General features: G+C 71.0%; 34 protein-coding genes and 1 pseudogene. 16 read left to right on the top strand and 19 right to left on the bottom strand.

All coding sequences use genetic code 11. The annotated features are described in order from the left end of the window. The 4 genes and pseudogenes from IPZ69_RS30320 to IPZ69_RS30305 all read right to left on the bottom strand — a co-directional run. A pseudogene (locus tag IPZ69_RS30320) lies at positions 1–568 on the bottom strand (hypothetical protein); the annotation flags it as partial. Beyond that, positions 550–1,290 carry an ABC transporter ATP-binding protein gene (locus IPZ69_RS30315; protein ID WP_235457833.1) on the bottom strand — a complete coding sequence of 247 codons (741 nt, stop codon included), beginning with the start codon at positions 1,288–1,290 and terminating at the stop codon, positions 550–552. The pseudogene IPZ69_RS30320 and the gene IPZ69_RS30315, both read right to left, overlap by 19 nt. Before the next feature lie 200 nt (positions 1,291–1,490). After that, entirely contained in the window at positions 1,491–2,855 is a 1,365-nt protein-coding gene (locus IPZ69_RS30310) for an aspartate aminotransferase family protein (RefSeq protein WP_235457832.1), read from the bottom strand. 2 nt (positions 2,856–2,857) lie between these two features. Further along, positions 2,858–3,376, bottom strand: coding sequence for an Lrp/AsnC family transcriptional regulator (locus tag IPZ69_RS30305; protein ID WP_235457831.1), 519 nt, complete (start codon positions 3,374–3,376; stop codon positions 2,858–2,860). Positions 3,377–3,553: 177 nt separating this feature from the next. On the opposite strand from IPZ69_RS30305, the gene IPZ69_RS30300 reads away from it, so the two are divergent. Both IPZ69_RS30300 and IPZ69_RS30295 read left to right on the top strand, forming a co-directional pair. Next, positions 3,554–5,002 (top strand): gamma-aminobutyraldehyde dehydrogenase, encoded by a 1,449-nt coding sequence (locus IPZ69_RS30300; RefSeq protein ID WP_235457830.1) that lies wholly within the window; start codon positions 3,554–3,556, stop codon positions 5,000–5,002. A gap of 215 nt (positions 5,003–5,217) precedes the next feature. Then, complete coding sequence (locus IPZ69_RS30295; protein ID WP_235457828.1) at positions 5,218–6,405, top strand: extracellular solute-binding protein; 1,188 nt, start codon at positions 5,218–5,220, stop codon at positions 6,403–6,405. Positions 6,406–6,440: 35 nt separating this feature from the next. Here the strand turns inward: IPZ69_RS30295 and IPZ69_RS30290 are convergent, their stop codons facing one another. The 3 genes from IPZ69_RS30290 to IPZ69_RS30280 form a co-directional block, all read right to left on the bottom strand. Then, positions 6,441–7,211 carry a response regulator transcription factor gene (locus IPZ69_RS30290; RefSeq protein ID WP_235457835.1) on the bottom strand — a complete coding sequence of 257 codons (771 nt, stop codon included), beginning with the start codon at positions 7,209–7,211 and terminating at the stop codon, positions 6,441–6,443. A gap of 144 nt (positions 7,212–7,355) precedes the next feature. Further along, complete coding sequence (locus IPZ69_RS30285; protein WP_235457826.1) at positions 7,356–8,846, bottom strand: sensor histidine kinase; 1,491 nt, start codon at positions 8,844–8,846, stop codon at positions 7,356–7,358. Further along, positions 8,843–9,610: a response regulator transcription factor gene (locus IPZ69_RS30280; RefSeq protein ID WP_235457824.1), complete on the bottom strand. Its 768-nt coding sequence runs from the start codon at positions 9,608–9,610 to the stop codon at positions 8,843–8,845. Before IPZ69_RS30280 ends, IPZ69_RS30285 begins: the two co-directional genes overlap by 4 nt. A 325-nt stretch (positions 9,611–9,935) precedes the next feature. On the opposite strand from IPZ69_RS30280, the gene IPZ69_RS30275 reads away from it, so the two are divergent. From IPZ69_RS30275 to IPZ69_RS30245, 7 genes are all read left to right on the top strand, one after another. Continuing rightward, positions 9,936–11,522 (top strand): IucA/IucC family protein, encoded by a 1,587-nt coding sequence (locus IPZ69_RS30275; RefSeq protein WP_235457822.1) that lies wholly within the window; start codon positions 9,936–9,938, stop codon positions 11,520–11,522. 71 nt (positions 11,523–11,593) lie between these two features. Further along, positions 11,594–13,288, top strand: a complete 1,695-nt coding sequence (locus IPZ69_RS30270; protein ID WP_235457820.1) for an IucA/IucC family protein — start codon at positions 11,594–11,596, stop codon at positions 13,286–13,288. Further along, entirely contained in the window at positions 13,285–14,481 is a 1,197-nt protein-coding gene (locus tag IPZ69_RS30265) for a type III PLP-dependent enzyme (RefSeq protein WP_235457818.1), read from the top strand. Before IPZ69_RS30270 ends, IPZ69_RS30265 begins: the two co-directional genes overlap by 4 nt. An 11-nt stretch (positions 14,482–14,492) precedes the next feature. Continuing rightward, positions 14,493–15,812 (top strand): MFS transporter, encoded by a 1,320-nt coding sequence (locus IPZ69_RS30260; protein ID WP_235457817.1) that lies wholly within the window; start codon positions 14,493–14,495, stop codon positions 15,810–15,812. A 160-nt stretch (positions 15,813–15,972) separates the two neighbouring features. Then, positions 15,973–16,383 carry a peptidase gene (locus tag IPZ69_RS30255; protein WP_235457815.1) on the top strand — a complete coding sequence of 137 codons (411 nt, stop codon included), beginning with the start codon at positions 15,973–15,975 and terminating at the stop codon, positions 16,381–16,383. A 164-nt stretch (positions 16,384–16,547) separates the two neighbouring features. Then, the gene (locus tag IPZ69_RS30250; RefSeq protein ID WP_235457814.1) at positions 16,548–17,273 is read left to right on the top strand and encodes a response regulator transcription factor; all 726 of its coding nucleotides are present in this window, start codon (positions 16,548–16,550) and stop codon (positions 17,271–17,273) included. Then, the gene (locus IPZ69_RS30245) at positions 17,270–18,748 is read left to right on the top strand and encodes a sensor histidine kinase (RefSeq protein ID WP_235457813.1); all 1,479 of its coding nucleotides are present in this window, start codon (positions 17,270–17,272) and stop codon (positions 18,746–18,748) included. The genes IPZ69_RS30250 and IPZ69_RS30245 overlap by 4 nt, the downstream gene beginning before the upstream one ends. Here the strand turns inward: IPZ69_RS30245 and IPZ69_RS30240 are convergent. The 4 genes from IPZ69_RS30240 to IPZ69_RS30225 form a co-directional block, all read right to left on the bottom strand. Continuing rightward, the gene (locus IPZ69_RS30240; RefSeq protein WP_235457812.1) at positions 18,696–19,106 is read right to left on the bottom strand and encodes a DUF7919 family protein; all 411 of its coding nucleotides are present in this window, start codon (positions 19,104–19,106) and stop codon (positions 18,696–18,698) included. The genes IPZ69_RS30245 and IPZ69_RS30240 overlap by 53 nt on opposite strands. 23 nt (positions 19,107–19,129) lie before the next feature. After that, positions 19,130–19,471 (bottom strand): hypothetical protein, encoded by a 342-nt coding sequence (locus tag IPZ69_RS30235; RefSeq protein WP_235457811.1) that lies wholly within the window; start codon positions 19,469–19,471, stop codon positions 19,130–19,132. 254 nt (positions 19,472–19,725) lie between these two features. Next, on the bottom strand, positions 19,726–20,148 hold the full coding sequence (locus IPZ69_RS30230; RefSeq protein WP_308407562.1) for an ankyrin repeat domain-containing protein: 423 nt from the start codon (positions 20,146–20,148) through the stop codon (positions 19,726–19,728). Positions 20,149–20,236: 88 nt separating this feature from the next. Beyond that, the gene (locus IPZ69_RS30225; RefSeq protein WP_235457810.1) at positions 20,237–27,493 is read right to left on the bottom strand and encodes an RHS repeat-associated core domain-containing protein; all 7,257 of its coding nucleotides are present in this window, start codon (positions 27,491–27,493) and stop codon (positions 20,237–20,239) included. Positions 27,494–27,834: 341 nt separating this feature from the next. Between IPZ69_RS30225 and IPZ69_RS30220 the strand changes: the two genes are divergently transcribed. Next, positions 27,835–32,094, top strand: coding sequence for a LamG-like jellyroll fold domain-containing protein (locus tag IPZ69_RS30220; protein WP_235457809.1), 4,260 nt, complete (start codon positions 27,835–27,837; stop codon positions 32,092–32,094). Positions 32,095–32,163: 69 nt separating this feature from the next. Here the strand turns inward: IPZ69_RS30220 and IPZ69_RS30215 are convergent, their stop codons facing one another. From IPZ69_RS30215 to IPZ69_RS30190, 6 genes are read right to left on the bottom strand one after another with little or no spacing between them, the layout of a single operon-like run. Then, the gene (locus tag IPZ69_RS30215; RefSeq protein ID WP_235457808.1) at positions 32,164–33,492 is read right to left on the bottom strand and encodes a lanthionine synthetase LanC family protein; all 1,329 of its coding nucleotides are present in this window, start codon (positions 33,490–33,492) and stop codon (positions 32,164–32,166) included. A gap of 56 nt (positions 33,493–33,548) precedes the next feature. Beyond that, positions 33,549–34,418 carry a carbohydrate ABC transporter permease gene (locus IPZ69_RS30210; protein WP_235457807.1) on the bottom strand — a complete coding sequence of 290 codons (870 nt, stop codon included), beginning with the start codon at positions 34,416–34,418 and terminating at the stop codon, positions 33,549–33,551. Further along, positions 34,415–35,383 (bottom strand): carbohydrate ABC transporter permease, encoded by a 969-nt coding sequence (locus IPZ69_RS30205; protein ID WP_235457806.1) that lies wholly within the window; start codon positions 35,381–35,383, stop codon positions 34,415–34,417. Before IPZ69_RS30205 ends, IPZ69_RS30210 begins: the two co-directional genes overlap by 4 nt. Further along, positions 35,377–36,732: an ABC transporter substrate-binding protein gene (locus IPZ69_RS30200; RefSeq protein WP_235457804.1), complete on the bottom strand. Its 1,356-nt coding sequence runs from the start codon at positions 36,730–36,732 to the stop codon at positions 35,377–35,379. Before IPZ69_RS30200 ends, IPZ69_RS30205 begins: the two co-directional genes overlap by 7 nt. Then, positions 36,729–37,709 (bottom strand): GNAT family N-acetyltransferase, encoded by a 981-nt coding sequence (locus IPZ69_RS30195; protein WP_235457803.1) that lies wholly within the window; start codon positions 37,707–37,709, stop codon positions 36,729–36,731. The genes IPZ69_RS30200 and IPZ69_RS30195 overlap by 4 nt, the downstream gene beginning before the upstream one ends. 48 nt (positions 37,710–37,757) lie before the next feature. After that, positions 37,758–38,963, bottom strand: a complete 1,206-nt coding sequence (locus tag IPZ69_RS30190; RefSeq protein WP_235457802.1) for an exo-beta-N-acetylmuramidase NamZ family protein — start codon at positions 38,961–38,963, stop codon at positions 37,758–37,760. A 222-nt stretch (positions 38,964–39,185) separates the two neighbouring features. Between IPZ69_RS30190 and IPZ69_RS30185 the strand changes: the two genes are divergently transcribed. The 5 genes from IPZ69_RS30185 (at position 39,186) to IPZ69_RS30165 (ending at position 42,981) form a co-directional block, all read left to right on the top strand. Then, complete coding sequence (locus IPZ69_RS30185; RefSeq protein ID WP_235457801.1) at positions 39,186–40,151, top strand: hypothetical protein; 966 nt, start codon at positions 39,186–39,188, stop codon at positions 40,149–40,151. Positions 40,152–40,180: 29 nt separating this feature from the next. Beyond that, complete coding sequence (locus IPZ69_RS30180) at positions 40,181–40,837, top strand: hypothetical protein (RefSeq protein ID WP_235457800.1); 657 nt, start codon at positions 40,181–40,183, stop codon at positions 40,835–40,837. Then, a complete protein-coding gene (locus IPZ69_RS30175) occupies positions 40,821–41,798 on the top strand; it encodes an inositol monophosphatase family protein (protein WP_235457799.1) in 978 nt (325 codons plus the stop codon). Before IPZ69_RS30180 ends, IPZ69_RS30175 begins: the two co-directional genes overlap by 17 nt. A 150-nt stretch (positions 41,799–41,948) precedes the next feature. Next, positions 41,949–42,788, top strand: a complete 840-nt coding sequence (locus IPZ69_RS30170; RefSeq protein ID WP_235457798.1) for a helix-turn-helix domain-containing protein — start codon at positions 41,949–41,951, stop codon at positions 42,786–42,788. Next, on the top strand, positions 42,760–42,981 hold the full coding sequence (locus IPZ69_RS30165; protein ID WP_235457797.1) for a DUF397 domain-containing protein: 222 nt from the start codon (positions 42,760–42,762) through the stop codon (positions 42,979–42,981). The genes IPZ69_RS30170 and IPZ69_RS30165 overlap by 29 nt, the downstream gene beginning before the upstream one ends. Here IPZ69_RS30165 and IPZ69_RS30160 read toward each other — a convergent pair. Next, positions 42,978–44,279: an ArsB/NhaD family transporter gene (locus IPZ69_RS30160; protein WP_235457796.1), complete on the bottom strand. Its 1,302-nt coding sequence runs from the start codon at positions 44,277–44,279 to the stop codon at positions 42,978–42,980. The genes IPZ69_RS30165 and IPZ69_RS30160 overlap by 4 nt on opposite strands. A gap of 101 nt (positions 44,280–44,380) precedes the next feature. On the opposite strand from IPZ69_RS30160, the gene IPZ69_RS30155 reads away from it, so the two are divergent. Continuing rightward, positions 44,381–50,260 carry a WD40 domain-containing protein gene (locus tag IPZ69_RS30155; protein WP_235457795.1) on the top strand — a complete coding sequence of 1,960 codons (5,880 nt, stop codon included), beginning with the start codon at positions 44,381–44,383 and terminating at the stop codon, positions 50,258–50,260. Between the two features lie 26 nt (positions 50,261–50,286). Here the strand turns inward: IPZ69_RS30155 and IPZ69_RS30150 are convergent. After that, positions 50,287–51,283 (bottom strand): serine hydrolase domain-containing protein (locus IPZ69_RS30150; RefSeq protein ID WP_235457794.1); only part of this gene is annotated, 997 nt, incomplete at its 5' end.

Here is a 51,283-nt window from a genome sequence, read left to right as displayed (position 1 = left end):
TCCACCGTCCTGGGCTCGATGCTGGCGCTCCTCGTCTTCCTGCACCTGCGGGGCGGGGGTCCCGGGGGCGCAGCGAGAGGGCCACGGCGGTGGAGGCGATGACCGGGAGCACGGCCAGCAGGGTGAGCGCGGCCGGCAGGGGTAGGGGCTGGTCCGCGGCCAGGAAGTCGGCGGCCGCGCGGTCGAAGGGCAGGCCCGTCAGGTCGCCCCGCAGGTGCAGGAAGACGAGGAGCGCCAGCATCGAGCCCAGGACGGTGGACAGGGCCGTGGTGAGGGCGGAGATCCCCATCAGGCGGCCCGGGCCCAGGCCGAAGGCGGACAGGCCGGGGCGGGGCTTGGTGGCGGGGTCGGTGCGGGCGACCGCCAGCGCGAAGTAGACCGTGGCGGCCAGCGGGGCCACGCACCAGGCCAGGCGCAGGGCCGAGGCCGCCGGTGTCTCGGGGTGGCCCAGCGCGTAGCCGAGGGTGCTCAGCAGGAGGAAGCCCGTGCCCGCCGCGGCGACCGTCACCAGAAGGCGGCGGACGTGGACCGCGGGGCGGGCGAGGCGGGTCAGACGGAGAGCGAGCACGCGGCCCGGCCTTCCGTCTCCGGGACCGGGGGCAGATGCACCGTGTTCACGCACCGCCCGTCCAGCAGGGACACCGTGCGGTCGGCCAGGGCCGCGGTGTCGGCGTCGTGCGTGGCCAGGACCACCGTGATGCCGTGCGAGCGGGCGGCCGTCGTCAGCGTGCGCAGGACGTGGGCGCGATCGGCGCGGTGCAGGGGAGCCGTCGGCTCGTCCGCGAAGAGCACCGTGGGCGCGGGGGCGAGGGCACGGGCGATGCAGACGCGCTGGCGTTCGGCCTGGAGCAGCTCCTGCGGGCGCTTGCGGGCCTTGTCGCCGACGTCGAGGCGCTCCAGCCACTCCAGGGCGGCCGTCTTGGCCCGGCGGCGGCCGGTGCCGCGCAGCATCAGGGGCAGGGCGGCGTTCTCCCACACGTTCAGCTCGGGGACGAGCACCGGCGCCGGGTCGATCCAGCCGAAGCGGTCGCGGCGCATGCGTTCCCGGACGAGGGGGCCCATGGTGTGCACGGGAACGCTGTTGAACCAGACCTCGCCGCTCTGCGCCGACACCAGGCCGGACAGGCAGCGCAGGAGCGTGGTCTTGCCGCTGCCGCGCGGGCCGCTGACGGCGAGGATCTCGGCCTCCCGCACGCCGAGCGAGACACCGGCGAGCGCGGGCGAGCCGTCCTGGTGTCGGAAGTGCAGGGAGCGTGCCCAGAGCACATCGTTGTCCGGCGGAACCTCCATGGGCGTACACCTCGGTTCGGATCGGAAAAGCCGTGCGCGATTCGCGAAATCCCCCGTGCGGGGGAACGAAGGCGGGGGCCGATCGGTCACTGGCACGCTAGGCAGGCCACGGCGGGAGGCCGGACAGCACACGGCCCCGGGCCGCCCTTTCTCACTCGAATGGGCGGCCCGGGGCCGGAACCGGTCACAGCGTCAGCTGATCACAGCTTCGTCCACGCCTCCGTCAGCGTCGCGCGCAGGATCTGCTCGATCTCGTCGAACGTGTCCTGGTTGGAGATCAGCGGCGGGGCGAGCTGGATGACCGGGTCACCACGGTCGTCGGCACGGCAGTACAGGCCGTTCTCGAAGAGCGCCTTCGAGAGGAAGCCGTACAGGACGCGCTCGGTCTCCTCGTCGTTGAAGGACTCCTTGGTGTGCTTGTCCTTGACCAACTCGATGCCGTAGAAGAAGCCGTTGCCGCGGACGTCGCCGACGATCGGCAGGTCGTGCAGCTTCTGCAGCGTGGACAGGAACGCGCCCTCGTTGTCCAGCACGTGCTGGTTGAGGCCCTCGCGCTCGAACAGGTCCAGGTTCGCCAGGCCCACCGCGGCCGACACCGGGTGGCCGCCGAAGGTGTAGCCGTGCAGGAAGGTGTTGTCGCCCTTGTAGAACGGCTCGGCGATCCGGTCGGAGACCACGCAGGCGCCGATCGGGGAGTAGCCCGAGGTCATGCCCTTGGCGCAGGTGATCATGTCCGGGACGTAGCCGAACTTGTCGCAGGCGAACATCGTGCCCAGGCGGCCGAAGGCGCAGATGACCTCGTCCGAGACCAGCAGCACGTCGTACTTGTCGCAGATCTCGCGCACGCGCTGGAAGTAGCCGGGCGGCGGCGGGAAGCAGCCACCGGCGTTCTGCACCGGCTCCAGGAAGACCGCGGCGACGGTGTCCGGGCCCTCGAAGAGGATCTCCTGCTCGATCTGGTCGGCGGCCCAGCGGCCGAAGGCCTCGGGGTCGTCGCCGAAGATCGGGGCGCGGTAGATGTTGGTGTTCGGCACCTTGTGCGCACCCGGCACCAGCGGCTCGAAGGGGGCCTTCAGACCCGGCAGGCCGGTGATCGACAGGGCGCCCTGCGGGGTGCCGTGGTAGGCGACCGCGCGGGAGATGACCTTGTACTTGGTCGGCTTGCCGGTGAGCTTGAAGTACTGCTTGGCGAGCTTCCAGGCGGTCTCGACCGCCTCACCGCCGCCGGTGGTGAAGAAGACCTTGTTCAGGTCGCCCGGGGCGTAGTCGGCGATGCGCTCCGCCAGTTCCACGGCCTTCGGGTGGGCGTAGGACCACACCGGGAAGAACGCCAGCTCCTGGGCCTGCTTGGAGGCGGTCTCGGCGAGCTCCATGCGGCCGTGACCGGCCTGGACCACGAACAGACCCGCGAGACCGTCCAGGTAGCGCTTGCCCTTGTCGTCGTAGATGTAGGTGCCCTCGCCACGGACGATCGTGGGAACGGGGGAGTTCTCGTACGAGGACATGCGGGTGAAGTGCATCCACAGGTGGTCGTACGCGGTCTTGCTGAGGTCCTTCTGGGTCACGGTTATCGGGTTCCCCACATGTAGGTCTGCTTCTTGAGCTTCAGGTAGACGAAGCTCTCGGTGGAGCGCACGCCGGGCAGCGCCCGGATGCGTTTGTTGATGACGTCCAGCAGGTGGTCGTCGTCCTCGCAGACGATCTCGGCGAGGATGTCGAACGAGCCCGCGGCCATCACCACGTACTCGACTTCCGACATGGCGCTCAGCGCGTCAGCGATCGACTCGACATCGCCCTCGACGTTGATGCCGACCATCGCCTGCCGGCGGAAGCCCACGGTGAGCGGGTCCGTGACGGCGACGATCTGCATGACGCCCTGGTCCAGCAGCTTCTGGACGCGCTGGCGCACGGCCGCCTCGGAGAGCCCGACGGCCTTGCCGATCGCGGCGTACGGCCGGCGGCCGTCCTCCTGGAGCTGCTGAATGATGGCGAGGGAGACGGCATCCAACTGGTGGTTGCCGTTCCTGGACTCGCGGGGCGAGTCCCTCTGGTCTGCGCTTCGACTGGCCACGGCCTCACTGTGCACGACGTCTCGACAGTTCCGCAAGGCCGAAGCGATGAAATTCGTTGTTTGTGTGACCGGGTCCTGCGGATTTCGCAGCCTTGATGGGATCGGGGGTGTTGAAAACGTGGGGTCTCGGACTAGTGTGGGTGTCTCAGTGACTGGACAAACCCGCACCCCGAACACCTTGGAGGGCCGGCAGTGAGCACCGAGCTGCGTCGTCTGCGCAACTACATCGACGGTGAGTTCCGGGACGCCGCCGACGGACGGACCACCGAGGTGGTCAACCCCGCGACCGGCGAGGCCTACGCGACCGCCCCGCTGTCCGGTGAGACGGACGTCGACGCCGCCATGGCGGCCGCCGCCGCGGCCTTCCCGGCCTGGCGCGACACGACGCCCGCCGAGCGGCAGAAGGCCCTCCTGAAGATCGCCGACGCGTTCGAGGAGCGCGCCGAGGAACTCATCGCGGCGGAGGTGGAGAACACGGGCAAGCCGGTCGGCCTGACCCGCTCCGAGGAGATCCCGCCGATGGTCGACCAGATCCGCTTCTTCGCGGGCGCGGCGCGCATGCTGGAGGGCCGCTCCGCCGGTGAGTACATGGAGGGCATGACCTCCATGATCCGCCGCGAGCCGGTCGGCGTCTGCGCGCAGGTCGCGCCGTGGAACTACCCGATGATGATGGCCGTGTGGAAGTTCGCCCCGGCGATCGCCGCCGGCAACACGGTCGTGCTGAAGCCCTCGGACACGACCCCCGCCTCCACCGTCCTGATGGCCGACATCATCGGCTCGATCCTGCCCAAGGGCGTCTTCAACGTCATCTGCGGTGACCGTGACACCGGTCGCGCGATGGTCGAGCACCCGACCCCGGCGATGGCCTCCATCACCGGCTCCGTGCGCGCCGGCATGTCGGTCGCCGAGTCCGCGTCCAAGGACCTCAAGCGCGTCCACCTGGAGCTGGGCGGCAAGGCGCCGGTCGTCGTATTCGATGACCTCGACAGTGCGGCCATCGCCAAGGCCGTCGAGGACATCTCCGTGGCGGGCTTCTTCAACGCCGGCCAGGACTGCACCGCCGCCACCCGCGTGCTCGTCCAGGAGTCCATCCACGACGAGTTCGTCGCCGCGCTGGCCAAGGCCGCCGCCGAGACGAAGACCGGCCAGCCGGACGACGAGGACGTGCTCTACGGCCCGCTGAACAACCCGAACCAGCTCAAGCAGGTCTCCGGCTTCATCGAGCGCCTGCCCGCGCACGCCAAGGTCGAGGCCGGCGGCCACCAGGTCGGCGACAAGGGCTACTTCTACGCCCCGACCGTCGTCTCGGGCCTCAAGCAGGACGACGAGATCGTCCAGAAGGAGGTCTTCGGCCCGGTCATCACCGTCCAGTCCTTCTCGGACGAGGGCCAGGCCATCGAGTGGGCCAACGGCGTCGAGTACGCCCTGGCCTCCTCCGTGTGGACCAAGGACCACGCCCGCGCCATGCGGATGTCAAAGGTCCTGGACTTCGGCTGCGTGTGGATCAACACCCACATCCCGCTGGTCGCCGAGATGCCGCACGGCGGCTTCAAGAAGTCCGGCTACGGCAAGGACCTGTCGGGCTACGGCTTCGACGACTACACCCGCATCAAGCACGTCATGACGTCCCTCGACGGCTGACGCACCGCACGCGCGGCCCCGGACGGAGGACGGTCCGTCCGGGGCCGCGACGTTTTTTGCCGGAGACCGGCGCCCCGTGACCGACATCCAGGCCGCAACCGACCGCAACTGACCTACGCGCGGCCGCCATTGATCGACAAGGTGTCGGTTACCGCCGGACCCGCTCGACGCAGCGTCGATTGTCCGGCCACAGCGGCGAAAGGCATGCTTCGCGAATGGCCCAGACTCCTTCCCACCCCGTCTCCCGCCGTTCCCTGCTGCGCGCGCTGGGCGGCACCGCCGCGCTCGGTGCGCTCGCCGGCTGCGGGGTGCCCGCCGCCTACGTGCGGCCCGGCGACCGTGCCGTCGCGGACCTGTCCGCCACCGACAAGAGGCTGGCCTGGGCGAACTGGCCGCTGTACATCGACACCGACGACGACAACCCGAACAAGCGGCCCACGCTGGAAGCCTTCGAGAAGCGCACGGGCATCTCCGTCGACTACGTCGAGGAGATCAACGACAACGACGAGTTCTTCGGCAAGATCAGCCCCGCGCTGATGAACCACCAGTCGACGGGCCGCGACCTGATCGTCATGAGCGACTGGATGTGCGCGCGGTTCGTGCGGCTGGGCTGGGTGCAGCGGATGGACCGCGCCCACCAGTCGAACGTGGCGAAGTACCTCGACCCCCTGCTCCGTTCACCGGCCTTCGACCCCGGCCGCAGGTGCACGGTGCCGTGGCAGTCGGGCATCACGGGCATCGCATACAACCGCCGCAAGCTCGGCCGCGAGATCCGCCGGGTCTCCGACCTGTGGGCGGACGACCTCAAGGGCCGCGTGACCCTGCTGTCCGGCCTCGACGAGGCGTTCGCGCTGCTGATGCAGGGCAACGGCGTCGACATCACCAAATGGACGGCGGACGACTTCCACCAGGTGTGCGACCAGGTGGAGAAGGAGGTCCGCCGGGGCCAGATCCGCCGCTTCACCGGCAACGACTACACCAAGGACCTGGTCAGCGGCGACGTACTGGCCTGCCAGGCCTACTCCGGCGACGTGATCCAGCTCCAGGCCGACAACCCCGACATCCGCTTCGTCGTCCCCGAGGAGGGCGCCGAACTCTGGTCGGACTCCCTGATGATCCCCAACCGGGCCCGCCACAAGGCCAACGCCGAGCGTCTGATCGACTACTACTACGAGCCCGAGGTCGCCGCGGAGCTCGCCGCCTGGGTCAACTACGTCTGCCCGGTGCCGGCCGCCCGGGAGGTCCTGGCCGCCTCCAAGGACGCGGACACCGCTGCCCTCGCCGACAACCCCCTGATCTTCCCGGACGACACGATGCGCAAGCACCTCGCCATCGCCCGGGACATCACCTCCACGGAACGGGTGGAGTTCGCCCAGCGGTGGAACAAGATCGTGGGGTTGTAGGCCGGTTGCCGTGAGCTCGCCGTCGGCGGCGTCGTTCAGGCGTACCCGCTGTCGCCGGGAACGGTGAGCCGGAAGCCGATGCCGCGGACGGTGGCGATCCAGGACGGGTCGCCCAACTTGCGGCGCAGCGCCGACACATGCACGTCGAGTGTGCGGGTGGGGCCGAAGTAGTTCGGGTCCCACACCGTGTCGAGGATCTGCTGGCGGGAGTGCACGGCGCCGGGATCGCCGGCCAGTTGGGCCAGGAGATCGAACTCCTTCGGAGTGAGGGTGAGCGGGCGGCTGTCGAGGGTGACGCCCCTGGTCCGCCGGTTGATGGTCAGCGGGCCGAGGCGCTGGTCGCCGCGCTCCTCGGGGAGTCGCGCGTGCGGTGAGCCTTCGAGGGGCACTCCGGTGGTGCCGGTGCCGGTGCCGGTGCCGGTGCCGGTGCCGGTGCGCGGTGGGGCGTGCCTCTCGGGGTGGGTGCGGCGGGTGACCGCTCGGATACGGGCCACCAACTCGCGTACGCCGAAAGGCTTGGACAGGTAGTCGTCCGCCCCGACCTCCAGGCCGACGACGCGGTCCGCCTCCTCGCTCCGTGCGGTGATCATGATGATGGGGACCGCGGAGCGGGCGCGCAGGGCCCGGCAGACGTCGATGCCGTCCATGTCGGGCAGTCCGAGGTCCAGCAGGACGAGGGCGGCGGGGGAGGCCGACAGGGCCGAGGCCCCGGATTTCACATGGTCGACGGCGAAGCCGTAGCGGTCCAGCCCTTCCATGATGGGGCCGGCGATCCGGTCGTCGTCCTCGACGAGGAGAAGTCGCATGGTCTTGGGTGCGGGTCCGGCCGGCACGGCCTGCCCGCCGCCTGCGGTGCACGAGATGTCGGTGTTCGTCGTCATGGGTGTGTCCGTGATCGTTCGTGGTGCGGGGAGGGATGTGGTGCTTACGGGCTTGGAGTGCGGCGAACCTCATTGCTGCCAGTCGGATACGGCGAGCGGGCGTTCGGCGGGGACGGGTGGCACACCGTCCTGTCTCCCCCATATCGCCGACCGGGGACGTCGCGGATGGGTCGAGCGGTGTGCGCCGGTGGTCCTGAGCCGGACGACGGCATCGAGCCCCCCGCCGGAAGCGGCCCGCAAGGTCACCTCGCCGCCCGAGGCGCGGGCCAGCTGCCGCACGATGGGCAGGCCCAGCCCGGTGCCCTCGTGGTCGGCGTCGTTCGCGCGCCAGAAACGGTCGAAGGCGCGTAGCCGCTGGTCCTCGGTCATGCCCGGACCCTGGTCGATCACGTGCAGTTCCACTGCTGCGGGCGGACCGCCTGCCCGCGCGGTGGCCAGGGTGATCGTGGTTTCGGGCGGCGAGACGCGCAGGGCGTTGGAGAGCAGATTGTCGATGATCTGCTCCAGGGCGTCGGGGATGGCCCACACCCGGCCGACCCTCGGCCCGGCCACGACGATGTCCACGTAGTGCTCGCCGGCGAAGGCGGCCCACACGGCCGCGCGATCGGCGATGACGGAGTCCAGGTCGGTGGCCTCCGGGGTGGTCGCCGCGTTCTCCAGCCGGGCCAGGGCCAGCAGACCGTGCACCATGCGACTGAGCCGTTCCACCTCGCCCACCGCCTCGTCGAGGCTGGGTTGTGCCCGTGGGTCGAGATAGGGCTCGAAGTTCTCCAGTCGCAGCCGCAGCGCGGTCAGCGGGGTCTTCAGCTGATGGGACGCCTCCGAGGCGAAGGCGTGCTGGGCCTTGAGCAGATGCTGCAGCCGGGTCGCGGTGCGGACGAAGCAGGAGGCCAGGCGCCGCAGCTCGGGGGGCCCGAGGTCGGTGGCGGGCAGGTCCTTCAGGGTGCCGTCGGCGAGCTGCGTCGTGGCGTGCTCCAACGCCCGCACCGGGCAGGTGATCCAGCGGGCCAGCGCGAGAGCTATCAGCGCGACGGCCGCCAGCACCCCCAACCCCCCGACCGCCAGCGCCAGCCAGGCGTCATGAACCTTGACCGTCACCGCGGTGAGGGGAAACGACACCCGTACGACGCAGCGGATCGTGCTGCCCGAGGCGCCCGGCACCGTGGCGAAGAAGACGTCCTCACCGAGGGCCGGATCCTGCCGGGTGCCGGAACTGGGACGGTTGGCCAGGGCGGTGGCGATGTCCGGCCGCGCGGACAGGTCCGTACCGGTGGGCACGGCATTGCGTGAGTCGCTGAGCAGTTTTCCTTTTCTGTCGACGACGACCACGTGGCTGCCGGTGCGCCGCGCGAAGCTCGTCACCTGTTCGGGAACGTCGGTGACGCCCGGCCGCTCGACCTTTTCCTCCAGCATTTCCGTGAGCATGACCGCGGCCTGCTGCCCGTTTCCGGTGAACCGCGACATCTCCCCACGGGCGTAGACGTAGCCGAACGGCACTTCCAGGCACAGCAGCACCAGCAGGGTGAGGCTGACATAGCTGAGCAGGAGGCGGCGGGTCACCGGTCACCTTCTCGGACGTTCTCCTCGGCCTGCCCGGCGGCCGCGGCGTCGGCGGGCGGCGCGAGCCGGAATCCCACGCCGCGGATGTTGTCGATCCAGGCGGCGTCACCGAGTTTGCGGCGCAGCGCGGCGACATGGACGTCCAGGGTCTTGGTGGGGCCGAAGTAATGCGGTTCCCACACGGCGTCCAGGATCTGCTGCCGGGTGCGCACGGCGCCGGGATCGTCGGCGAGGTAGGCGAGCAGGTCGAACTCCTTGGGCGCGAGGGCCACGGAGGACCGGTGCAGGTGGACCTGGCGGCCCCGACGGTCGATGGTCAGCGGGCCGATCCGCTGGGCGTGGGCCACCGGATCAGGGCGGTCGCCCTCCGCGGCCGGAACGGCCGGAACGGCCGGGACCGGCTTGGCCGCGGCGGGTCCGGCACGCCGGAAGACGGCGCGGATCCGTGCGACCAGTTCTCGGACCCCGAACGGCTTTGACAGGTAGTCATCGGCTCCCAGCTCCAGACCGAGAACCCGGTCGACCTCGTCGTTTCTCGCGCTGATCATGATGATGGGCACCTGGGAGCGCAGCCGGAGCGTCCGGCAGACATCGATGCCGTCCATGTCGGGCAGTTCCAGGTCCAGCAGCACCATCGCCGTTTCCGCGGCGGCGAGCCCGTCGGCGCCGGTACGGGCGTGCTCGACGGTGAACCCGTAACGGCTCAAGCCCTCCATCAGCGGGCCGGCGACCCGGTCATCGTCCTCGATCAGTAAGAGACGCACATCATTTGACCCTACGGGCCCCGCTACAGCACAACGCCAGTGAAATGACAGTGCCGAGCAAACAGACTGTTAAGAAAGTACAGCGCGGGACTCTCCGGCCAGGGCTATGCGGCCAATTGTCCGCAGACAGTTCCGTTCCACGACACGGCGGAGCGGACGGAATACTGGATCGATTCTGACCCCGCCCTTCCTTTTCTCTGGGAATCGGCTAACCAACAATCCCGTAACGTTGACGGCAGCTGATCGCGGACGGCGCTCGCATTCGCGCTTTCTTTTCGCCTCCGCGGCATCCCCCTTGCTTTCCTATGCCACGGGACGGTGAAACATGCCGTACAGCAGCACGATCGACGAACTGCGCCACGCGCGCCCCGATCTGGTCGACCCCTTCATGGCCGCGCTCCCCGGTGCGCGTGCCACGGTGCTCGGCCGGCTCTGGGGCGCCTTCGCCCGCGAACCGCTCCCCGGTATCGCCGACCGCGACCACGACGCAGGCGATCTCGTCATCCGCCTCAAGGGCGGTGGGCAGCTCACGGGCTCTGCCGCTGCCACCGAACGATTCGCACCGATCCCCGCCGACTTCGTCGTGCAGGGCGCCAGTGGCCCGATCGACGAACCGACCCGGCTCCTCGCCGCCCTCGGCGTCCACCCGCTGGCCGCGTCACGTCTGGCCGCCGAGCTCGACAACAGCGTCGCCAACCTGGCCCTGGCCCGCGCGGCGAACCAGGGGCCGTACGAGGTACGGGACTCCGCCGACGCTGAACAGGCCGTGGTCGACGGCCACCCCCAGCACCCCTGCTGCCGCACGCGCACCGGACTATCCGTCGCCGAAGTGCTCGCCTACGCGCCCGAGCACCACCCCGTCATAGCACTGGCGCTCGTCGCCGTACCGGCCGATCGCTGGCAGGGCACCGGCGACTGGCCGCGGGAACTGCGCGACGGCGACACCGTCCTGATGCCGGTCCACCCCTGGCAGCGCGCCCACGTCCTCGCGCACCAGCCCGACCTCGCGGTCGTGGACCGTACGATCGCTGCCCGCCCGCTGCTGTCGATGCGGACCGTGTCCCCCCTCGACGCCCTGCCCGGCTGTCACATCAAGACGGCGCTGGACGTGCAGGTCACCAACTACCGGCGCACCATCTCGCCGGCCGAGGTGGCCGACGGGGTCCCCCTGTCCGAGCTGGTCACCGCCGTCGTCGACAAGGCCGGCCACGGTGAGAGCCTGCGCATCCTGCGTGAACTCGCCGGTGGCGCCGTCCGTGTGGACGGCCGGCCCTCGGCGAGCCTGGCGGTGATGGTCCGTGAGGCCGGCGAACGGCACCTCGGTCCGGAGGAGATCGCCGTCCCGCTCACCGCCGTCCACGCCACGGGGGCCCGCCTGGTGAGCGGCGACCCGGTCACCTGGCTGACTCGGTTCGCGGAACTCGTCCTGCCGCCCGCGCTGACCCTGTTGTCCATGGGCGTCGCCCTGGAGGCCCACGGCCAGAACACGCTCGTCGCGCTCCGCGACGGACGCCCGGTGCGGGTGCTCTACCGCGACCTGGACGGTGTGCGCATCCACCCGGGCCGGCTCGCCCGCCACGGCTTCTCGCTCCCGCCGCTGGACGGCACCCGGGCCGGGAACGACGAGACGGCGCTGCGCACCAAGCTGTTCGGCGGCCTGCTCAGCGGCGTCTTCAGCGAGCTGGTCTCCGTGTTGTCGCGCACGCACGGCGCCGACCCCGAGCAGTTGTGGGCAGCGGTGGCCGCCGTAGGCCGCCGCGTCTACGCCGACCTTCCCGACGCGGGCGCGGACCGGGAGGTGTTCTTCGGCGACACGCTGCCGCTGAAGGCGACCGTCGCGATGCGCCTGGCCGAAGCCTCCGGTGTCGCCCAGTGGACTCCCGTCCCCAATCCCCTGGCCCGCCACCGCTGACCACCCGCTTCCGTCCGCCGGGCCCGGCCGGCCTCCCGCACCTCTCCTTGCACCGACTGGAGTCCTTCCGCATGACCGTCCCCAGCACCATCGGCGCCGTTCTCGCCACCACCGACAGTCCCGACGGGGCCGCCGACGCCGTCACCGCCCACACCCTGCTCAACTGCCTGATCCGCGAGGTCTCCGCGCCCGAGCGCCAGGTCACCGTCGACCAGGACGACCTGCTGCTGTGGCTGCCCCGCCGCGACGTCCTGCTCCGCGTCCCGCTGCGCCGTATCTCCCTGATCGGCGCGCACCGCTTCGACGGCCCGATCGAGCGGCACGACGGCGGGGACTGGTCCGCGATCGGGTGGCGCGAGCTCGCCGGATACATCCAGGACGAACTGGAACTGCGCACCGGCCTGGCCAACGACGAGTTTCTGGCCCAGGTCACCGACAGCCGGAACACCATCCACACCGTCCTGGAGCGGCGTGCCACCGTGGCCCTGCCACAGGACCCGTACCTGGAGTCCGAGCAGTCCCTTGTCTTCGGTCACCGCTTCCACCCCGCGCCCAAGTCGCGCACCGGCGACCCCGAGGACTGGCTGGACTACGGCCCCGAGACAGGCACCCGCTTCCCGCTGCGCCACCTCGCCGTCCACCGGCGTCTGGTGCGCGAGGAAGGCGACCTGAGCAGGCTCGACGCGCTTCATCCGTACGGGCGAGGGGACTACGTGACCCTGCCGGTGCACCCGTGGCAGTACCGGCTGCTCGCCGACCACCTCGCCCTGCGCGAGGCCCTGGCCGCGGGCTCGATCGTCGACACGGGGGTCGCGGGCCCGGACTTCGTCCCCACCGCCTCGGTGCGGACCCTGTACCAGCCGGACGCCGACACGTTCCTGAAGTTCAGCCTCAACGTCCGCCTGACCAACTGTGTCCGCAAGAACGCCGCGTACGAGCTGTCCGGTGCCGTGGCCCTGAACCGGCTGCTCCACCCCGTCTTCGACGACATCGGCCGGACCCATGCCGGAAGTTCACTGCTCGCCGAGCCGGGTTACCGCACCCTCGCCCTCGACGACGACCTCTCCCTCGTGGAGGGCTTCGGTGTCATCGTCCGCACCGGCCTGCGCGAACACCTGCGTCCGGGCGTGACCCCGCTGCTGGCCGCCGCGATCGCCGACGAGCACCCCACCAGTTCGGCCCACGTCTCCCGTCTCCTGGCCCGCGGTGACGGCGATGTGCTCGCCTGGTGGGACGCCTATCTCGGCCTGCTGCTGCCACCGGTCCTGACCGCCTACTTCGAGCACGGCATCGTCCTCGAACCCCACCTCCAGAACGTCGTCGTGGGAGTCGACGACGCCGGCACCCCCGCCCAGATGATCTTCCGTGATCTGGAGGGGACCAAGCTCGTCCCCGAACACCACCGCCCGTTCCTCGCCGCCCTGCCCGAGGACGTGCGCACGCCGATGACGTACGACGCCGAACGCGGCTGGAACCGGGTGGCCTACTGCCTCCTGGTCAACCACACCGCCGAGGTCCTCGCCGCCCTCGCCGACACCGACCCCGCCCTGGAACCCGCCCTGTGGGGCCTGGTCCGCGACCACCTCGACGCCTACTCCCGCGCTACGGGCGAGCCGCCCCGGCTGCGCGCACTGCTCTCGGGCGTCCCGCTGCCCGCCAAGGCCAACCTGCTGCTGCGCTGGTCCCGGCAGGCCGACCGGTACGCCGACTACGTCCCGCTGCCCAGCCCACTGGGCGAGGGCTTCCCGCGCGAGGTGACCCGGTGAGGCAGCAACTTCTCCAGTACGTAGCCGAGCAGGCCGCCGAAGACCTCCCGGCCTACGTCTACGACCTGCGGGACCTGCGCGAGCACGCGGCCGCCATCCGCGCCGCCCTCCCCGAACGCGTCCAGCTCTTCTACGCCGCCAAGGCCAACTCCGACCCCCGGCTCCTGGACGTCCTGCGCGACCACGTCGACGGCTTCGAGGTCGCCTCCGGCGGCGAACTCCACCACGTCCTGACCACCTGCCCCGATGCGCCGATCGCCTTCGGCGGCCCCGGCAAGACGCCCGCCGAACTCGAACAGGCCCTCCAAGCCCCGGTGGACCGCCTGCACATCGAGAGCGAACAAGAACTCCACCAGCTCACCAGCTTGCTCGCCGAGCGCACCGTGGACGTCCTGCTCCGGGTCAACCTCCCGATCGCCCTCGGCCCGGTGGCCCTCGCCATGGGCGGCCGGCCCAGCCCCTTCGGCCTCGACCCGGGCCACCTCGACCGCTGCCTCGCCCTCATCGCCGACGACCCCCGCCTCCGGCTGCGCGGCATCCACGTCCACCTCGCCAGCGGCCTCGACGCCGCCGCGCACCTCGACCTCGCCGGGCAGGTCGTGACCTGGGCGAGGGAATGGGCCGACCGGCACGGCGTGGAGCTGACCGAGGTCAACCTCGGCGGTGGCATGGAGGTCGACTACGCCGACCCCGGCCGGCGCTTCGACTGGGCGGCCTTCGGCGCCGGCCTGCGCCGCCTGCTGGAGGGCCGTCCCGGCCTGACCCTGCGCGTCGAACCGGGCCGTTCGGTCTCCGTGTACTGCGGCTGGTACGTCACCGAGGTCCTCGACATCAAGCGCAGCCACGGCCGCGCCTTCGCCGTCCTGCGCGGCGGCACCCATCACCTGCGCACGCCGGCCACCAAGCAGCACAACCAGCCGTTCACCACGATCCCCGTCGACATCTGGGACCGGCCCTGGAAGCGCCCCGAAGTCGAGGACGAACTCGTCACGCTGGTCGGGCAGTTGTGCACGCCCAAGGACGTCCTGGCGAGCAACGTGCGGGCAGGACGGCTGCGCGTCGGCGACAGGATCGCCTTCTCCCTGGCCGGGGCGTACGCCTGGAACATCTCCCACCACGAGTTCCTGATGCACCCCGCGCCGCGGTTCCACCACCTCGACCACGCGCCCGTCCCCGCCGGATCCCTCCCGTAGCAGGCCAGGCCATGAGCAAGCACCGCCGCGTCCGCAGAGGCGGGAAGCGACGGGCCCCGAGCGAGGCACTCGCCACGCTCGGGGCCGGCAACTTCCGCCGTTACCTGATCGGGCAGCTCGTCTCCAACATCGGCACCTGGATGCAGCGCGCCGCCCAGGACCTGCTGGTCCTCCAGCTCACCGGCAACAGCGGCAGCGCCGTCGGCATACTCACCGCGCTGCAGTTCCTGCCGCAGACACTCTTCGGGCTCTCCGGGGGCGTCTTCGCGGACCGGTTCGCCAAACGCCGCCTGCTGATCGTCACGCAGTCCGCCATGGGGGTGCAGTCGCTCGTGCTGGGCGTACTGACGGTCACCGGCGCGGTGAACCTGTGGGCGGTGTACCTGCTGGCCTTCCTGCTGGGCACGGCCACGGCACTGGACAGCCCGGCCCGAGGCGCCTTCGTCTCCGAACTCGTCGGCCGGGAACGCCTGGCCAACGCGGTCAGCCTGAACTCCGCGCAGTTCAATGTCGCCCGCGCGATCGGTCCGGCCGTGGCGGGCCTGGCGGTCGCCGCCGCGGGCACCGGACCCGTCTTCCTGGTCAACGCGGCCTCGTACCTCGCCGTCCTCTACGGCCTGATCTCCATCCGCGCCGACGAACTCCACGCGCCCAAGGAGAAGAACCGCGCGAACACCCGCCTGGCGGACGCGTTCCGAGCGATCCGCGCCACACCGGAACTGCTGCTGCCGATCACGGTCATCGCCTTCGTCGGCACCTTCGGCCTCAACTTCCAGGTCACCATCTCGCTGATCGCCATAACGGTCTTCAACTCGGGCTCCGCCGCCTACGGTTACCTGTCCGCCGCCTACGCCATCGGCAGCCTCGTCGGCGCGCTGAGAGGCGCCGGCAGACGAAAACCTCCCACCGCCCGGCGCCTGGTCACCGCCACGGTCGTGTTCGGCATCCTGGAGGCCCTGGCCGGCTTCATGCCCGGCTACGCCACCTTCCTGCTCGTACTCCTGCCCACCGGACTGGCCGCAGTGACCGTGATGACCACGGCCAACGCCATGACGCAGCTGAACGCCGACCCGGGCATGCGCGGCCGCGTCGTCTCCGTCTACCTCCTCGTCCTGCTCGGCGGCACTCCGATCGGCGCCCCTCTGGTCGGCCTGGTCGCGGACACGGTCGGCGCCCGCTTCAGCCTCGTTCTGGGCGGCGCGATCTCCGCCGTGGCCGCTATCAGCTTGTCGGCCGTGATCACGACACGCTCCCGCACCACCCGGGAGAGCACCCCGCTCACCGCGGTCGCGTCACCACCGCCCATAGCCGTCGACGGCCGCCTGACATGAGACAGGCATCCGTGGCGAAACTTTGGACATCTGCTGGGCTTGTGCTCTCCGTCTGCTGGGCCGTCTCTCGACAGCGTCTTCCTAGGGTCGTTGCCGTCCCCCGGTGGTCCGACTCCCGGATCCCCGAATCACCGAATCCCCGCAATCTGGAGACGAGTTCATGCGTACTCTGCCCCGTCGTGCCCTTCTCGCCGCTCCCGCCGCCGTGCTGATGTTCGCCCTCGCGGCCTGCGGCGGCGGTTCCGACTCCGGTGCCGATTCCGGAAGTTCGAAGTCGGACACCCAGCAGGCCGCCCAGGGCGCGGGCGATACCGCCGGCGACACCGGCGACACCGACGACAAGAAGGAACCGCCGCTGACCGGCGACATCAAGCAGAAGGCCGAGGCGGCGGCCATAGCCGCCCATCCGGGCACGGTGATCAAGTCCGAGGAGGACGCGGAGAAGCCCGGCATGTACGCGGTGGAGGTGAAGAAGGAGGACGGCACCACGGTCGAGGTGTACCTGGACAAGTCCTTCAAGGTGAGCGGCACCAAGCAGGAAGGCACCGAGGAGACGGAGAACGACGGCTGAGCCGCGCGGGTCCCCGCTCCCGCCGCCCGGCCGCTCCCACCCCTCCCCGGTGATCGGCCGGGCGGCATACCGTGCCCGCTCACCGTCCCGTACGCCACCCAGGTCACAGGCGGCTTCCCATGAACAGCCCAACTCTTCTGGCACAGCCGTGCGAGCCTTGCGCCATGCGGCTCCTGCTCATCGAAGACGACGACCGAATCGCCGGCCCGCTCAGCGAAGGGCTCGGCCGGTACGGGTTCACCGTGGACCATGTCCGCACCGGTGCCGCCGGCCTCGCCGGCACCGAGCACTCCCCGGACCTGGTCCTGCTGGATCTCGGTCTGCCCGACATGGACGGCCTCGACGTCTGCCGCAACCTGCGCGCCGGCTCCGCCGTGCCGATCATCATGATCACCGCCCGGGGGGACGAGGCCGACCGCATCGTCGGCCTCGAACTCGGCGCCGACGACTACCTCGCCAAGCCCTTCGGCGTAAGGGAGTTGGTGGCCCGCATCCGTGCGGTCACCCGCCGCACCAGCGGCGCGCTGCCCTTCCCCGCGCCGGTGCGTCAGGCCGCGCCCGAGGCTCCCGGGCCGCAGCTGCTCGGCCCCCTGGAGCTGAACCGCCGCACCCGCCAGGTCCGCCTGAGCGGCACCGACGTACCCCTCACACCACGCGAGTTCGATCTGCTGGCCTACCTCGCCGAGGACCCCGGAACGGTCCACTCGCGGCAGCAGATCATGGACACGGTGTGGGACCCCCACTTCTTCGGCCCCACCAAGACCCTCGACGCCCATGTGGCCGCGCTGCGCCGCAAGCTCGGCGACCCGGCATGGATCACCACGGCTCGCGGTGTCGGCTTCCGCCTCACCGCCCCCGGCCTCGACGCGGAAGCCGGGGCCGCCGGATGACCCGGCGTCTGCTGCTGAGCTACCTCGGCCTGGCGATCCTCGTGCTGGCCGGGCTGGAGATACCGCTCGGCTGGATCTACGCGCGAGGAGAGATCTCCCGTGCCTCCCAGAGCGTCGAACGCGACGCCTCGATGCTCGCCGAGGTCACCGAGGAGAACATCGAGAAGGGCAACCTCGACGCGCTGCCCGATGTCGTCGGCGACTACGCCACCCGCACCGGCGGCCACGTCGTCGTCACCGACCGGCGAGGCCTCGTCCTGGCCGACTCCAACCCGTCCGGCCGCACGCACATCGACATCTCCGCCCAGCCGGACATCGCCCGTGCCCTGCGCAACCGGCCGACCGTGGCCACCGGAGACGACGTGCTGTCGGCCACCATGCCGGGCCATTCCGGTACGACGATCCGGGGCACCCTGCGCCTGACCTACCCCATGGCCGAGGTCAACGCCCGCGTGCACCGCATCTGGGGCGCCCTCGCCCTGGCCGGAGCCTGCATCCTGGCCGCCGTCGCGCTGGCCGCGTTCACCCTCGCCCGCTGGATCACCCGGCCCCTGCGCACCCTGGAGGCCGCCACCGCCCAACTGGCCGACGGCCGGCTCACCGACCCGCCGGACGCCACCACCGGCCCGCCCGAACTCCGGAGCCTCGCCGCCTCCTTCACCCATACGGCGAGCCGCCTGCAACAACTCCTCAAGGCCCAGCACGCGTTCGCCTCCGAAGCCTCCCACCAGCTGAAAACCCCGCTGACCGCGCTGCGCCTGCGCCTGGAGAACTTCGAGCCCCACCTCGACCCACGGGCCCACGGCAGCCTGGAGGAAGCGGTCGGCGAGGTGGAACGCCTCAGCCGTATGGTGCAGGGTCTGCTGGCCCTGGCCCGCCTGGAGAACAGCGCCACCACCCCGGAGCCGGTCGAGCTGGACGCCGTGATCGCCGACCGCGTCGCGATGTGGGAGTCGCTGGCCGCCGAACAGCACGTGGTCCTCGCCGTCACCGGCCGCCCCGCCGGCCGGGTGTGGGCCATCCCCGGGGCGCTGGAGCAGGTCATGGACAACCTGGTCGCCAACGCCCTGCGCGTCTCCCCGCCCGGCGCGACCATCACGCTCCACCGCACGCCCGGCGCCGAACTCCACGTCATCGACCAGGGCCCCGGCATGACCGAGACCGACCGCGCCCGCGCCTTCGACCGGTTCTGGCGCGCCTCCGACTCCCACCACGACGGCACCGGCCTCGGCCTGCCCATCGTCCGCCATCTGGTGCACGCTTCGGGCGGCGAGATCACCCTGCACCCGGCCCCGGGCAGCGGCCTGGACGCCGCCGTCCTCCTGCGACCGGTGACCGGCGGACGGTCACGCGGCGGAACCGGGGCGCCTCGATCGACGCCGGTCACGGCGGTGGGATACCGCCACCTGGCTGAAGTCTCGGTCACGCCTCATCGGGCCAGCGCCTTCGGACTTCGGACCGGACGGCGTCGATGAACTCGGCGGGCGGTCCGTAGAGGTGGTCGACGATGTAGTGGATGATCAGGTTCGGGGCGACGTAGAGCACTCCGTCGTGAGAAACGGCCCTGATCTCGGCATGGCCGAGCCGGTACGTGATCCCCGCCCGTTCGGAGGTCGCCGTGTGCTCGGTGTACTCGGGGCAGAGCGTGCACGTGTGCCAGCCCCTGCTCCTCTCCTGCCGCAGCGAACCGAGATCGATGATGTTCGCGAGGTCTTCCTCGGAGACCTCGTCGATGGAGTAGTCGAAGCCGGCCTCGAGCCAGCCGATGGTGAGGCCCTCGGGCTTTGCGTGGTAGTCGTAGTCGTAGAGCGAGAAATCCGCGTAGTGGGTCACGTGATTGGAATCGGCCTCGGCCCTCAGCGTCCGCGGGGGCGACGGGAGATCACCTGGGGGAGGCTGCCGGCCTTCCAGTAGCCGTCGAGGATCTTGAGCAGGCGCTCGGTGTCGCGGAAGACCTCGGCGATGCGGGCGCCGTACTCGTCCTGGAGCGGGTCGCTCTCGACCGTCTTGCGGCCGGCGCCGGCGAAGCCCGAGGTGTAGGCGTGGCAGTCGCCGCACCACAGGTAGGTGATCCACGCGGGTGTCGTCCGGCCGTGCTTCTCGTGGTGGTACACGCGCATGGTGACATGGCTGCAGATCGGACAGGTTCGCTCGGCCACGGGCAGGTGCAGCTGGGCGCCGAGCGCCGAGCGCCTCAAGATGCTGCTGGTCGTAGGGGCGGGGCATGGGTCCAGGACCTCTCTGGGGAGTTGGGGCGGCCGACCCGACGGCGATTCAGCTCACCGATACGGAGTCGCGCGGCGGTCCGGGAAGATATTCAGCCGCTGCCGGAAATCTTGCGCAGACCCTTTTCCGACATCTCGGTGATCCCCGCCGCCCGCACCCCGAAAGATCACCCGAATCCGGCCGAAGGCGGTGATGAAAATTCACGCGGTGGATCGAGGCTCATTCCTTACCCGCTCTTCGAGTTTTTGATGTCTTTCCCGAGATCCAGGAAGCGCCGGAGCAGCCGCTGCGCCGGTTCATGGCGATAATATTCCGACATCTGCAAGGGCGTTTCGCCATCCGCTGCCGGCAAACCGGGGTCGGCACCATAGGCAAGCAGAATCGCAGTGGCGGCCGCGTTTAGAGGGTACCCGGTCTGCAGGTGCCCATCACCTTCGAGATCAATGGCATGAGTGAGCAAAGTATGACCAAAGCACATCTCGTTCGGGTCGACTCCGGAATCCAGCAGCATCGCAAGTGCTTCATAATCGCTACCCTCGACTGCTTTATGTGCGGGCGTCCACTCGTCACCAATCGGATATGCATCCACCGGGATTTCGCTGCTCACATCAATTCCTCCAGAAACTGCACGATTGACCAACTCGTCCACATCCCGAATCGTATCTCACTCGAGTAGAGCGCGGAACATCCGCATTCGGATGCTCCGCGCTCTACTCCTTCCGATGCTACCGCGCTACCTAACTTCCCGACTCGTAGTTGATGCGAATATTCGGGAATTCTCGCGAGAATTGCCCAATGATGGGCGTACACGAGAAGCAGGCCTGCTGAGTCGAATAGAGCGTAAGACTGCCTCTCACATTCGACGAGGGGCCGAGCATGTTCGCGATATAAGTGAGCATCTTATATTCGGTGTCATGCGCGCGCGCATTATTTCCAGTAGATGTGGCCGTGAATCGAGCGGGATTTCCAGGAGTTCCCACATCGGGCACCCATCCTTTCCTTCCACTCGGACTCTTGTCTTTTCCGCTGAAAGCCTTCAGGACTTCCGGTTCTCCATCCCCTATACGCAGGACACCGCCTAGGCCGGCCTTCTTCTTGCTGAGTTCATTGTTGGCAATGGCGTCCGCTACGACCTTCTTGGCGGTTGTCTTTTCGCTCGAAACCTGCCCACGTACGGCGCGTCGCTCTTTTGGATTATGACCGACGTCTGATCCGGAGGCGTCGGCCTTCCCGCTGCCGCCCGGTTCCTTGCCGCCCTTACCGGTGCCGGACTTGGGTGTGGACGGCGCGTCGCCGGACTTGGGCGTGGTGGGCGCGGGGTCGGCCGGGGTGGTGGTCGGCAGATCGCCCGAGAGCAGCCTCTTGACGGCGGTGACGAGGCTGTCGCCCTCCGCCACCGCGAGCCTGATCGCCTTGACGGCCTTGACTCCGCCGCTGATCAGCTTGTAGGCGCCGTAGCCGTCCGCGGCGAAAGTGCCGACCAGGCCCGTCCACTGACCGGCGACGTACGATTTCGAGCCGGTGTCGACGCCGAAAAGGTTGGCCAGCGGGTGGTCGTCGACGTAACCGGTGTGGCCGAGCTGGAACGGGGTCTCGTTGGAGTAGCCCGTCCAGCCGTTGAACCACTGGTTGTCGCCGTTGACGATGCCGGCGAACCCGTTCCAGCCGTCGGAGAGCTTGTTGACGCTCCACTGCCACGGGTCGCCGACGAAGCTGTCACCCACGCCGCAGAAGAAGCCGCCGATCGAGCTGCCCCAGCCCGAGTACCAGGACAGGCCGTTGGGGTCGCTTCCCGAGACGGGGTTGTCGGCTCCGTAGCCGTAGCCGCCCATCTGGTTCGGGTCGTCGCTCTCGAAGAGCGGGTCGACCGACAGGAAGCGGCCGGTGACCGGGTCGTAGTTCCGTGCCCCGAGGAGGTTCAGACCGGACGTGGCGTCGGCGGGCTTACCCAGGTAGCCGCGGTTGTCGGCCCACCCGGTGGGCGCGGGGCCGCGCGGGTTGCCGTACGGGTCGAAGGCGCGCCGCGTGATGGCCAGCGTGTTGCCGTCCACCTGGAGCTGGGCGGTGCCCTGCGGAGTGGTCGGCTGGTAGCTGAACTGGCCCTTGCTGGAGCGGACCGTCACTGTGCCGTCGGGGGCGCAGTAGTAGCGCAGTCCGGTGACGGCCTTGGTGGCGGTGTCGAGGCTGAGTTGCTCGTTGCCGCCGAACAGGTACAGCGTGTTGCTGCCCGGCCCCCGCTGGATCAGCAACTGGCCGTCGGCGTCGTAGAGGTAGCCGGTCTTCTTGCCGTCGGTGGTGGTGGCGGAGGTCAGGCCCTCCTCGTTGTACTCGATCCCCTGACTGCCCGTGCGGGCTCCGGTGGTGGTCCGGGTCTCCGTGTTGCCCGCGTCGTCGTACTTCGGCGTCAGCACGGAGGTGCCGGTGGTGGGATTGCGCGTGGTGACGGTGGACACCGCGTTGGGCCGCTTGGCGGGGGCCGTGCCGGCGCCCGGGTAGGCGAACGTCTGGGTGGTGTCCTTGGCCGTGTTGCCGGTCACGTCGTGCGCGACCTGCTGGGTGCGGTCACCGAGCTGGTTGAACTGCCAGTCCGTCCAGTACGGGGCCGGTCCGCCGACGGTCGCGGGGGCCGGACGCGAGGTGGCGCACCGGGCGAGCTGGCCCGCGGTGGCTGCGGTGAGTCCCTTGGTGTCCGTCCAGGCGGTGGTCAGCCGGTCCTGCGCGTCGTAGGCGAAGCACTGGGTGTCGGTGACCCGGTCCGTGCCGCCGCTGGAGCGGACGTCGGAGACCGCGGTGATGTTGCCGGCCTGGTCGTAGCCGTAGGTGGTGTCGGAGATCGGGTTGGTGGTGTTGGTCTGCAGGGTGACCCGGTTGGTGGCCAGCCGCCCGGTCGCCTGGTCGTAGGTCTGCGCGGTGCGCAGCTGCTTCGACGGGGTTCCGACGGTGGTCTGGAGTACCTCCCCGAGGGGGCTGTAGTTGACCGTGGCGACGTACGGTCGGCTGGGCGAGCCCATGCTGACCAGGCCGCCCTGGAGGTTGTAGCCGTAGCCGATGGTCTCGGTCGGCAGACCGCCGTCCGCGCCGTACGTGGTCGCCGCCAGCAGACCGACGTTCTCGGTGTAGGAGGCCTTGGCGGTGTAGGTGCCCGCCAGGGCGCCCTCGGAGTCCGGGATCACGGTCGAGGTGCTGGTCGGCTGGCCGGTCGCGTTGTACGAGTCGATCTTCTGGACGTAGGCGGCGCCGTTCTTGCCGCCCACGTAGCGGATGGACGCGACGGGTCGGCCCTTGCCGAGGTCGTCGTAGGTCCACTCCGCCAGCAGCTTCGACGGGTCCGTAGTGCCATCGCCCGAGTACTCGGCCTTCCGACGGCCCAGCAGGTCGTAGGTGAAGGACAGGGTCTGCTTGCGGGCGTCGGTGGTGCGGTCCAGCCGCCCCAGGTCGTCGTAGTGGGAGGTGGAGGTACCGGCGTCGGGGTCGGTCTGGGAGACCACGCGGCCCCGCAGGTCGTAGTCGTAGGACCAGGTGTTGCCCACCGAGTCCTTGACCGTGTCGACCTGTCCGCCGGGTGTGTAGGTGTAGCGGGTGGTGATGTCCGCTGTCGCCGCCTTGTCGGCGGTCCCGGTCGACCAGAGCACGGTGTTCGACGCGTCGTACACCGCGACGTTGTCGTCGGACTGCACCTTCAGGTAGCCGCCGGTGTGGCCCGACGTCTTGCTGGACCACAGGGTGGTCTTGCCGGTGGCGTCCATGACCGCGAAGTTGCCGTCGGCCTGCATGACGGCGTACGCGCCCGGCTTGCCGCCCGTGTTGGACGACCACAGGACCTTGTCGCCGACGAGCGAGGTCAGCACCAGGTTGCCGTCGGCCTGCATGGCCAGCCGGACACTCGCGGAGACCAGCGAGGTGCCCGAGGCCAGCTTGCCGCCCCCGGCGAGCTTGCGGTCCGGCGTGGTGTCGCGCACGACGGTGGAGCTGGTGCGGCCGAGGGCGTCGGTGTAGGTCGTGGTGGCCTTGCCGCCCTGCGGCGGCGTGGTGTCGACGCGGTCGACGCCCCTGTAGTCCGTGGAGGACTGGTAGAGCGTGCCGGCGAAGGACGCCAGCGTGTTGGTGACCGGCCGACCCTGCCCGTCGTACGACGTGCGCGTCACCGACGGCCCGGTGCGGTTGGTCTCCGCCCACATAGTGCTGCCCGGGGCATGATCCGCGTCGGAGTACGCCGCGATGGCGGAGACGGTCCACCCGTGCGAGTCGTAGTACGTCGAGGAGATGAGCCGACCGGCCGAGTTGTCCGCGGGGGTCGACTGCGTCTGGCGGGGCTGCAGCGTGCCGTCGTAGAGGGTGACGGAGGTGCTGTAGGAGCCGTCCTCACGCAGGCCCTTGGTGATGACCGAGGACGGGGTGGGGTTGTCGCCCGCGCCGTGGACGTCGTAGCTGAAGATCCGGTCGGGGGTGTCGCTGTCCTTGTTCCGGCCCGGCGACCAGACCTTCTCCCGCCGCCCGAGCGCGTCGTAGGTCGCGTCGGTGACCTGCTTGTTGACGTCCACCGCGTGGGTGACCGAGCCGCGGCCCGGTGAGACCGTGCTGGTGGCGGTCCACTTCAGCGGGTTCGTCGTGGACAGGGTGGTGGGCAGGATGCCCGAACCGGGCTCGTACGACGAGGTCGTCGTGTTGCCCGCCGCGTCCGTGTTCGCGACGACCCGGCCGTACTTGTCGTACGACATGCCGCCGAGCGTCTGGAACTTCGGGTCGCCACTCGCGTCGTACGAGGTGACCGACTGGGTCGCGGTCACCAGGCCGAGCGAGTCGCCGTTCTGGCCGAGCTTGCCCAGGGTGCCGACCTTGTCGACCGAGCCGTCCCCGTCGTAGAAGATGCGCTTGTCGGAGAGGGTGGTGTCCTTGCCGGGAGCGGTGCCGCAAGGCCCGGTGACGCTGATGGTCTCCTTGGGGTAGACCAGCATCATCGGGTTGTCGGACGGCGCGTCGGCGTAGGACGTGGTGGTGCAGGTCTCCTGTGCGGGCTTGGAGATGTCGCCCTCGTCGTGGACCTTCCAGGTCCGGCCCTTGTCGTCGAAGGTGGTGCCGGAGCGGGTGGTCCGCCAGGTGCCGTCGGAGAGCAGCCCCATCGTGCGGGACGAGGTCGCCGTGATCCGGCGCGCCGTCATGTCCGGCAGGGTGGAGAGCTTGTCGGGCTTGGGGTCCTCGGACGTCCACGCCGTGCGGTCCCGGGAGGCGGTGACCTTGGAGGTGGGCGGGTCGGTCAGGGTGCGGCCCACGACGGTGCCGCCGGCCTTGGTGTAGTTCAGGGCCTGGTAGGGGGTGCCGGCCAGCCAGGGGCTGTCGGTGATCTCCTCGTCCAGGGCGTTCTTGACCTTGACGCTGCGCCTGGACCCGTCGGACTTGTAGTCGCCGTCCATACCCTGGAGGTAGGAGACGGTGTTCTGGGTGATCGGGTCCGGCGCCGCGCCGGTGGTGGTGGTGACGGTGCGGAAGCCCCGGAAGTCGTTCCAGGTCCGGTGCTTGTCGTCGGTCAGGTCGGAGTCGTCGCGGTGCCAGGCCGCGCCGCCGCTGTAGGTGTAGTTGGTGACCTTGGCGGGGGAGCCCGCCTTGGTGCGGTCGCTGTCGGTGACCTGGGCGACCAGCGTCTTGTGGAACCAGTCCTCGATGGGCTCGACGCCGCCGGGCGTGTTCCAGAACACCGGGAAGCAGGCCATCGTGTTGCTGTCGGCCGCGTCCGGCATGTGCTTCTTCTCGCGGGAGCACTCCGGCGCGCGGTAGGTGACCGCGACCGACTCACCGGTCTCGGTCTGCACGCTGGAGATCCGCGGGTGGAACAGCGGCGGGGCGGCCGGGGTCAGGCCGTCCACGCGGTTGTCCATCTCGATGCCGACGAACGTGATCGGGTCGAGGGTGATCGGCTTGTCGCCGCCGGCCGAGGTGTCCTTGCCGGTGTGGACGATGGAGGACAGCCACATCACCGACTGCAGCGAGCCGGTGCTCTTCGGGTCCTGGGTGTTTCCGGTGACCGGGTCGTAGGTGCCGCCCGCGTCCGAGAACACGTGCTTGAGGTCGTAGCCGTCGACGTCCTGCCAGCCGGAGGCGGTGCGCACCGAGGTGTCGATGCCCTTGAGCCGGTACGTCGACCAGAAGGTCGGGCCGCTGATCAGGCAGACGCCGTCGGTGTCGTCGTCCTTGGCCTTGTTCTTCCAGTCGGACTCGCAGTGCAGGTCGTACGGGGTGTCCGGCCAGTCCTTCGCGGTCTTGGAGGAGAGGTTGTCCGCCTTGCAGACCGTGTCGGAGGTGGTGCAGCGCTGCGCGGTGCGGAAGACCACCTTGGCGGCCGGTTCACGGCCCGCCTTGGCGTCGGCCAGCTGGTAGCCGTACGAGATCTGGGTCAGGTGGCCGCCGCGGACGTACTTGGTGATCTTGCCACCCTTGTCGTCCTCGGCGACCTGGCCGTAGCCCATGTTGTAGTAGTTGGACTCGGTCGCCCAGTCGTAGCGCTGCACGTTGCCGTGCGGGTCGACGACGAAGTCGAGGTTGAACCGGTAGCCGACCGGCTTGTCGCACTGGGAGTCGTCGCCCTTGTCCGAGTCGTGGCAGGGGTCGCCCGACTTCGGGTGGTAGATCGGCACGCCCCAGGCGCTGTTCGTCGCGTCGTCGTCGGTCGTGCCGGGGGCGTGGTTCAGGCCCAGGTAGTAGGCGGTGCCGTCGGTCGTGGTGACCTTGAAGTACTCGCCGTCCCACAGGCCGTTGGACGCTCCGGTGAGCCGCTGGATCCGGGTGCCGTCGTCGGCCTGGAGGTGGTACTCGCCGTCCGAGTCGCGCACCAACTGGCCGTTGTGGGTGCCCAGTTGGATGGTGGCGTTCCAGCCGCCCCAGCACTCGTCGCCGGAGTCCTTGATGCCCTGGTCCTTGCAGCTCTTGTACGAGCGCTCGATGAACCCGGGGCTGTAGGACCAGCCGTCGCCGACCCAGGAGGACTGGGAGTTGCGCGCCGAGGTCTCGCCGTCCACCGACTGCGAGTCGTAGGACAGGCCGACGTTGGGCGCCTCACCGCCGAGGGAGGGCGGCACCGTGATCGGGTAGTTGTACGTGAAGGCACCCGAGGCCGAGGAGGACCAGGCGCCCGAGGCCGACAGCGAGGTGGCGCCGAAGTTGCCCTGCGAACCGCTGCTGCCCGACACCGCAGCGACCGCCATACCGGAGGAGGCCATGGCGGCGCGGGCGGAGGGAGCGGCGCGCTTGCCGGTCGGCTTGGCGCCGGTGCCGGCGGGCACCGCGAGGGTGCCGGTCACCTTCCGGGACCGCGGGTCGTTGACCGACTCCAGCGGCGTGCGAGTACGGCAGGCGGCGAGTTGAGGCGTTGTCAGGGCGCAGGCGGGCATCGCCACCAGGTGCAGCCGGGAGGCCCAACCACCGCCGTAGGCCTGCGCGACGGCGCCGTAGTCCAGCGAGACGGACACGCCGCCGGCGCCGGTGCGGTGGTCGGCGCGTGACAGGCCGACCAGCAGTCCGTCGACGCCGGCCTTCTTCGCCTGTCCACGGCCCGCGAGTTGCACCCGTACCGCGCCGGCCGGGTCCACCGGGGCGCTGCGGCCGACGAGTGCGCGGGCGCGGCCGCCGATCGCGGACGGCGCGGCGGGCGACAGCGAGACGGGCAGTGAGGCGGCCTTCACGGTGCCGCCCGCGGCGGCCGCGGACCGGCCGCGTACCTGGTGCGCCTTGCCGAGGTCGACGGTCGCGGTGGCGCCGGCGGGCCACTTCGGGGTCTTCACCTCGTGCCGGGCGAGCTTGCGGGCGCCGGGCGGCGGGGCGGGTTGTTCGAGGCCGGGGCTGTCCGCGGGGTGCCCCGGGACCTTCGGCTGTTCGGGCAGCGGATCCGCCGCCCACACGTCGTCCTTGTACTGATAGCCGCCGACTACGACATCGGCGATGGCCGGCTGAACAGCCAGCGAGAAGGCGGCGGTTGTCGCGATCCAGACTGTCGCCCGCCGCAACCATGCCCGTTTTTGGGCACCTTGAATTCCGCGCGGTCTTGCGCGCATGCGTGATCCCCCATGAGAAGCGTCCAGAAGCCGAATTGATCAGTGGTCAGCTGACGGCTCGTCTGGTCCGATCGGAACCGTATTGCCATGGCATGGACGCAGCAATACCCTTCCTCAGCGGTCACAACGTTCTCAGCCTCCACACACGTCCCTCATGAGTCCTTCACAGCAGGGCAAGGCGGGAAGAAGCGCCGCAAATCCGACACGCGACGGCCCTCGGGGGGACGCGCCCTGTGAGAAGGACCACAGCGGTGCGCCGGGGGGCGCCGCCCACGCTCCTCGAAAGGCGATTCATGGGGGAGTACACCCGCGTCCGGAGTCATCCGGCGCGCAATCTGACACGCCGTCTGGCGCTGTCCGCGGCCGTCACCGGCCTGCTGCTCGGCGCTGTCGGCCCGGTCGCGGCGGCAGGCCCGCCCGCGTCGGCGGCTGCCGACGGCGCGGACAGCTCGCCGCTCGCGACCGCCAGTGCCGAGGCGGCCAGAACCGGACAACCGGTCACCGTCGATCAGTTGACCACTGAGACCTCGGAGACCGTCGCCAACGCGGACGGCACCTTCACCCTCACCACGCATCTGCAGCCCGCCCGCGTCCGCAAGGACGGTGACTGGACGGACGTCGACCCCGGCCTGACCCGGAACTCCGACGGCACGTTCTCCACCAAGGCCACTCCGTCGGCACTGACCCTGTCCGGCGGCGGCGACGGGCCGCTGGCCACCCTCGTCGACGACGCCGGTCACCGGCTGTCGTACACCCTCCCGTTCCGCCTGCCGGCCCCGGTCGTCAGCGGTGCCGGCGCGCAGTACAGCGACGTGCTGCCGGGCGTGGACCTCAAGGTGACCACCACCGACCAGGGTGGCTTCCACGAGGTCCTGATCGTCCACGACGCCAAGGCCGCCGCCAACCCCGCCCTCGCCTCACTCCGGCTGACCACCGCGACGAGCGACGGCATGGCCGTCAGCGCCGACCGGGACGGCCGGGTGAGCGCCACCGCGGCGGACGGCACCAGCCTCTTCAGCTCGCCCACCCCGATGATGTGGGACTCGTCCGGCGCACCGGACGCCACTACGGCGCCGAAGACCGTAGCCCGCCGCTCCGCCCGCGCGGCCGGCGCCGCGTCGGCGGGTGCCACCGGTGAGACCACCTCGACCGCGGAACAGCCGGGCAGCGCCGCACAGGTGAAGCCGATCGGCGTCACCGCGGAACCGGGCGCGCTCACCCTCACCCCCGACGCGGACCTGCTCGGTGGCAAGGGCACGGTCTGGCCGCTCTACATCGACCCCTACACCAGCCCGATCACGAGCAAGAAGAGCCACTTCATCACCGTCAAGGAGGGCTGTCCCTCACAGAGCCCGTACGACGACGCGCAGGACAACGGCGAGGGGGTCGGCTACGAGCACTGGCGGAACTGCTTCGGCCTCAACCGGGCGTACTACGAGCTCAACACCGGCAACCTCACCAAGTCGATGGTGATCTCCAAGTCCGTCGTGCACCTCACCTCGACCTACGGCGCCTCCTTCGACTGCGACAACGAGACGGGCGTGCGTCTCGCGACGGTGTCGGGGATCAGCAAGAACACCGACTGGGACCACCAGCCCAAGCTCGCGGGCGACGGCTACATCGGTGGTACGCAGAAGGTCAAGAGCTCCAACTTGAGCCAGCACTGCGGCGACCACGACGTCAACTTCGACGTCACCGGCCAGATCAAGAAGCTGGCGGGCAAGGACGACAGCTGGACCTTCGGCCTGTGGGGCAACGAGTCCAAGTCCTCCAGCAACTACGACTTCGTGCGGTTCGCCACCAACCCGTATCTGACCACGGTGTTCGACATCGCGCCCTCGGAGCCGGACCGTCTGGGCACGACCCCGGCCACCATCAACCCCGCGAGCAACGGCTGCGACGGCGCGGCAGACGGCTGGATCGGCCAGTCGGGGCTCGCCGGCAACACCTCCGACATCACGCTGAACGCGCACCTCAACACCGACATGCACGGGGTCAACCTGCGCGCCCACTACGAGGTCTGGGACACCAAGGTCGCGGACGACGACGGCGGCTCCACCAGCAAGAGCAAGCCGTCGAGCGGCTGGGTCAGCGACGGCGGCACCACCCGGGTCAACATCGGCTTCAAGGTCGCGGACGGCCACCAGTACGGCTGGCACGTCCGGGCCGACGACGACACCCTGATGAGCGGCTGGTCGCCGAACTGCTACTTCAAGATCGACCTCAGCGCACCGAGCATCCCCTCCTTCACCGACTCCGCGGTCTTCCCGCCGCTCGGCGCCGACCAGGCGCCCACCGGTCACGCCGGTGACGAGGGCGTCAAGATCAAGGTGACCGCGAACGACCCCACGCCCACCGGCTGCACCCGGGGCAGCTGCGTCAGCAGCGGCATCGACCGGTTCGAGTACTCGCTGGACGCGAACATCCCCGGCAGCGGCGCCGCCAAGGTGGACGCGGTGGCCGGCAGCGGCGGCACCGCCACCGCGGAGGTCCCGGTCGTGCTGAGCGCCGCACAGTGGGGCGCGCACACCCTCTTCGTCCGTGCGGTCGACAACGCGGGCAACACGCAGGGCACGGTGGCCCAGTACAGCTTCTTCGCCCCCTGGAACCCGAAGACCAAGGTCACCGCGGGTGACCTCGACGGCGATTCCGTCCCCGACCTGGCCGCCCCCACGACCGACGGCGACCTGGTCCTGGTCCGCGGCAACGCCGACCCGGCCGCCCCGCCCACCACGATGTCGGCCAAGGCGCAGAGCCCCGACGGCACTGGCTGGGACAACTACCTGGTCGCCCACCGCGGCACCGCCACCGGCAGCAACGTGGACGACCTGTTCGCCTTCAACAAGAAGACCCACGAGCTGTACCTCTACCCCAACGACGCCGTCACCCCCGGCGGCAGCGTCGGACACTTCACCCTGACCCAGAACGTCATCCCGATCCGGGACTCCAAGTCCTGCCCCGCCAAGGGCTCGGACGGCACCTGGAACAACGTCACGCAGATCCTGGCGCCCGGCAAGCTGGCCCAGTTCGCGGACGTGCCCGACCTGATCACCGTCGACAACGGCGAACTCTGGTACTACCCCGGCACCTTCCAGGCCGGCTGCAACCTCGGACAGGGCGTGAAGATCGGCACCGGTGACTGGTCCGACACCACCCTGCTCGCCCCGGGCCGCGTGGGCGGCGTCCCGACCCTGTGGGCCCGTGACAACGCCACCGGCGCGATCAGCAGTTACCCGCTGACCTTCGCCGCGGGCGTCCCGACCGCCGAACTGGCCGCCCCCCGGCACGCGCCGCTGGTCTCCGGCGTGCTCGACACCAGCAACAAGAACCTCTGCCTGGACATCGCCGGCTCCCGCACCGCCAACGGCACCGCGGCGCAGATGTACACCTGCAACGGCAGTGACGCCCAGAACTTCACTCTCGGCACCGACCACACCGTGCACGCGCTGGGGAAGTGCCTGGACGTCGTGAAGGGCGGCACCGACAACGGCACCCTGGTGCAGCTCTACCAGTGCAACAACACCGCTTCCCAGGAGTGGGTCCCCGGCCCGTACGCGGGCACGCTCAAGAACCCGCAGTCCGGCCGTTGTCTCGCCGACCCCAAGAGCGACCGTGACCCGCGCACCCGGGTCGTCATCTGGGACTGCATGAACATCGCCGACCAGAAGTGGGCCGCCACCAGCGGCAATGCGCTGCCCGCCGCACAGTCGGTGCTCCCGGTCGGAGTCGGCGAACAGGACTACCCGACCGCCGGCTCCCCGGGCGACGTCCAGGGCACCGGCTTCCCGGCGCTCTATGCCACCTCTCGCTCCGGCCGGATGGTCGAGTACCCCGGCGCCGCGGCCGACGGCGGACTGGCGCAGTTCACTGCCCCGATCAGCATCGGCCACGTCCACCGGCCCGCAGACTGGTGGAAGCTGGACGGCACCGCGGACAGCGTCCGCCCCGCCAACAGCCTCACCCTGAGCGGCGGTGCCACCGTGACCACCGACCCCGCACGGGGCGGTGCGCTCGCTCTCAACGGCAGCACCGGCTACGCGGCCACCTCGGGTCCCGTGCTCGACACCAGCCGCAGCTACACCGTCTCGGCCTGGGCCAACCTGGACAGCCTGACCGCGAACTCCACCTTCGTCTCGCAGTCCGGCACCAGCGCCAACGGCTTCCAGCTGTACTACTCCGCCGGCGCCCACGCCTTCGCCTTCGGCCGTGCCCACGCGGACGCCGAAACCACCTTCACCGCGGCCTACGGCCCCACCACGGGGGCGCAGAGCCCGAAGGCCAACAAGTGGTTCCACCTGGTGGGGGTCTTCGACGCCGACACGCAGCAGTTGCGTCTCTACGTCAACGGCGACCTGGCCGACACCGCCGCCTACGACGGCACGCTCTGGAACGCGGCCGGGCCGCTGCAGATCGGGCGCCGGATCTCCAAGGGCGCCTACGGGGAGTACACCGACGGCAAGGTGGCCGACGTGCAGCTCTTCACCGAGGCTCTCACTCCGGGCGGCGTCGCCTCACTCGACAGGAACCGCCCGGTTCCCACCCAGCTCTCCTGAGCCCAGGGTTCCGTACGCGGCGGCCTGCCCACCCCGGCAAGGGGCGGGCAGGCCGCCGTACTCGTGCTGTCACAAGGCCGTGGCGCGCAGCCGTTCCGGTACGGCCCACCACTGGTCCGGGCGGTCCACGACGGTGGCGTTCGGGCCCGTGTCGGTGTAGCGGGCCAGGCGTAGGAGGAAGGCCGCGATGCCTGCCGCGCCCTGCATCCAGGCCGTGCCGGGGGGCAGCAGCGGTGGGTCCTTGCGGTGTTCCAGGAAGCGCCAGCGGGCGCCCGCCTCATCCCTGATGGCCCGGTTCACCAGGGCCTCGCCCATCCGGTGCGCCGCCTGCTCCAGGGTTTCCCTGCGTGCCGGTGCGGGGCAGTCCTGGGCGGCGTCCAGGAGTACGTCTCCGACGCCCGCCGTTCCGCAGCAGCGGCCGTCGTTGTCCCAGAAGCCGGGGCGCAGGCGCTCGGGCAGGCCCGACGTGAGGATCGAGGTCAGACAGCGCTGCCGCAGGTCGTCGACCGCGTGGCCCGCGACCTCCGTGACCCCCGCGTGCGACAGCGCCGCGAACAGGTGCGAGGTGCCGGCCGGGCCGTGGCACCACGTGTACGTCACCGGTTCCACCACCCGGGTCGAGGGCGGGATCGTGTGCGGGACGACGAAGCCGCCGTCCTCCAGCGATCCGACCGACAGGACGTGCCGGGCCCCCTGGACCGCCGCCTCGACGAAGTCGCTCCGGCCCAACTCCGCGCCCGCCACCGCCAGTGCGGCCGCCACCCCGGCGGTGCCGTGCGAGTAGTTGGGCGCCCGCGACGCCCTGCCCGGCGTCATGCCCCAGTCCAGGCCCGCCTCCGTGCGGTCCGCCGCGCGCAGCAGGGCCTCGCCGCCCGTCGTCGCGATCGCCCCGGTGGACTCGCCGCCCGCCCAGACCGCGGTCATCACCACGCCCGCGCTGCCCATGATGATGTCGGTGATCGGCGCGTCGGAGCCCGGATCGAATTCGAGTGTGGTCCTCCAGCCCTCGGGAGTCGCGAGGTCGGCCAGCCGTCGCAGCGCGACCGCCTCGGTGCCCGGGGCGAGAAGGCGCAGCGCCGTGGCGTCGCCCGCGAGGCCGTCGTACAACGAGGCTTCCGTCTTCTGTCCGGCCTGTGCCGACAGCCTGGTCACGATGCCGGTCGCCAGCGCCCGTTCCCTCGCGGTCGGTTCCCGGTACCGCGCGATCTCGGCCAGCACCGGGGCCAGGCCGGAGATCCCCGCGTACAGCGAGTCGCGGTCCTTCGCCGGTGCCGCCGCTTCCGGGCCGTCCTCCGTCACCGTCTCCGGCAGCCACGGGCCCTCGTCCTCGCGCACCTGGTCCAGCACCCACGACCAGGCGGCCTCGCCCACGTCCCGATATGCCTCGCTCTTCAGCATCCGGCCACGCTACCGCCCGCCGCACGGGCCGGCGCGAGCCGCGGATACGGCGCCGATCACTTGAGGCCGCTGAGCATGACGCCGCGGATGTAGTACTTCTGCAGCAGCAGGAAGAGGGTCAGGACCGGCAGGATGCTCAGGACGAGCCCGGCCATGACGATGGGCAGCGTGCGGGTCGGGTCGACGTAGTCCTGGAGGAGCTGGATGCCGACCGGCAGCGTCATCACGTCCGGGTTGGCGGTCGACACGAGCAGCGCCCAGATGTACTCGTTCCAGGCGTCGACGAAGGTCAGCAGCCCGAGCGTCACCAGGACCGGCTTGGTCTGCGGCACCACGATCCGCCACCACACGGCGAACTCGCCGGCCCCGTCGATGCGTGCGGCCTCCAGGACCTCGTCCGGGATCGAGACCATGAACTGGCGCATCAGGAAGATCCCGAAACTGCTGACCAGGAACGGCATGGCGAGCGCCACGATGCTGACGGTCAGGCCCGCGCCGCCGCGCCCGAACAGGTCGTTGCCGCCCGCCAGCGGCCAGTGCACCAGGATCAGGAAGTGCGGGACGAAGAAGAGGAACGGCGGGAACATCATCGTCGACAGCACCAGGCGGAAGATGAACTTCCGGCCGGGGAAGCGGAGTTTGGCGAGCGCGTAGCCGGCGAGCGACGACGTGAGCAGCACCGACCCGGTGATCACTCCGGTGGCGACGACGCTGTTGCGGAAGAGCACCGGCAGATCGAGCTGGTCGATCGCCGCACGGTAGTTGGACAGGTCGAACGCCTCGGGCAGGAACCGGTACGGCAGCGTGCCGGACTCGCCGGGCCCCTTGAACGACGTCATCAGCATGTCGAGGAACGGCACCACCGTGAGCACGGCGCCGGTCACCACCAGCAGATACGAGAACCACGGGAAACGGCGGCGGGTCATGCGTCCTCCCCCTTGCGCCGGAACATCCACAACTGCGCCAGGGTGGCCGCGAGGACCACCACGAACAGGGCGAAGGCGGCGGCGCTCGCGGTGCCCCAGTCGCCGTACGAGAAGGCCTGCCGGTACATCTCCAGCGCGGCCACATTGGTCGCGTCCCCCGGCCCGCCCTTGGTCATCACGATGATCAGCGCGAACGACTGCAGGCCGGTGAGGAACTGGGTGACGCACACGAACAGCAGGGACGGCCGCAGCAGCGGCAGCGTGATCTTCCAGAAGACGGTGACGGGCCCGGCGCCGTCGAGCGCCGCGGCCTCGTAGTACGACTCGGGAATCGACTTCAGCCCGGCGGTCAGGATGAGGATCGCCGAGCCGACCGAGGCCCAGGCCTGGACGACCACGACCGCGGGCAGCGCGGTGTCCGGGTCCTGGAGGAACGCCACCGAGCCGAGCCCGAGGGCGTTCAGGACGCCGTTGACCAGGCCGCCCGGCTCGTACATGTACTTCCATACGTTGCCGACGGCGACGACGGTCGTGACGATCGGCAGGAAGTAAAGCGTGCGCCACAGCCCCTGGAACCGCAGCTTGTCGATGCAGGTGGCGACGACCACCGAGCCGGAGAGCGCGAGGGCCACGGTGCCCAGGGCGAACAGCAGCGTGTTGGTGAGGATCGGCGCCAGGAACGTCGACCCGTCCGCGAAGAGGCCGGCGAAGTTGTCCAGGCCGACCGGGTCGATGTCGCCGAGGTCGAACCCGGCCCAGCGGGACATCGACAGCAGCAGCGCGAAGCCGAGCGGCAGGATCAGGAAGACCGCGTAGAACAGCAGCGTCGGCACCAGGAAGAGGTAGGCGACGACGGCTTGGCGGCGCCGCTGCCGGGTGCGGCCGCGGCCGTCGACGGCGGCTCCGGCGGACGGCGGGCCGTGTGCCGCCCGCTCCTGTGTCTCCGGCGTCAGGACGTTCACCATGAGCGCGACACCTCCTGGTCGACCTGGCGGCGGGTGGTGCGCAGCGCCTCGTCGACCGACCGCTGGCCGGTCCACAGCGCCTCGATGTTCTTGCGCAGCAGCGACTTGGCCTGCTGCGCGCCGGGCACGTTCGGCTCCGGCACCGCGTACGCCAGCGCGTCCAGGAACGGGCGCAGGTTGGGGTCGCCGCCCCGGCCGAGGAGCGTGCGCATGTCGTCGGCGCGGCCGGTGAGGGAGCCGACCGACACCTGTAGGGAGCTCATCCGGGTCGCCGTCGCACCCGTCCCGGCGCTCTTTCCGAGGCCCTTCACACGCACCTTCTCGGTGTTGAGCCAGCGCAGGAACTCCCACGCCTCGCTTGGGTACTTGGCGGCCGCGTTGACCCCGAGCATGAAGCCGGTGGAGAGCGTGGCGGGCCGGTCGTCCGCCTCGGGGACGGGTACGGGCGCGACGCCGACATCGCGGTAGTCCTTGCCCATCAGGCCCTTCAGGTTCGTGGTCCACCAGCCGGCGCTGACCACCATGGCCACCTGCCCGGACGCGAACGCCTGGTAGACGTTGACGCCGGGGGCGCTCGCGCCGCTGACGACCAGGCGGTGCTCCAGGTCGAACACGGCCCGGCCGGCCGGCGAGTCGATGGCGGTGCTCCTGCCGTCCGCGGAGACGAACCTGCCCCCGGCGGCGTTGAGCAGCGCGAGCGTCTGGCCGACGGTGGTGGAGTCGTCGTACGTCGAGAGCCCGAACCCCTGGACCAGCGTGTTGCCGTACGCGTCCCGCCGGGCGGTGCGGTAGGCCGCGTCCTCCAACTCCCGCCAGGTGCGCGGAGGGCGGTCGATGCCGGCCGCGCGCAGCAGCCGCTTGTTGTAGTAGAGGGCGTACGTCTGCATCTCGGTGGGGTAGCCGTAGACCTTGCCCTCCACCGATGCGGAGCCGACCGCGGCCGCGCCGTAGCCGCGTCCGATCTCCTCGGCGTGCTCCGGCGGGGCGGGCCGCAGTACGCCGGCCCGGACGAGCTGGCCGTTCCACAGGCAGTACGGGTGCAGGATGTCGGTGCCCTGGCCCGCGGCCTGCCGGACCATGACCGTGGTCAGCAGGTCCGTGAACTCGACGGCCTTCGTACGCACCTTGACCCGGTCGTGGGTGGCGTTCCACTCGTCGACCGGGCCCTGCAGGGCCGCCTTGAGTTCGCCGCTCGCGTAGTGGGAGAGCAGGGTGAGGACGATCGGGTCCCCGGGCCGTCCGGTGCCCCGGTGCGGCGCGGCGCATCCGGAGGCGAGCAGCGCCGAGGGGAGCGCGAGCGCGAAGTGCCGACGGCTCAGGCCCCGGCCGCGTGACGGTGACGCTGTCATCCGGTGGCCTCCCGGCGCAGCACGCGGAACACCCGGGTCGTACGGAAACCGGCCGCGCGGTACAGGTGCCCCGCCGGGGACCGCTCGCCGGTCCACAGGAACCAGGCGCAGTGCGCGCCGTGCGCCCGCATCCGCTCCAGGACCAGGTGGAGCAGGACCTTGCCGAGTCCGGTGCCGCGCAGCTCCTCCAGCACCCCGAACGGTCCGAACCGCTCGTCCGCCGACTCGTACGCCCCGTGCATCGCCCAGCCGACCAGACGGCCCGACGGGTCCCGGGCGACGACGATCCGGTCGAGCGGTGTGCCCGAGGCGAGGCACTCCCGGATCGCGCGCGCCCAGTCCGGGGTGAAGTGGTGCCCGGCGAGCGCGACCAGCTCCACCAGGTCGTCGTCGGCCGGGGTGGCGAACCGGTGGCCCCGTGCGGTCAGTTCCTCCAGGCGGCCCGCGGCGTCGTCCGGGAAGCGGTAGCCGACCAGGGTGCGGTCCATCGCCGCCGCCTCGTACAGCGTGCGAAAACCGAGCGACTCAAGGAGCCCCGCCGCCTGCGGGTACGTCTCGGCGTCCAGGCCGGGGAGGAGGTAGTTCGGGGTGTACGAGGAGAAGTCGACCCGGGTGCGGCCGTGGCCGTGCAGCCAGTCGAGGGCGTCGGTCAGCAGCCGGCGGCCGATGCCGCGCCCGCGGGCGGCCGGGTCGACGAAGAAGAACGGGATCCAGCCCTGCTCCGGCTCCAGGTCGGTACCGGTCATCGGGGTCAGCCGGCGCACCGCGTAGGCGGCGCCGACGACACGGTCGCCGTCGACGGCGATCCGCAGCCCCTCCGGATCGAAGTTGGCGTCGAGCAGCACCAGGGAGCGGAAGCGGTCCGGGGTGATGGGGTCGGCGGGTGCGCTGCGGCGCCACGCCTCCACCAACGGCGGGCCGTCGCCCGCACGAAAGCCACGCGACCGCGCCCGGGTCGTCGTCGTGCGATCGGTCATCGACGGGGTTGTCCTTCCATACGTGGGCCTCGCCAAGGACGTGACGCCTCAGCGGTAGAGCAGCACGTCGTCCCCGGCCCACCGGCCGGGCGGCGCCGGCGGATCGCACAGCGGCAGCGGGTCGGCGCCCGCGTCGACGGCGCGGCGCAGCCGGTCGGAGCCCCACAGCAGGTCGATGAAGTGCCGATGGCCGGTCCCTTCCGCGGTGCCGTCGGTGCCGTCGGTGGTGTGCCAGGCGAAGTCGTCCGGGTACAGCCGCCGCAGCGTGGCGAGCATCGAGACGGCGGTCCGTACGGGAGCGAACGCCTCCCGGTCGGTGACGTGGAGCTGGACCCCGCGCAGCGGCCGGCCGGCGTGCTTGTGGAAGGCCGGTACATACCGCAGATCGCGGAAGCGCACTCCGGGCAGGGCGAGTTCGGCGAGCGCGGGCGCGAACCGCGCGTCGATGTACGGGGCCCCGACGAGCTCGAACGGCTGCGTGGTGCCCCGGCCCTCCGAGAGGTTCGTGCCCTCGAACAGGCAGGTGCCGGGATAGACGGCGGCGGTGGCGGGCGTCGGGATGTTCGGCGAGGGCGCGACCCACGGCAGGCCGATGGCCCCGGCATCCATGGCGCGCCGCCATCCCACGACCGCGATCACCGTCAAGTCGACGGCGGTGCCCGCCACTTGGGGCACCGTCGAGGCGTTGAGCCACCGCGCGAGTTCACCGCAGGTGAGGCCGTGCCGGACGGGAATCGGGGCGCGTCCGACGAAGGAGGCCCACGCCGGGTCCAGCAGCGGGCCCTCGCCGACGAGTCCACCGAGGGGATTCGGCCGGTCGGCGACCACGAACCGTACGCCCGTACGGGCCGCCGAGACCATCAGGTCGAACATGGTCCACACGTAGGTGTAGAACCGGGCCCCGATGTCCTGAAGGTCGAACACCAGGGCGTCCACGCCGCTGTCGATCAGCAGCTTGTCGAGGCGCTCGCCGCTCGACCGGTAGGTGTCGTACACCGGCAGGCCGGTGTCGGGCTCCTCCCGGGCGGCCTCGCTCTCACCGGCCTGCGCTGTTCCGTGCAGCCCGTGCTCGGGCCCGAACAGGGCGATCAGCCGCGCGCCGGCCTCGATCAGCGCGGGCGCGGCCGGGCGCAGATCGGGCAGGACGCCGGTGTGGTTGGTGACCAGCCCGAGCCGGCCCGGTCCGGCGAGCCCGGGTGACGCGTGCAGCCGTGCGATCCCGGTCGTCACCGCGCCACGGTCGTCGGTGCTCATCCTTTGCCCCCGTCTGCCGGTGACCTCTCGAAGCGGTGGCCGGAAATTTACTGGCATACCAGGCAAATTTCCAATGATTCGGGCACGGTTGTGCCGAAGGTGTCAACGATCGGTAGGGGTCAGGTGGCGGACAACCACACTCTCGGGTGAGGCCGATTTTTCGCATAGCTGTCGGAGTGTGGTTGCTCCTACCATGGAATCCACCGTCGGGGGAGGGTGGTCGTGACGCGCAGTACACCGCAGGGGGCCGGGCATCGGCTGGAGGAGTCGATCGCCTGGGCGGTCAGGAACGCGGACGGGGTCGTCGCCATCGGCGTGGCCCTCGTGGTCGGGCTCATGGACGTGCTCGACCAGCACATGGACAACAACATCGTCTCCGGTGCCACCTTGCTGGTGCTGGCGGCGCTGGTCTTCGGGTCGCTGACCGAGCGGCGGCGCCGGGTGACCGACATCCGGGCCGCGACCGAGGGGACCAGCCGGGCCATCGAAGACCTGGCCATGGTGCGGACGTTGTCCGGAGCGGAGGTGGCGCAGGCGCACGAGCGGGCCCGGCGGGACACCACCCGCTGGGTGTTCAAGGGCGGTACGGGCACCTATCTGAGAGCCGTCACGCTGCCCCAGTGCGTGCTGGAGGCACAGCGGCAGCGCCATTCCCTCAGCATGAAGATCGACATCGTGGACCCGGCCGACGACCAGGTGTGCGGCGCCTACGCCCGGTTCCGGCGCACGTTCGGCCAGGGCCACGGCGACGGCGACCTCGCCGAGTGGACGACCGAGCGCACCCGCAAGGAGGCGTACGCCACCGTGGTCGCCGCCACGTGGTACCGGCAGCGGCTGGACACCCTGGAGATCGACGTGCACCTGTCCTCGGTGGCGCCGGCCCTGCGCTTCGACCTCTCGGACAACTGCCTGATCATCACCCAGGACGACCCGCGCCGGGTCAGCCTGCTCGTCGCGCGGGACCGGCCGCTCTACGACTACTACGTCACCGAGCTGCACCAGAGCAGGGAACAGTCCCACAAGCTCGACCTGCGGGACGCCACCCCGCTCGGCGACGAGCCCACCGTCGACGAGGTCAGACGCCTGCTCGACCGGCTCGGACTGCCGCTGCCCACCAGCTTCACCGACCCTGACGTCGCCGACATCATCGACAAGGCGCTGCATGCGGAGGACCCGTATCGCAGGTAGCGCCGTGCACAGGTCCCAAGGGGGAAACGATGGACTACCCGGCCCTGGAACGGGCCGCCCGGCGGCAGGCCGCCGCCGAGCTGACGCGACACGCCGTATCGGAACTGGACCGGATCGTCTCGGGCCGCCGCCCCCTGTGCGCGGTCCGCCATCCACTCGGGTTCGTCTGCCTGCCGATCCTGCGCGACGGCAGTGAGGGGGTCTGCGTTCACGTCTTCGGCGCGCCCGAGGCGGCGCCGGACGAGGCGGCCCCTCAAGTGCACTCCCACAGCTGGGAGTTGACCAGCACCGTGCTGTACGGGCGGCTCGGCAACCGGCGCATGAGCGTCGCCGACGTGACCGAGCGGCCCACCCACCGGGTCTTCGAGGTGCTCAGCGACCCGTCGGGCGTGGACGAACTGCGGCCCACACAGCGACTGGTGCGCTGCGCGCCCGACGTCGAACAGACGAGCGGGCGCGGTCAGACCTACGACCTTCCGGCGGGTGAATTCCACACCAGCGTCGTGCCGGACGGCCGCCCGACCGCCACCCTGGTGCTGGGACGGACCCTGCCGGGCAGGGCAGACCTCTCCCTGGGCCCGTTACAGGCCCCGGGTCACCGGATGGTCCGCAGGACGTGCGACGCCAGCCAGACCGCCCGGATCGCGCAGGTCGCCCTCAGGAGGATCCATGAGCCCGAACCCTGACCCCTCGGCCGGCTTCACCTCCGAGCACCGTACGGCGGTCTCGGCCGCCGAGGAGGCCGGGGCGCTGCTGCGGTCCCGGTTCCCGGACGGCTTCACCGCCCGCCCCAAGGGCCGGCGCGGCGACGTCGTCACCGACCTGGACCTGATGGCCGAGCAACTCGTGGTCGACCGGATCCGGGAGCGCTTCCCGCACGACCGCATCCTCGCCGAGGAGTCCGGCGAGCTCCGCGGCGACGGCGGCGGCCGCACCTGGCTGGTCGATCCGCTCGACGGCAGCAACAACGTCGTCATCGGCCTGCCCGTCTACGTCGTCGGCATCGCCCTGTGCGTGGACGACGCCCCGGTCGTCGGCGTCGTGCACGATCCGGTCACCGGCCGCACCTGGTCGGCCCGGCGGGGGAGCGGAGCGCACGGGCCAAACGGCCCGCTCGCCCCACCCGCCGACAGCCGCCCGCTCCCGTCGTCCGGGCCGCTGCTCGCCTGGACCCAGGGCCACTCGGTCGCCCGCGACGACCCCGCCGCCTGCGGCCTGAGGCACACCCTCGAACGCCGCTCCCGCCGGCTGCTCCAGCTCTGGGCGCCCCTGGTCGCCTGGGCCATGCTCGCCCGCGGCGACATCGACGGCTTCGTCGGCTACCGCGCGGAAGCCATCGACCTGCCCGCCGGCGCGCTCCTCGCCCGCGAGGCCGGAGTCGTCGTACGGCACCTGGACGGCGGCGAGTTCGACGGCGGCTTCAGCGGCCCCGACACGGGGCGCTCCTTCGTCGCCGGGCGGCCCGAGGTGCTCCAGCACCTGCTCGACCTGGTCGCCGCGGCCCCGGTCAGCGCTTCTCCCGGCACCGAGGACACGCGCACGGCGGAAACCGGCCCATCAGGTCCAACGGCGCGGCGTCCCGCGACGGCTGGTAGGTCACCCTGGGCCCCCAGGTCCGGCCCCCGTCCCGGGAGACCCGCAACGTGAGGTACGCGCCGATGAGCCCGTCTTCCTTGTCCCGCATGCCAACGCCCTTCACTTTCCGTGGTGATGCATGCACAGCGTGACGTGGGCGTGGGTAGGTTCAACAGATGACCGAGCGTGACATCAGGGTCCGCACCACGGGGAGCTGAGCAGGTGGCGATCGAGGACAATCCGCGTTCCAGGGAGCAGTACGGCCAGGAACTGAAGCGGCGCAGAGAGGCGGCCGGGCTCACACAGGAGGAACTGAGCCAGCGTGTCGTCATGTCACGCACCCACATCGCCCACATCGAGGCGGGGCGGCGCCGCCCGGACGTGGAGGACGCGCGCCGCCTCGACCAAGTCCTGGGAACGGGCGGCTTCTTCGAGCGGTTCCTGCCGACCCTGGACGGCAGGAAGGTGGCGGAGCACTTCGCGGAGGCCGCGGAGCTGGAGCGGCAGGCCGTCGCCATCAAGGAGTACGCCAGCACTCTCCTCCCGGGATTCCTGCAGACGCCGGCGTACGCGCGCGAGGTGCTCGGTTCCGGTCATCCCGCCAAGAGCGACGAGCGACGGGACAGCCTGCTTGCCACACGTCTCGAACGCGCTCGCCTCATGGACAACTTCGACTCGCCCAGGGTGACGCTCCTGCTGGGCGAGGCGGTCCTACGCCAGGTGATCGGCGGACCCGGGGTGATGTGCGAGCAGCTCCGGCACATTCAGGAGTTGGGTGAGAGCCGACGGATCCGCATCCACGTGCTCCCCTTCAGGGCGGGTGCCCATGCTCTGCTGGAGGGCCCCGTCAAGCTCATGTGGTTCGAGGAGCTTCCGCCCGTCGCCTACGTCGAGGGCCTGAAATCGGGGCGGATCTGGGAACTGCAAGGGACGGTACGTGAGTTGGAGGACGTCTACGATCATGCGCTGGGCGACGCGTTGTCGCACCGTAAGTCCCTGGCGTTGCTCAAGGCCGTCGCGGAGGATTACGAGCATGAGGCACAGCGAGAACAGCATCCCTGATGCATCGGTACTGACCGGCTGGCGCAAGTCGACGTACAGCGGCGAGAGCGGCGGGAACTGCCTCGAAGTGAACGACCTCGCCGCCCCCACCCACGTCCCCGTACGCGACAGCAAGACCCCCACCGGCCCCGCCCTGGTCTTCACGGCGCCGGCCTGGGCGGCATTCCTCGGCGCCGTGAAGACCCACGGCTAGCGGGTCAACGCCAACGCCGTCACCGACGCCAGCACCGCCGACGCGGCCAGTACCGCGCCCGTGCCCATCAGTCGGCGCACCGGCACCCGTACCCCGTACGCATGGCACCGCTCGTACCAGAGCAGCGTCGCCAGGGACGCCCACGGGGTGATCACCGGGCCCGCGTTCGTGCCGACGAGCAGGGCGAGGAGCTGGTCGTGGTTGGCGACCGGGACGGCCGCCTCTCCGGCGAGGTAGACGGGGAGGTTGTTGAGGACGTTGGACAGGCCGCCGCCGACCGCCGCCGCGCGCAGCAGGCCGAGCGTGCCGCCGTCGTCGCCGATCGCCGAGGCCAGCACGTCGTGCAGCCCGTGGGCGTTGACGGTCTCGACCACCAGGAACATGCCGGGCACCATCATCAGCAGCCGCCAGGGGATCAGCGACAGCCGCAGCTCCGACCGGTCCCGGACCCCGAAGGCCGCCACGGCGACGGCCGCGGCGGTCGCGGAGGCCATCCACAGCGGTACGTCGGCCACCAGGATGGCGATCAGGAAGCCGCCGCAGGCCAGGGCGCAGGCCCGGAAGAGGACCCGGTCGGCGGGCCGGTGCACGCCGGGCGGACGGTAGCGGTCGGCGCGGTCCGTGCGTACGTCCCCGGCGCGCGCCGCACCCGGACCGGAGGCCCCCGCGCCGATCCGGTCGGGCCGGTCCGCCAGCGCGTCGGCCAGGTCCGGGACGCCCTCCGTCCCGCGCTTGCCGCGCCGCCAGAAGAACATCCACAGGCACCCCATCGTCACCACGACGGCGGCGAGTTGCGGCGCCCACATCCGGCCGGCCAGGCCCAGCGGGGACAGCGCGACCCGGTTCGCGGCCAGCAGGTTCGTCAAGTTGGAGACCGGCAGCAGCAGGCTCGCCGTGTTGGCCAGCCACACCGTGGTCATCGCCAGGGGCACCGGCGCGATCCCGATCCGGGTGGCGAGGGCCAGCACCACCGGGGTGAGCAGGACGGCGGTGGTGTCCAGGTTCAGGGCGATGGTGGTGACCGAGGCAAAGGCCACGCAGAGCAGGAACAGGAGGGGATAACTGCCCCGGCCGGCCCGTGCCACGCGGGCGGCCACCACGTCGAACACCTCGGCCCTGCTGGTCAGCTCGGCCAGCACGATCACCGTGCCCAGGAACGCCAGCAGCGGGGCGATGCGGTTCATCGCGTCGGACGCCGGTCCCGTGGGCAGCCATCCTGTGGCTACGCACAGGAGACCGGCCACCAGCAGACCGATCGCCACCCGGTCGAGGACATGCAGACGCAAGAAGACACGCATCCCAGGAAGGGTCGCACATCTGTACGTGGGTGAAACCCGATCGCTGGGGAACGCCTCGAAACGGACCGTCTCAACCTGTCTTTTCACGGCATTATGGATACATGGTGGCGCGACAGATCGCTCCGGGGGACACCGATACCGGGCCATTGGACTTCTTCATCAGCTACTCACCCGCCGACGAACGCTGGGCGTCCTGGATCGCCTGGTCCCTTGAGGAGGCCGGTTATCGCACGGTACTCCAGGCCTGGGACTTCGTGCCGGGCACCAATTTCGTCGATTTCATGGACCGGGGGGTCAGCGAATCCGCCGCGGTCATCGCCGTACTGTCCCGCAACTACGAGCGGTCGCGGTACGGACGCATGGAATGGCAGGCCGCGTTACGGGCCGACCCCGACGCCCCTGAGCGGCGTCTGATCACCGTACGGGTCGAGGACATCCCGGTGGAGGGCCTGCTGGCCACCATCACCTACGTCGACCTGGTCCCGGTCACCGATCCGGCGGCCGCCCGCGAACTGCTCCTCACCCGCGTCCGCCAGGCCCTCGACGGCCGGGCCCGGCCCAGTCTGCGCCCCGACTACCCGGGGCAGAACGGCCGGCCGGCCGTTCCCGGCCCGGCGGCCCCGACCGTGGCGCCGCCCGGAAGACCGGTCGGGCGCCCCGCGTGGGCGGGACGCCGCAGGCCCGCCGCGCCGCCCGTGTACCCGAGAGTCTCCGGAGACCTGCGGGCCCGGGAGGCGGTCAACGTGCTCCACCTGGCCGGGCCCGCCTTCGGCCGGGGCCTGGACCCCGCCGAGTTGCAGGCCGCGATCTGGGGCGACCTCGTCGAACTCACCGACGCCGGAGCGCCCGCCCCCGATCTGCTGGTGGTCACCGGCGACCTGACCGCCTCGGGCAGCCGCCGCGAGTTCGAACAGGCCCTGTCCTTCCTCACCGGCCTGCGGGCCCTGCTCGGCCTCGAACCGCACCGGGTCGCCCTCGTGCCCGGCGGCCAGGACGTCAACCAGGCCGCCTGCCAGGCCTACTTCAGCAACTGCGAGGCCGACGAGATGCCGCCCCGGCCGCCGTACTGGCCGAAGTGGCGGCATTACGCCCGGCTGTTCCAGGAGCTCTACCAGGGCCTCGACGTCGTCTTCGACAGCGACCAGCCGTGGACCCTCTTCCCCGTGCCCGAGCTGCACACCGTCGTCGCGGGCCTGAACTCCTCCATGGCCTACAGCCACCGCCGCGACGACCAGTACGGCCTGGTCGGCGCCGAGCAGGCCGCCTGGTTCGCCCAGGCGCTGCGCCCGCACGAGACCGAGGGCTGGCTGCGGATCGGCGTCCTGCGCCACTCCCCGGGCGCCGGCCGGCCCTCCGCCACCGCCCGCCGGACCGCCGGCGCCCAGGACGGCGCGGGGCCGCTGCGCGACACCGAGGTGCTCGCCCGGCTCACCGCGCCCCGGCTGCACCTGCTGCTGCACGGCCCGACCGACCCCGGCGCGCTGCCCGCCCTGGCCACCACGACCGGGGAGGTGCCGGTGATCGGCGCCGTCGGACCCGGCCGGCACCAGCTGCTGCGCATCAGCCGCGACGGCCTGTCGAGCTGGCAGGGTCCGGGCGAGCCGCAGCGGCGCCCGGTCCAGTGGCGGCGCGCCGAACGCGCCTTCGGCCCGGAGGAGGACGGCGGTCCGGGCAGCGCCGGCCCGGGCGCCATGACCTCGGCCGATCCGGCCGGCCGACCCGCGCCGGAGCCGGAACCGCGCGCCGTGCAGTCCCCGGCCGAGATCCTGCTCGCCCGGGTCTCCGAGGTCTGCCGCACCCGGCACGAGGGCGCCCAGATCCGCCCGGTCGAGGGGCCGGTGCCCCAACTCCTCGTCACCTGGACCCAGTCGGGCTTCGTCCGGCAGCAGCGGGTGGCCGTGCACACCGGCACCCCGACCCGGCAGGACATCGACCGGTTCGTGGCCCTCGTGCACGCCGCCGACTCCGAGACCGAGGCCGAACTCGTCCACGACGGCCCGCCGCCCGCCCGCGAACTGCGCGACCAGGCCCGCCGCCGGGGCGTCAGGGTGCGCAGCTTCACCGAGTTCCAGGGCCTGCTCGACCTGCGCGGCTACGTCAGCGGGCAGAGCGAGCGGCTGCGCACCGACCCCCGCTACCCCCCGGGCATGTACCTGCCCCAGCGGTACCGGGAGATCGAGCGCCTCGACGCCGAGGACCGCGACGGGCTGGTCGACGACATGCTCCGGCTGCTCGACTCCGACCAGGGCCGCTTCCTACTGCTCCTCGGCGACTTCGGGCACGGCAAGACCTTCGCGCTGCGCGAGCTGGCCCGCCGTATCCCCACCGAACTGCCGCACCTCGTCCCGCTGCTGATCGAACTGAACGCACTGGACCGGGCCTACTCCTTCGAGGGCCTGGTCGCCGCCCACCTCGCCGCGCACGGCGTCGACAACATCGACCTGCGCGCCTTCAGGTACATGCTCCAGCAGGGCCGGATCGTGCTGCTCTTCGACGGCTTCGACGAACTCGTCAACCAGGTCACCTACGACCGCGCCGCCGAACGCCTCCAGGTGCTGCTGGACTCCGCCGTGGACAGCGCCAAGATCGTGGTCAGCAGCCGCACCCAGCACTTCCGCTCCCAGGGGCAGGTGCTCACCGCGCTCGGCGAACGTGTCGGCCTGCTGCCGCACCGCCGGGTGCTCGCGGTCCAGGAGTTCACCCCGCAGCAGATCCACGCCTACCTGGTCAACCGGTACGGCGGCGACACCCAGGCCGCCGACCGCCGGCTGCGGCTCCTCGACGCCATCCCCGACCTGCTCGCGCTGTGCCGCAACCCCCGGCTGCTCGGCTTCGTCGCCGACCTCGACGACGAGCGGCTGCGCGCGGTCGCCGGGGCGGGCCGCGCGCTCAGCCCCGCCGGGCTCTACCAGGAAGTGCTCACCGCCTGGCTGGGCTTCGAGGAACAGCGCGGCAGCGGCGGCGCCGGCCGGGCCCCCGGACTGAGCCTCGACCAGCTGTGGAACGCGGTCACCGCGCTCGCCCTCAGGCTGTGGGAGAGCGGCCAGGAATCGCTGCGGCTGGACGAGCTCACCGATGTCGCCGAGACCCTCACCGGGCTCGCGGAGACCCGGCTGTCGGTGCCGCAGACCGCGCACGCCATCGGCTCCGGCAGCCTGCTGGTGCGCAACGCCGACGGCGTGTTCCGGTTCATCCACGGCTCGGTGGTGGAGTGGCTCATCGCCCGCGCCTGCGCCCTCAGGCTGACCGACGGCGACCCGAGCCTGCTGGCGCGCCGCCAACTCAGCCAGCTCGCCGTCGAGTTCCTGTGCGACCTCGCCGACCACCGGACCTGCCAGCAGTGGGCCGAACGGGAGCTGAGCGGCTCCCCCGACGGCACGGAGCCGACCGCGCGGGGCCAGGAGGTCGCCCGCTCCAACGCCGTGAAGATTCTCACCCGGCTGCGCGTGCCCGCCCACACCGACCTGCGCGGTGCCGCCCTGGCCGGCGAGGACCTCTCGCACCGCGACTTCGCCGGCGTCGACCTCACCCGCGCCGACCTCACCGACGCCCGGCTGGTCGGCGCCAACCTCTCCGGCGCCGTCCTGCGGCACGCCCGGCTGACCGGCGCCCGGCTCGACGGCGCGGATCTCACCGACGCCGACCTGCGCGGCGCCGACCTGAGACGGGCCCGGCTGATCCGCACCGACCTGACCGGCGCCCGGGTCGACGGCGGCCGGTGGCGGCAGGCGGCGCTGATCTCGGCGACCACCGGACCCGGGCTGCCGGGCACCCCCGAACTGGCCACCGCGTCGATCGCCCCCGGCATGAGCGTCGACTCGGGCTTCAGACCCTCCGCGGTCGGCGTCCCGTACGGCTTCGACATGCGGACCAGCCGGCTGCCCGAGCCCATCTCGTACAGTCCCGACGGCGAACTCCTCGCCGCGGGCAGCGAGGACGGCAGCGTGCTCGTCTGCGACGCCGTCACCGGCATGCCGCTGCGCACCCTGGGCGGGCACACCGGCCGGGTCTACGCGGTCAAGTTCCGCGCACGGGTGCTGGCCAGCGGCAGCTCGGATGGCACCGTACGCCTGTGGGACCCGGTCTCCGGCCGCTGCCTGCACGTGCTGGAGATCCACCCGCGCGGCGTCTGGCCCCTCGCCCTCGACACCGACGGCTCCCTGCTGGCCACCGGGGACGCCGACGGCGTGGTCACCGTCTGGGACACCGCCTCGGGCCGACCGCTGCACCGGCTGCCCGGCCACATCGCGCCCGTCTACACGGTGAGCTTCGCCCCGGACAACACCACCCTGGTCACCGGCGACGCCTCCACCGCCGTACGCCTGTGGGACCTGGCCACCGGGCAGCAGGTCGGCGAACTGCCCGGCCACCAGAGCGCGGTGTACCGGGCGCGGTACAGCCCGGACGGCACCCTGCTGGCCACCGGCGACCGGGGCGACGACCGGCGCAACGGCACGGTCCGGGTCTGGGACCTCGCGACCCGGACCCTGCGCCACGAGTTCACCGGTCACTCCGGCCGCGTCTACACCCTCGACTTCCACCCCGACGGCCGCTTCCTGGTCAGCGGTGACACCGACGGCGAGGTGCGGCTGTGGGACCTGGAGGCCGGGGGCTGCGCCGGGCTGCTCGGCGGCTGCCGCGGTGCCGTCTACCAGGTGCTGTTCGACCCCGACGGGACGCTGCTCGCCGCGGGGGACAGCGCCGGGGTGGTCCGGCTGTGGCGCGTCGACGAGCAGGCCGACCCGGTCGCCGTCCCGCTGAGCCGGCAGCCCGCCGAGCACCGCGGCTCGGTCTGGGTGTGCAAGTTCCGGCCGCACGGAGACACGCCCGCCGCGGGTTCCGACTCGCTGCTGGTGACCGGCGGCAACGACGGGGTCGTACGGCTGTGGGACCCGGCCACCGGTCAGGGCAAGCGGATCCTGCGCGGCCACGGACGCCGGATCGGCACCCTGTCGTTCAGCGCCGACGGCTCGATGCTCGCGGCCGGCGGCAACGACGGGTACGTCCGGCTGTGGCACACCGCCTCCGGCCGCCGGCTGCGCGGGCTGACCGGACAGAGCGACCGCCTGGTCTCCGCGGTGTTCGGGCCGTCCGGCCCACTGCTGGCCACCGCGAGCAGCGACGGTGACATCTACCTCTGGAACGCCGCCACCGGCGAGTACCAGCGCGAACTCGACGTCGAGACGGACCATGTGTGGGCCGAGGCGTTCAGCGCCGACGGCGATCTGATCGCCACCGCCAACGACGACGACACGGTGCGGCTGTGGTACCGGGTCACGGGGGCGCACGTCGCCACCATCACCGAGCACTACGGCCGGGTCCGCGCCATCGCCTTCCGGTCCGACGACGCCGTGCTGGCCACCGGCTGCGACGACCGCAAGGTGCGGATCTGGGACATGGCCGACCGCCGGATCACCGCCGTGCTCGACGGACACACCGACCGGGTCTACGCCGTGGCCTTCGCCCCGGACGGCTCCTGGCTGGTCAGCGCCTCCTGGGACGGCCAGGCGGTGATCTGGAAGGACGGCGCGGTCGTGCACCGGCTGACCGGCCACACCGGCAAGCTGTGGACGGCCGCCGTGCATCCGCTGCGGCCCCTGCTGGCGACGGCGGGCGACGACCGGGCCGTCCGCCTGTGGGATCCGCGCACCGGCCGCGAGACCGCGGCCCTGACCGGCCACACCGGCCGGGTGCTCGCGGTGGCCTTCAGCCCGGACGGCTCCCTGCTGGCCAGCGGCGGCGAGGACGGCACGGTACGGCTGTGGAACGTCCCCGCCGACGCCCCGGCCACCCTGCGCGCCACCCTGGTCGGCATGCCGGGCGGCTGGGCGGCGCTGTCACCCTCCGGCGGCTACAAGTACGAGGGCGACGTCACCGGCGAGTTCTGGCACGCGGTGGGCATGTGCCGGTTCGAGCCCGGTGAGCTGGACGGCCATCTGCCGGGCGTGCGGCACGTACCGCTGGACGAGCCCCTGGGCTGATCCGCAGGGGCCCCGGAGGACGGACGTCACTTGAGCGCGGCCAGCGCGATCCGCTGGGCCACCGGGTTCATGGTCTCGCCCTTGGCGTCGGTCGAGCCGACCGAGTAGACGAGGGTGCGGCTCAGGTCCCGGGTGCCGCCGACGACCGCGCTGTAGCCGTACCGCGCGCCGCTCTTGAGCCAGTACACCCGGCCCTTGTACGCGAACCGCTGCAGGCCCGCGCTGTAGGTGGCGCCCTCGATGTGCGAGGGGACGGTGAACATCTCCTCCAGCTGCGGGCCGGGCACGATCCGGCCCCGGAAGAGCGAGGTGAGCAGCCGCTCCAGGTCGGCCGTCGTGGAGATCATGTCACCGGCGGCCCACCGGTCGGCCTGGTTCCAGTCCGTCACGTCCACCAACTCCGTGCCGCCGTCGGCCTTCTTCACCGCCTGGTAGCCGTGGTTGTGCGGGCCGTGGATGCGCGGGTCGGTGCCGGGGAAGCAGGTGTCCCGCATCCCGGCGGGGCGCAGCACGAGCCGGGTGGCCTCGGCGGCGTAGGAGCGGCCGGTCACCTTCTCGATCAGCATGCCGAGGATCGTGTAGTTGATGTTCAGGTAGTCCTGCGCGTGGCCCGGACAGAACTCCGGGCCCTTCGCCACCGCGGACCGCACGACCTGGGCGGGGGTGAGCGTGTCGAAGCGGTGCGCGTACTGCTCCTCGAACGAGTCGCCCCAGCCGTCGCCCGCCTGGATGCCGCTGGTGTGGTTCAGCAGCTGCCGTACGGTGATCGGCGCGAAGTCCGGGGTGAGCAGCCCCGGGAGGTAGTGCTGGATCGGGGTGCTCAGGTCGACCCGGCCCTCGGCCGCGAGCTTCAGTACGGTCGCCGCCGTCACGACCTTCGTCGTCGAACCGGCCCGGAAGCGGGCGTTCGGGTCCGCCCTCCGGCCGCTCGCCAGGTCGTGCACGCCCGCGCTGCCGCGCCAGCTGCCGCCGGTGCCGCCGACCCGGACCAGCGCGGCCGTCGCGTCCGCGTCCGGCAGACCC

Origin of the sequence: Streptomyces olivochromogenes (genome assembly GCF_021538895.1) — a bacterium.
In the GTDB taxonomy this organism is placed as follows: Bacteria; Actinomycetota; Actinomycetes; order Streptomycetales; family Streptomycetaceae; genus Streptomyces; species Streptomyces olivochromogenes_A.
This window is presented reverse-complemented; position numbering and strand designations above follow the sequence as displayed.

Bases quoted from the DNA above. Each gene is read 5' to 3' on its own strand.
- IPZ69_RS30315 (WP_235457833.1), bottom strand. From the start codon at position 1,290: ATGGAGGTTCCGCCGGACAACGATGTGCTCTGGGCACGCTCCCTGCAC.
- IPZ69_RS30295 (WP_235457828.1), top strand. From the start codon at position 5,218: ATGGCCCAGACTCCTTCCCACCCCGTCTCCCGCCGTTCCCTGCTGCGC.
- IPZ69_RS30290 (WP_235457835.1), bottom strand. From the start codon at position 7,211: ATGCGACTTCTCCTCGTCGAGGACGACGACCGGATCGCCGGCCCCATC.
- IPZ69_RS30275 (WP_235457822.1), top strand. From the start codon at position 9,936: ATGCCGTACAGCAGCACGATCGACGAACTGCGCCACGCGCGCCCCGAT.
- IPZ69_RS30270 (WP_235457820.1), top strand. From the start codon at position 11,594: ATGACCGTCCCCAGCACCATCGGCGCCGTTCTCGCCACCACCGACAGT.
- IPZ69_RS30260 (WP_235457817.1), top strand. From the start codon at position 14,493: ATGAGCAAGCACCGCCGCGTCCGCAGAGGCGGGAAGCGACGGGCCCCG.
- IPZ69_RS30255 (WP_235457815.1), top strand. From the start codon at position 15,973: ATGCGTACTCTGCCCCGTCGTGCCCTTCTCGCCGCTCCCGCCGCCGTG.
- IPZ69_RS30250 (WP_235457814.1), top strand. From the start codon at position 16,548: ATGCGGCTCCTGCTCATCGAAGACGACGACCGAATCGCCGGCCCGCTC.
- IPZ69_RS30245 (WP_235457813.1), top strand. From the start codon at position 17,270: ATGACCCGGCGTCTGCTGCTGAGCTACCTCGGCCTGGCGATCCTCGTG.
- IPZ69_RS30220 (WP_235457809.1), top strand. From the start codon at position 27,835: ATGGGGGAGTACACCCGCGTCCGGAGTCATCCGGCGCGCAATCTGACA.
- IPZ69_RS30215 (WP_235457808.1), bottom strand. From the start codon at position 33,492: ATGCTGAAGAGCGAGGCATATCGGGACGTGGGCGAGGCCGCCTGGTCG.
- IPZ69_RS30210 (WP_235457807.1), bottom strand. From the start codon at position 34,418: ATGACCCGCCGCCGTTTCCCGTGGTTCTCGTATCTGCTGGTGGTGACC.
- IPZ69_RS30205 (WP_235457806.1), bottom strand. From the start codon at position 35,383: ATGGTGAACGTCCTGACGCCGGAGACACAGGAGCGGGCGGCACACGGC.
- IPZ69_RS30200 (WP_235457804.1), bottom strand. From the start codon at position 36,732: ATGACAGCGTCACCGTCACGCGGCCGGGGCCTGAGCCGTCGGCACTTC.
- IPZ69_RS30195 (WP_235457803.1), bottom strand. From the start codon at position 37,709: ATGACCGATCGCACGACGACGACCCGGGCGCGGTCGCGTGGCTTTCGT.
- IPZ69_RS30190 (WP_235457802.1), bottom strand. From the start codon at position 38,963: ATGAGCACCGACGACCGTGGCGCGGTGACGACCGGGATCGCACGGCTG.
- IPZ69_RS30180 (WP_235457800.1), top strand. From the start codon at position 40,181: ATGGACTACCCGGCCCTGGAACGGGCCGCCCGGCGGCAGGCCGCCGCC.
- IPZ69_RS30175 (WP_235457799.1), top strand. From the start codon at position 40,821: ATGAGCCCGAACCCTGACCCCTCGGCCGGCTTCACCTCCGAGCACCGT.
- IPZ69_RS30165 (WP_235457797.1), top strand. From the start codon at position 42,760: ATGAGGCACAGCGAGAACAGCATCCCTGATGCATCGGTACTGACCGGC.
- IPZ69_RS30160 (WP_235457796.1), bottom strand. From the start codon at position 44,279: ATGCGTGTCTTCTTGCGTCTGCATGTCCTCGACCGGGTGGCGATCGGT.
- IPZ69_RS30155 (WP_235457795.1), top strand. From the start codon at position 44,381: ATGGTGGCGCGACAGATCGCTCCGGGGGACACCGATACCGGGCCATTG.